Source organism: Methanococcoides orientis, assembly GCF_021184045.1.
In the GTDB taxonomy this organism is placed as follows: domain Archaea; phylum Halobacteriota; class Methanosarcinia; order Methanosarcinales; family Methanosarcinaceae; genus Methanococcoides; species Methanococcoides orientis.
The window spans coordinates 1,496,480-1,553,345 of record NZ_CP073710.1; the positions used below are offsets into that span (position 1 = coordinate 1,496,480).

The window sequence follows — 56,866 nt, forward strand, 5'->3', positions numbered from 1 at the left end:
TGAAATATTGACATTATTGTTACGGAGAATATCCATATCACCATCAGAGAGCCATACACAGTGTGCAGCAAGGACATCAGGACCAAAGAAATCGATCTCATCCAGCATGTTCACAGAACACATACCATACTGATCTTTCATCTGGTTCAGTTCAGCTTCGGTCTCAAGGACATGGATGTGGATCTTTGCATTGTCCTCAGTTGCCTGCTCCCTTACCTTCGTAAGGAACTCCTTTGAGCAGGTATTTGGAGCATGCGGACCATACATGGCAGATATCCTGCCATCGGCTTTCCCGTCCCACTCATTAATGAATGCTTTGCCTTTCTTCAGCTCAGTCTTGCCTTTTTCTTCATCCCATAGCTCGATCATACCATAGGACAGGGCAGCACGAAGGCCTGAACCTTCAACCACCTTTCCAACCTCTTCCATGAAGAAGTACATATCAGCAAACGCAATGGTCCCGCTTTTGACCATTTCAAGGCATGCAAGACGAGTTCCTGCATAAACATCAGAAGCTGTCAGTTCAGCTTCTGCCGGCCAGATATGGTTCTCGAGCCAGTCAGAAAGAGCAAGATCATCAGCATACCCTCTGAAAAGTGTCATTCCTGCATGGGTGTGAGTGTTCACAAAACCAGGCATCACCACGCTGCCCTGCGCATCTATTACAGTATCAGCAGTCTCCTCTGTATTTTCACATACATCCGCGATCCTGCCATCTTCTATAACAACAACACCATTCCTGATGTTCTCCAACGAAGGATCCATCGTCAGAATATAACCGTTCTTTATTATGATATCAGCCATTATGACACCTGTAAATGTTATCGTAAGGACGTCTCGTCCTCCAATGCATTAAGATATTGATGCATTATCTTAAGCCTATCCTCTGCGACCTCTCTTGCAGCGGCAGTATTTAATCTGTTTATTATTTTAAAAGGTTTCATTTCCATATACTCAGCAAAGCCATCCAGAGGATCTTCTGCATATGCATTCTTTGAAGAGCTCTTCTCCACTCCGCTGGCATGCTTCAAACATCGTAATGCACCCATGGACATCACTGCCCTGAATATACCAATAGCACCAAGCGCGTCGATACGATCCGCATCCTGCAATATCCGACCTTCAAGAGATTCCGCTTTATGCCCACGGCTGAACCTGTGAGTCCTTATGCAGGATACCACGTGGTCGATCGTGGAACTATCCAAACCTTCACTAAAAAGAAAATCGCGGGCGATCTCTGAACTGTATTCAGCATGGTCGCCACCCTCCCGGTGCTCTCTGACAACACCCACATCATGAAGCAAAGATGCAAGCCTGATGACCTGAAGGTCACCGCCTTCCTTTGCCTGTATCTTCATACAAGTGGATTCCACACGTTCAATGTGTGACATCTCATGAGAACTCGGTTCATCGGCAAGCATGCCTGCAACAAATTCCCGAGTCCTGTCGATCAGATCCATGAGATACATCACGTATCTGAAAGTTCTTCAAGTTTTCTTATCATCTGCCGTACTGCATCAGAAAGTGTACAGGAATTGTCATATTCACTGACCATTTTTCGTAGTTCAGCCTCATCAAGCCCTTTCAGCTCAGAGGAGAGGACGATCATATTGTCCACAGCACGGACCACGTTATCCACAATGGTCACTGTGGCAGTACGGGATGTCCGTGATAGCGGATTAAGGTCGATCGTGATAACACTTTTACCCATACCCACAAGCGCCTGACATCGGTCACCATCCTCAAGAGGAACAAGTACCACATCTGCATTGTAGATACCTTCATTGTCCACGATCGCCCTGCTGTGTTGCAATTCAAGACGGGCATCAGCCTTACTTCCAAGAACCTCTGATGCACCGTTGTCTTTAAGGTGGTCGATTATCCGGTTGACACGCTCCTCAGTCCTGTGGAACAGATTCACCTCAAGAGGTGCACCTGTCACTTCAGAGAGCTTTACAAGAGAATCGGGAACAAGTGCAGCAGCATTGCCATTCACCGATAGTACCGGTCGCTCTGCAAGGAGCAACATGGCAACACTAACTTTCTCTGCCAAAAGAGCAGAGGCAGTGGTCTGCTCACCGGACAGGTAATCGAAGCATTCGCCCCGACCCTGTGCAACCAGACCCTGCTGACTTGTTATTCCCAGTTTGACACCTTCGACTATCTTCTCCCTTGTTAAGAGAGAAGCATATCTCGGATGATCTTTCGGGATCTCGCTCATATTACATACCGCACTGATCAAGCAGTAGCATCCAGGATAATTCCCTGGTCAGAAGGAACTACCAATGTTTGAACTTCCTGTCCCTCAAGCATCTGGATATACTTGTAGTTGATAAGTTTCGGATTCTTTGCAAGTTCCGCATTTATCAGACGCAAAGCCTCTGCCTCTCCGGTTGCCCTGACAATGGTCGCATTAGCAGCACCATTCGCCTCGATTATCTTCCTTTCAGCTTCAAGCTGTTCCTTCTGCTTCACAAAGACCATTCTCTGAGCTTCCTGATCTGCCTGAAGTTTGGACTCGATAGCATCAGCCACCTTTTCCGGCAACCTGACGTTCCTTAGAAGAACCTCTTCAACGATTATACCATCCTCAAGAAGAGCAGCTTCCATCTCCTCAACCATCTCGGTTGCGACCAGTTCTCTTTGTTCACCATACACTTCCATGGCAGTATTTCTGGAAACAACTTCCCTGATAACGGACTTTATCGTAGGCCTGATGATCTTTTCTGCATAGCCGGTACCAAGCTTTTTGTGGACCTCACTTGCATCCTCTGCAATAAGCCTGTACCTTACACTGATATCGAGACCAAGGGTCAGTCCTTCATTTGTAAGTGCATTGATCTGGTCATCACCTACAACTTCACCTTCTGAAGATCTTGCACTCATGGTGTAGACCTCGCTCCTTACGGAATACTTGGTGACACTTACCCACGGAGGTACAATATGCAGACCTTCACCAAGTTCGTCATCCTGGACACCACCGAACTGACTGAACTTCACACCAACTTCACCAGCACCAATAGACACGAATATCGATCCAAAAACTACAGAAAAGATGATCAATATCGTTAAAACAATAGCTGCCCCACGAAGAGCCACTACTGCAATTGGAGGGATCTTAATTTCAGGCATAGGGGATTCCTTGCCCTCACTGGGACCTTTAATGTCCCATTCATCTTCCATTACCATAATAATTTGCTCCTGATTTGTATATAATGATCTAACTGAATTAAAGAATACATTCTTTTTACTAATAGTCTTTTCGTACCATTGCGAACAAATGCGATGGGAAACTTCAAATTATCCAGGATGTTGATAACACGAAGTAACCTTATAAGTAGTAACCTCTGCAAAAGTTGAAAGTGCTTCCAACACATCTTCTTTTGCACCGCCATCCGAGCAGGCAAAAACGGTCTCACCCAACATTGCCTGTGAAGCCATACCGCCTGCTGCACCTACTGCCTCAATAGCATCAATTACACGATCACTTGCAAGCCCACATTTTAACGTGAACTGCTTTGAAAGCTCCATGAAATTTGCAACGTTAGGACGTGAAAGCAAAGAAAGCAACGCAGACCTGCCTGCAGAATTGATCTCCCTCATAAGTTCATCATCATTTAGCACCGAACCTGTGGAAAGTTCACCAAGCACCACACAATAAACCTCAAAGGAGGGAGAAGGTACACGGTCAAGAACACCATAAGGGGGGCAACCCGGAACTTTCCTGATCGGGACACCACCGAAATACTGACCTTCAACATCCCCCATGCCACTGCCGTTGCTGACCTCTGCGATATGAACAGCCTCCACAAGCTGATTGGAAGTCAGTCCCAGTGAGAAGACATCGTTGAGCGCATAAGCAGTACTGAGAGCACCCGCAGCGGATGCACCGAATCCGCAACCTATTGGAATTGAAGAGGTGCATTCCACATGGACAGGAAGATCCACGAGTTGTTCTATCAACGATCGAGTTGTGTCTGCCTTAACAGAGACACCATCGAGAAATATCTCAGTTTTTTCCTCGCCCGGAGTGACAATGACATCAATGCCACCATCAATGACAACACCACAACCAGTTGATCCTTTCCTGCGTGGATCAGGATCATCATGTATCTCAAAAAAACCTGTTATATGACCAGGAGCAAAGGCTTTGCCAGCAGAACTTTCAATTGACATCGGACTCTCTTTTCCTGAAAATAGCTTCTACATTATCTGCAAGTGTTTCAGCGATCAGCCTCTTGTTTCCACTGACATGGGTGATCCCATCATCCATTGAGGATATTATGTGAACGTCATTCTCCACAGTCCCCATCCCAGTGATGCTTACCTCATTTGCAACCACCATGTCAAGTTCAGCGGCCTTCAGGGACTCCTTTGCACGTGTGATCAACTCATCCTCTGTTATGCCGGCCTCTGCCTTGAATCCAACAATGGAAATATCAGGATGAGCATCACGCACCTCCCTTATCAGTTTACGTGTGCTCCTGAATATCAGATTCAGGTCACCACCTGACTTGATCTTATTGTCCTGAGCATCAAGAGTGTAATCAGAGATCGCCGCTGCACTGATCAGCATATCATAGCCATGTTCAAGTTCCCTGAGAGTTGCATCGATCATCTCCCCTGCACTTTCGACCAGGATCTCGTTAACACCTTCCGAGTCAAGCCTGCCATTGTGGACCACTGTGACCTCTGCACCCCTGCGATAGAATTCAAGAGCGATCTCCCTGCCAGTACGACCTGATGCACGATTGGTTATCACCCGGATAGGATCAATGGCCTCTGCAGTTGCACCACTTGTTATGAGCACTTTTTTCCCTGCAAGTGTACTGCTGCCAAGGGAACGTTCCACTGCAAGTGTGATCTCATAATTGGATGCGATCTTTGCAATTCCTTCATTGAGATGCGGACCTACAAATGTTATGTCCCAATCCTGAAGCTTGTTTATATTTTCCATCACGGCCGGATGTTCATACATTGAATTGTGCATTGCAGGAACAACGATCACAGGCGTACCTTCCCCCATGGCCGTTGTTGCGAACGTCGTAACAGGAGTATCATCTATACCACATGCCATCTTACCGATGGTATTGGCAGTTGCAGGTGCAACCAGGAGAAGATCTGCACATCCTTCCGAGCCGAAGAACTTCACATGCTCGACCTCACCGGTAATCTCAGTGATAACATCGTGGCCGGTGGCATAATGCAATGCATAGGGATGAAGGATATGTTGTGCCTCTTTGCTCATTACAGCATAAACCTCTGCACCGTTGCGTATAAGTTCACGTGCAAGTTCAACAACACGTACCGCAGCTATACTGCCGGTAACAGCAATAACAATGACTTTTCCAGAAAGGGAAGCACCTTTTTGCCCCTTTATCCACATAGTAGGATGACGTGACATATTCATCAAATCCACTTTGCGTTCTAATGATAAGTAGCTTACTGAAAGTTTTTTCAAAAAATGGCATTCTTTTTATTCCACGCTGTTTGAACGAATCGGTTAAAAAATACCCAAAACTTAAGGTCGGGTTTATCAGACTAAACAAAAAAGAGAAAGTCCCGATATTCCCTCCGCATAGCCTTTGGAACAATAATGCAAATAAAATATGTGATGTGGAAGTTCACATATCACGAAATGCAATAAACAATGAAAAAAACAGATGGAGAACGTTACTTTAGTACGTCTTCCTTTGTTGTTCTTTGTTTCCACTCACCACAATACAGATCTTTAGTCGTGATGGGAAAATATAGGTTACCAGTTCTAAAATGTTGTTCACTATCAGCACGGGGAGGATATCGCCGACATTCCCCACGGCCCCCACCTAATTCATTTTCGACTCTCCAATAATAACATGTTGAACATTTTACCTGACTATCCATGTAATGTACCCCATCGAATATATTCATTTTAAATATCTTTAACCTTTCCTTTCATTCACTATAACACCGCGTAAAACGAGAGCTTATCCCATCGAACTAGGCAATTAGTTACAGTGGTCGCTTTAGCCCCTAAACTATCCAGCCACTCACAAACAGCCATATGTTCCTTTAAATCTGTAATAAATGTCAATGAAAATATAAACAGTTGCGCATATGCCAACAGAAGTATTAATAGCATCCTGAAACACTTAACTTGAGATTAATGGCTGGAACAAAGAAAGTCGCAGGAAACCTGAACACGTTTTTCAAAAAGTATTCAGGAAAGGAAAAGCTGGAGGAAGAGATTGACAAGCTCCAGTCACACATACTTGAGCTGGAGATCGACAGGAAGAGGTTTGAGAAGAACGAGACCAATGCAAAACGTGCCCTTGCTGCAAAACAGGAAGCAGAGGAAAAACTCAAAGCTGCTAACGTAAAGATCGAAACACTCACACACCAGCTTGAAGAGAAGAAAGAGGAAGTTTCAGAAGAGATATCATTTGATCTTATCGAAGAGGTCACACCTTCACAAATGACATCCTACATTGACCAACTGGGATCAATAAGATCTGATCGCGATTCACTCCTAACTGCATACATTAATGAAAAAGAGATGAATTTGAATGCAGGGTTCTCAAAGGATGCCGTGAGAGACCTGGACCAGAATAGCCAGTACCTTATACAGAAGATCAAAAGCGACACAGGATATGCACTGTTCTATGACAGTATGCAGATGGTAAAGGAGGTTGTAGTTCCTCCACTTCCATTTGAAAGAAGTTCTGTAGAGATGTCCAATTCATTTGTGACCGGGCCGCTAAAAAACACACTTACAGAGGATATTAGCGTATGCATCCTCGCAGCCCACGCCGGAGAATCACTTATAGGAATATGTTCCGACAAGACCGGATTTGACGAAGATATGATCATCCGAAGCAGTGTCAAAGCCAAACATACAAAGGGTGGTTTTAGCCAGAGGCGCTTTGAAAGGCTCAGGGATGAAGATATTGACCATCATGTGGAAAAGGTCAGGGACTCACTGAAGAACATGCTTGAGCATGCTCCCATTGATATTGATATGATAATAATATGCGGAGACACCGTACTGGCAAATTATATCCTTGAAGATATCGACACGGACATACCTATCATGGAAAGGAACATTGATGCAAAGATCGAAAAACATGATACAGATAGTATAATAAGAAGTATCTTCAGTTGCCGCCGATACAAACTGTAACAGGAGCTAACATGGTAGAACCGGAAGAGATTGAAGGCATAGCAGACGCACTTGGGGCTGTCACACATGACGAAATTGTAGAACTCGCTCAGGAACTTGCATATAAAAGAGAAGAGAATATACCTGACGAGGAAGAGATCACAATAATGCTGGAAAAGGCAGTCTCCAAACACCTGCTTGAAGCAATATCCATTGAGGAACTTAGTGAAGCTGATGCTAAGGACAGTGAAGATGTTAATTATTATATTGTAGGTCCACATGCATTCCCGAATTATCCATTCGATCTGAGCGAGGTCATTGATGTCCTCAAACTGGGCAGGCGAGAGGTCGATCCGGATAAGATCACAAAGAGATTTTCCGGAAGACTGAAAGCCAGAATTACAAAAATCAGACACAATATAGAGGACTTTGCTAATGGACATAACAATAGCATTGACATCCCAACCCTCGAAAACAGATACAGCGACCTGTTAAATCTCTACTATGACTATGATTCGTGGCTTGAGGGGGAGATCACAGAGATGGAGGATGAGATACTGGATATTAGCAAACAGATCGATGCCCTGGGAGCAGCACAAGATATTTGATGTTTGTATGCGATGAGAGGTGAAGATAGATATGGCAAGGCATAGAAAAGATACCTATTACTGGCGTGCAAAAGAAGAAGGATATCGCTCGAGGGCAGCCTATAAGCTTTTCCAGATCAACGAGAAATTCAAGGTCATAAAGGAAGGGGACACAATTGTGGATCTTGGAGCTGCGCCTGGCGGATGGCTCGAGGTCGCAAAGAAGCTCTCAGAAGGAAAGGTCGTCGGAGTAGACCTTCGCCGCATCAAAGAAATAGAAGGCGTCGACACAATAAAAGGAGATATTACATCCGATGTGACCATCAGGAAGATCATCGACATGGTCGGAGAAGATGGAGCCGATGTTGTCATTTGTGATGCCGCACCAAACCTTTCAGGCAACTGGAGCCTTGACCATGCACGTTCCATAGACCTTACAACTTCCGCACTGGAATGCGCAAAGAAGATACTCAAGCCTCAGGGACATTTTATTGTGAAGGTTTTCCAGGGAGATATGTTCAAGGATTACATGGACGAGGTTAGAAAAAACTTCACATTTACCAAGGCATATTCACCACATGCATCAAGAGATGAAAGCGCAGAGATCTACGTGATCGGTAAGAAGTTCCTTACTGCACCTTTGCATAAAAACGATGAGTTCGATGTCGTTATCAAGGAAATGGGTGCCTCCGGAGATGGTATTGCCTATGTTGAGGATTTCGTGGTCTTTGTTAAAGAGGTCGATAAAGGGGACTCGGTGAAGATCCAGATCACAGATGTCAAACCGAACTTTGCCTTTGCAAAGGTCATTGAACGTTATATAGAGGAAGAAACAAAATAAAATGGTTCAACTCTTTGGATCAAATCGATCAATTAATTTAATTAGTAAATAAATAACAAAATGGTTGTCCCTTCAGCGATCCTGAAGGGTTTCCACTTCTTCTACAAGTCTATTGCCTGCAGCTACCTCATCTATGCTGTGCACAACTGCACCAAGATTTTCGATGGATTGCCTTATCACATTATAGTCGATCTGATCGCCTTCAATAGTGATCTTGATGTTCTCTGTTTTCTGATCAACCTCATACAAACCGATGTTGACACCTGTAACACCATCAATTACACTCAAATTCTCTGCCAGTTCAATGGTAGAGGGATGGTGCGGTTTCAACACATCCAGAACCAATCTTCTTATTCCTGTCAATTTGTTCATCCTTCCCAAGATTTCCGATAGCAACGGAGATTATAGAAGTATAGATAGAATATTATGATAACCAAATATTAGATTTCGTCAGCAAACCTTATATAAATATTGATGTAAATACTGTTCGTACACAAACGATTTATATTGGAATGACATTTAGAGACCATTCATTTTATACATTTTTGCAGGTGAGCAAATGATAGACCTACATACACATACCGTATTCAGTGACGGAGAACTTATCCCAAGCGAACTTGTCCGCAGGGCTGTAACCTTTGGATATCGAGGTATTGGAATAACGGATCACGTCGATTATACTAACATAGAACATGTACTCTCATGCGTGAAGAAAGCAAAATACATGGAAGAGGTCATGGATATCAGAGTGATCACCGGAGTTGAGCTCACACACGTCCACCCTGCAAAGATAGCACCCCTTGCAAGAATGGCAAAGGAACTTGGAGCTGAGATCGTGGTAGTTCACGGAGAATCACCGGTTGAGCCTGTTGCGCCTGGAACCAATGCCGCATCTGTGATATGTGAAGATGTCGACATCCTCGCACACCCAGGATTCCTCACCACCGAGGAAGCACAACTGGCAATTGACAACGATGTCTGCATTGAGATCACCGCAAGGAACGGTCACAACAGAACAAACGGTCACGTTGCAAGGATATGTACCGAGGTCGGCGCCACCATGGTGGTAGATACCGACACACACAGTCCCGACAATCTCATCACAAAAGAGACAGCTCTGAAAGTTGCAATGGGAGCCGGACTCACAGAAAGTCAGGCAAAGCAGGTCCTTGAGAACTCTGTCCGATTCATCGAATGATGACGGTACTCTTTAATTTCCAGTCATAACAACAACATTCACTCATGCCGGGCATTCCGGCATATGATCTTTTTTGATCTACATTTGATCCTTAAATTGAGCCTTTGCAAATATGCAAGTTCAAAAAGCATAGTATTCAATACTTTTTAAAAGTCTTTGAGATCAGAAATGGCTTAGAGTCTGCTTTTTACCATCAAAAACAAGCTCGAAAGTAAACTCCCCGTTGATCGGACCCTCTATCACCACGCCCTCACCAAGATCATCATACGAATAGGCGTATTCATCGAATATCCATTTGCCATTCTCGTCCAAAATTCCATTTCTGAAGACCACCGGTTCACCGCTGATAAGAACACGTGTTTTAACCCCACTGGCATAACTGCAGAGAATGGTGTTATCTTCCACAGACCATGCCGTGTTCGTAAGGTTGCCATCAGCATCAGGGTCCGGATCAACTCCGAAAGCGACATAATTCACATGTTCCGGCATGGAAAGTTCCACAGTGCACATCGAACCATCCGTACCCTTTGAAGAGATCTCCCTGGCATAGCCATGCTGTATAGAGGAGATCTTCAGGGCAGCATCTTCCAGCTGCCTGTCAACATCAGCATCATCCATTACCGGAGAAATATTGTTCCATGAAACTGCTGCGAGCACGACCACAAGAGCAGTGATCGCAAGATAGACCACCATCTTCAACGGGATGGTATCCACACCACGCGTGTCTTCAAGAAAACGTTGAAGGTAGCCCACCATCACTCACCTGAAAGAGAGAATAAAACAAATCGGCTGGACAGCATCAATCCAGCCACTCGAAGAACTTGTCAAGCGCCCTGCGCCTGTGGGAAAATGTGTTCTTGATCTCGGTACCAAGCTCACCGAAGGTCTTGCCCTCATACTCGAATATCGGATCATATCCGAACCCGCCGGTACCGCGTTCCTCAAAGGCGATCTTACCTTCCACAGTACCTGTGAAAACGGAAGGTTCTCCCCCGGGTTCGCAATAGCCGATCACCGACTTGAATATGGCAGACCTGTCTTCCTCATCTTCCATGAGCTTCAGGACCTTCTGGTTTCCGAGATTATCCTCCACAAATGCGGAATAAGGACCCGGAAAACCGTTCAGTGCATTGATGAACAGACCGGAATCATCCACCATAACGGGATGTTTTAGTTTTTCAGCAGCCCATTTTGCACCGTATGCAGCAATAGGCTCAAGATCATCTTCCTGAAGTTCGGGATATCCATCCGCATTCTGCATCAGCTCAATGTCCTTTGCAGCCAGTATCTCCTTTGCTTCTCCGAACTTTCCCTTATTTCCAGTAACGAATACCATTTTACGCATAACGACCCCTCTTTTCGATCTCTTTTATCCGAAGCAGAACCTCATCTGCTTTGTCAAGTTTCCTTCTATAACCACGACAGAATGCTTCAATCAGCTCTTCATAATTTGCATGTGTACTTTCAAATGTCTGGAACAGTACATGGATATCCACACCTCTGGACTCCACCGAACCGTCAACGAATGCCAGACCAAAGTCGATCAGGTAGATACGACCGTCCTTTACAATCATATTGGAAGTTGTAAGATCACCATGGATTATCCCGCCGCTGTGAAGCCGGCCGATAACCTCGCCTACAAGCTCACACAGCTCAGCGTCCACCAGATACTTCAATGGTTTTCCATCGATGAACTCCATCTCAATAGTATAATCATAGATATCATGAATTATCGGGGTCGCAACACCACATCGCCTGGCCTCTGACATCAGGCGTGCTTCTGCTCGTGTCCTTTCCTTACGGATCCGCTCATCCAGTTCCTGAACCCTGTACCGCTTGGGCATACGTTCCTTGACAACGAAACCACCTTTAAGGCTTACACTGGCCTCAGCACCACTTCTCAGGTACATCAAAGCACCTCCTGATGCTTATCCACGATCCAGGTAACATCCACGGTATCCGGCCTGAAGCTTGGGTCAACGTGTGAGTTTTCAATAGGGATGGTGGTTCCTGACTTGAACATAAGCAGGCCGGTATATGCGATCATTGCACCGTTGTCACCCATGAACTTCCTTTCCGGAACATAAAAGCGTGCTCCGCGGTCATCACACATAACATCCAGCATTTCCCTGAGCCTCATGTTCGCACCCACACCACCTGCAAGCAGCACCTCGCTCTTACCGGTATGTGCAAGTGCACGCTCTGTGACCTCCACAAGCATTGCAAAAGCATTCTCCTGGAAAGAATAACAGACATCCTCAAGGGATGAGGATTTTAATGCGTCTTTAGCAGCTGTTGAAAGTCCAGAAAAAGAGAAGTCCATTCCTTTGACAACGTAAGGCATTTTGACATATCCCGTAGCTTCTTTCGCATATTCCTCGACCTTTGGCCCGCCGGGATGGCTTAAGCCTGCACTCCTTGCAAACTTATCAAGTGCATTCCCGATTCCGATATCAAGGGTCTCACCGAATATCCGATATTTTCCAGCCCTGTGGGCAAGGACCTGGGAATTGCCCCCACTTACATACAGTACGACCGGATCATTTGCCGGTGTCTTCCACCTTCCGATCTCGATGTGCGCAATGCAGTGATTCACTCCCACCAGAGGAACATTAAGTGACATTGCAAGTGCCCTTGCAGATGTGGCAACGGTCCTGAGACATGCACCAAGACCCGGACCCTGTGAGAATGCAATTGCATCAATGTCCTGTGGATGATGATCTTTCCCCCTAAATTCCTCCAGGAGCCTTTCGATAACATTAGATGCATACATTGCATGATGCTGAGCAGCTTCCCTGGGATGGATCCCACCGGTCGCCGGACGATAGGTCTCGGTGACCTCTGCGATAACATCGTCTTCATCAACAATAGCTGCACTCAGGTTCCATGCTGTGCCTTCTATACCAAGAACTGTGGTCAATAAATAAGTCTCCTTGAAAAGTAATGTCGTTTTTTGTGTGTATTAACCTTGCTTCCTTACATATAACTTACCAGTTGAGAAACGTTTTAGTAGTTAGCAAACCAATCCACCATCATGGAAGAGAAGAGTAAAACAACCACAAAAGCAAACAGCAAACCAGAGATCACTACCGAGGAACTTCTGTGGAATATCGGTCAGCCACATCTTGGAACACACATTCCACCATCACTAAACGATGAACTTCCTGCCCTTGATGGAATTGAGTTCATGCCACACAAGACCGCTGGACTACAATCAGCTGCAGATATGTGGATCGACAAAGCAAGGATCAGCGATAACCTTCACAAAAAAACTGTTGTGGAAAAGATCCTGAAAGGTAAGACACTATAAGGTCAAAAACTTAAAAGACGACCTTATATAAACTAATCATACAGTCATTTATGATCAAAAAGCTCTGTAGAAATCCCTCAATATTCGAGGGAGAACAATAATATCTATTTTATACAGATTTTCTACAGGGCCATCGAAATATTGATTATTATTGTTTTTGAGGAGTTACAGCATATATAGCAATGTTTTCCCGTGATAAATGACGGATTAACTCTGGTATTTGTTGCATTGCGATTCTTACCTCAAATCCATGTTCTAAATCTTCAATGCCATCTATAAAAGTTGTATTTTCTATAATTTCTCTTGTGCTTTGTTTATCTGCTACCTCAAAGTAAACAGTTATTTTATCATCGCTATAATCAAATGGGGTTCCTTTAACAGGTTCTAATTTCATAAACATATCACCTCCTTTTTTGTATTATGTACTTTACTTATAGCGGCTCTGTAGAAATCCTCAATATTTGAATGAAATCGAACTATGTAATAATTTAGAACATATTGAAAAAATATTTATATATTGTTATGATATATACTTATTGATAGTGCTTTTGGCAGGTTTTCTACAGAGCCGATCAAAATACTAAATTAAAAAATGGATAAAGGAAGAGAATGGATTAGATAATATCCATCTCACTCAGCCTGTTCGGAAGATAAGTATCCGTCACGAAATCAAGACCTTTTCCTGCAAAGGCTTGTTGTTCGGCCTTTTTCTTAATACTAAGTTGCAGGCTTATCTGTTCTTTCCAGTAGTCATTCGCAAACCTCGGATCTGTCAGCTCACTTCTCAATGCATCAATATCCTTGTCTGTCAGCTTGTCAGTGGAAAGTTCGTATTCCACGATATCGGATGGCTGTACACCAATGAACTTGGCTGCAGGTGTTGCCATGAATTCCGAAAGGTGAGCACTCTTGATAGCACCGTATGCAACCGATGCGAAGATCCTGTAGGACCATGGATCACCATCAGTAAAGACGACCACAGGGATGCCCAGCTCTTCGTTCATCCTTTTGATAAGACGACGTGTTGACCTTGCAGGCTGTCCTTTAAGGTGCACAAGGATAGCATTGTACTTCTCATCAAAGCCGTTCTCGATGAGCCTCGCATACATACCACCAGTCTCGATGGCGATTATGAACTTTGCATCATGGTCAAGGAACTCGATGTTCTCAACGTTGAATGGGATCTGGTAGCCGCTCTCACCGATATCTTCCTGGCAATGTATAACACGTGCACCACGTTTTGTTTCCTCGCGTATCCTGATAGGACCGAACATGGTAGCACCATCCTCCTCAGGACGCATGTGGAAATATTCCCTCTGGAGCGCAGTGATGATCTCAAGGTCTTCGATCAGCCTGTTACTCTCGGCCTGCTCGCGGAACTTGGCAATATCCCAGTTCTCTGAGATGTAATACAATTCCCTTAAGGTCGAACCACGGTCCTGTGCCAGGTGGTTCTTTACAAGGAAATCGATCGAGTGCACGGTTTTGAGAAGCTGGAAAGCACCCTTGACAGTCTTAGCGGTCCTCTGAGTCTCGCGATTACCATAGACCCAGACATCGCTTTCCTCACTGTACTCGATGTTGTTCTTGGTACGGCTTGAGATGCTGACATTCGGGACGACCTCGTCCACGAACTGATCATACAGGTTCTCGGTCAAACCAAGAAGGCGGTTCTTTGCCAGCAGATCATGCTGTTTTTTCTGTTGTGAATATTTTGACTCTACATCATCTGCCATTTCAGATCACCCCTTTGATAGCCTTTGCACCGGTGACAAGTTCTTCCTCGAGACCCTCCACTATCAATTGCGGAAGCCTTGAAACTTCAGCTTCAGTAATGGTTTCCAGATCGTAGGTCACTGCCTTGGAGGCCTCAGGAGAAAGCTTCAGGGTCCACACATAATCAAAATCACTGCCCATTGAGATGATCTTTGGTTCAGGGACTACACCTTTGATCTCGTAAGGGAGCATATCATGAAGTTTAAACTCAGCAAGCTTGCTACCATAGTTCTTCACTGTTACGGACACATTCGCACTGCCATCACCATTCAGGTTAACCTTCCGCATTACAAGGAGATTACCCATTACCTTTGCAACCACAGGATTAATGTCAGGGACCTCACGATCAAGGGTATCGGCAAGTTTCTGTGCCATCTTTGGCAGCACTTTGGTGATTATGACCTCTTTTTCCCGCCTTTTCTTCAATGTACCCTGACGGTTCAGGTAACGGTTCAGCTTCCTTGAGACTTCTTTGATAGCAAGTTCCACCTCATCCCTTATCTCAGGGATCTCAGCAATGGCATCCTTGGACTCGGAAGTAAAGGGAACATTGGTGGATGCGACGTGAACAAGAAGCACCACAGGTCCGGTAGGCATACCCCCACCGGGCTGGTTCAGTCCATACTGTTTCCACTTGATACCCTCCACTGCATGGGTCGTTACGCAACCACCCTGCTGGTAGAGAAGCGGAACACGGTTAGCGAACCTCATTATATCGATACGGTCATCCTTCTGGAGATCTCCTCCATATGCAATACCCACTTCCACAACGAACGGGTTTCCTGAAAACACGGAAGCTGATCGTGTGGTTGTTGCGATAAAGTCAACACTGAACTCCTTCTCAAGACCTTTGTAGATCAGATCCTCACCTATCGGGGACAGGCAATCGGTCGGTGGTGACATGATCTTGACTTTCTTGAATGCATCCAGCAGTTTCTTAGACATATCCCTTGAGATTTCCGAAGGAGGAAGCTCGGGATCAAGTCCGGCTGCTTTGCAGATCTCTTCAGCAGTGAGCAAACCGATCTTGGAAAAAGAATATCGCAAAAATGGCGCAAGCTTCTGGCGCTCGGTATAGCGAAGCATCTTCATAAGCGTACCAAGTTCGATACCATGAGGATGTGGCAGGATCTCCTTTGCAGGTACAGGAAGCTTGTCTGTAGCCCTTTCGAACATAACCTCATTGCCATCAGGCTCTATCAATGTGAGCCTTGCATGAGGATTTACGATAGCTGTAGCCTTCAGGTACTCATAGATAGACTGTCTGCGCCCTTTAACATAAGATGCTTCCATTTCCAGTTCCACACGAGTACCATGAGGACGGTCCCAGTCAATGACCTCATCACGAAGGATCTCTGGGTCATTGGTACTGGTATTTATCATGAGCTCATAGTGGTGAGCGGGGGAACCACTACCTATCTTGGAGATGATCTTGGTAGGATGCCCTGCTGTCAATTGTGCATAAAGGACAGAGGCGGATATTCCGATACCCTGTTGCCCACGGCTCTGTTTCAGTGCATGGAATCGTGATCCATACAGCAGTTTTGCAAATACCTTTGGGATCTGCTCTTTAACGATACCCGGACCATTGTCCTCTATTATAATGGAAACGTTATCCTTTCCCACCCGTTCGATATGAAGCAGGATATCCGGGAGGATCTCCGCTTCCTCACATGCATCAAGGGAGTTATCCACTGCTTCTTTTACGGTCGTGATCAGACTGCGGGGAGCCGAATCAAAACCAAGGATCTGCCTGTTCTTCTCAAAAAATTCCGCAACACTTATCGCTTGTTGCTTCTTTGCAAGTTCTTCTGCAATTGGGGCTGCCATAAAATATTCATCCTGCTCTGTAAAAACTGATAGGAATAACAACTGTACGATTCCTGATAATATCAGGACCTATTGACTGTGATCAGTAAAAAAAGGAATACAAGATATTTATTAGTTTGCAGCCATCACGACTTTTGGTGTGAGTACTACAAAAGTATATCTAGAAAATTTATCACCAAAAATAAAAAGCAGATCGATAATGACTGCACCAATAACCTCATTTTATAATATTATAATATGATAAGATCATTCACCAATATCTTCATTCCAGAGTTCTGGATTCTTATTAATAAAATCGTCCATCATAGCCACACATTCATCCATGTCAAGGTCGACCACTTCAACCCCATGAGATTCCATAAATTCCTTTGCACCCGGGAAGGTCCTGGACTCGCCAACGATGACCTTTTTTATCCCAAATTGTACGACAGCACCAGCACAAAGATAGCATGGCATCAAAGTGGAATAAAGAGTTGAATCCCGATAATGCCCGATCCTGCCTGCATTCCTCAGGCATGAAATTTCAGCATGTGCCATTGGATCATCCTGTTGAACACGTAAGTTGTGACCCTGACCAATAATACTACCATCCCTGACAAGAACTGAACCAATAGGAATTCCGCCATCATTAAGTCCCGATCTTGCTTCATCTATTGCTACTTGCATAAATTTATCCATAACATCACATCCCGATACTTCAAAGAAAAATAGGTTAATGCTAGAAATAACTTATCAATTGAATTTAATCAGGGACTTCCAATTTGTAAACCCGGTCATTCTCACGTACCTTATCCTCAATCGCAAGACCTACTACATCCCCTGATTCAGCCCTCCCAACAGGACCATCATCATTCCTTATCTCTTTGACCTTCTGCTCAAGATAGGTATTCTTGCCTTCAATGATAATATCATCACCTACCTCAAGACCGGTCTCCAGAAGCTTTACTTCTGCAGCACCCTGTTTCCTGTAGTAGTTGGTCACAACTCCTACAGCCTGTCTTTTAATAACAGAGATGTTCATATCCCGCTCTATAGCCATCCCGTCAGGACCGGGAATACCGAAGTAGAACCCTGTGGAAAAGCCCCGGTTGAACACCGATGCCATCTCTTCCTTCCAGCCAGCGGCTTTCTCCCGACTATACATTCCATCCATGTACGCATCAAGTGCTTCACGATAGCAGCGGGAAACCGTTGAAGTATATCTTGTATCCCTTAACCGACCTTCAACCTTGAAAGCATCAACTCCTGCATCGATGAGTTCAGGAATATGTTCTATCATGCAGAGGTCCCTTGCACTAAGCAAGTACTTACCATCAATATCAACTTCACTTCCATCCTCACCGACCAGTTTCCAGCCCCAGCGACACGGCTGAGAGCATTCTCCGCAATTGCCGGACTTACCAAGAACATAGGCTGAAAGATAGCACCTGCCGGATATTGCCTGACACATGGCACCATGTACGAAAACCTCCAGTTCAGTATCGGTATTCTGTCGGATATCCTTTATCTGCTCAAGGCTCAGCTCCCTTGCAAGCACCACACGGGAAGCCCCAAGGGATGCATAGAAATTGACGGTCTGCCAGTTGGAAACATTCGCCTGTGTGGAAATATGAACCCGCAGACCCACATCCACAGCTTTTGTAATCACTGCGGGGTCCCAGGCAATGACAGCATCAACATCAGATGATGCCACCACATCGATCACTTCATCAAGCTCAGGAAGATCATCGGGATAGATCACAGTGTTCAGTGCAAGGTAAGCATTCATGTCCTGCTCTTTAACATCAGAAACGAATGAGTTCAGGTCATCAAGAGTAATATCACAGGCCCTTGCCCTGAGGCTAAACCTGTCAACGGAAAAATAAACGCCATCGGCATGATCCTGACATGCAGAAAGGGCTGCGCGGTTCTTTACACCCATCATAAGTTCCGGGATCTTGCCGGATTTTGCAGGCTGGTCCATGGCTTAGCATCGTAAGTGATGATTTAAATCAGTTATCGTAAGGAAAATTAGATCGATGAAGCAAAAAAGGAAGGTGGATCAGTCCACCGGTGCGTATATCTCGGTAAGGATCTCCTCAGGCGATACCTCTACAGGATCGTTCAGGTAAATTTCTCTTGTTGGTCCTGTGATGGTCAGTCCCTTTTCCTCGATCCAGGCAAAGAACTGCCTGTAGGTTTCTGTGCTATCTTCATAAGGACCCTTGTGGATCGTCTTTGCCATCTTCCCGCCGGGAAGTTCATAGAACTTGATCGTGTCAGTCTCTTCAGCCTTTTTTGCTACTGGTATCGCAACCTCTACATCAGCATTCCCTTCACGCTCGGCCTTCATAGCCGCCTCTTCGCCGGCTTCATGACAGATGAAAGTCGGACCTCCTGTGATCTCAATACCCTTATCAAAGGTGTACTGGAAAAGTTCAGGAAGCATTACTGCGATCAGCTCATACTTTCCGGTCTTTCGCATACCTACGACCAGCTGTGGCCCTACTTCAACGATATGTATGTCAGACATTTTAATAACCCCACAAAGTAATTGTGTTGAAATTATTTATAGACAATCACAGGGCTTTATCAAGCCATCCAGATCAGGATTCAATGAACGGAAGGGAAACCCGGATAATGATCACTGATACCAGACCCCAAGCAAAGGGAAGCCAGAGAGGAATGTTCAGGAACATAGGAGCTGAGTAGGTCCAGACACCAAGATGGGTACCTATGAACTCGGCGGTGCAGCCAAGGATGATACCTGAGACATAGATTATGTTGTCACCTTTTGCAGACCACTGGTACTGTCTTGCACCATAAACAAGAATCATAAGGAAGGTCAGTAGAATATTGTTCTGCCAGAACATCACTGCGAGCACCAATGCAATTGCAAAAATTGCCAATTCTCTCACTATATCTTTACTTAGGACGCTGTTCATGGTCTACCTTAAAGTCCACCTACATATAAGTAATATACGAAAATGCGATCAAAGAACAGGATGAATATTCTTACTAAGTCCACAAGATATTTTAAAGGTAGAAAAGGATTTATGCTTGATAAAAGTAATATATAAATATTGAAATACTGCCAATCAGGATTTCAAATTTCAAAACGTGTATCCAGATATGTTCGTAATGGTGGGGAACATGACTTATATTGAGGATATCGAAATTAGTGACAGTCCTAAGATCCATGCAGAAATTTACCTGCAGAATGTCGAAATTACTGAAAGATACAGAACACAACTTTTTCAGTGGGTGGAAACCTATCTCGATGAGAATACACTGGAAAATATTATTGCATACAAGAAGTCCACAGACTGGGATCACCCTTTTGAATCGATCAGGTCAGAAGCTGAAAAGGACCTGGAACTGACCACACTCTATGCTTCCAGAGGAGAACAGTACAACATCGACCTGATGGTCTTTGAAGGGAATCTTTTAGTGCTTTTTTATGAAGTGCTCTCAAAGGCAAAAGAGCATCTTAATAAGAAGATAGTAGCGCATTAAAAATGATAAAAGGGTTTATGGTCAGGCGATCTAATTCAGACCTTGACCCTCTGACTGCTGGAACTCCTCTTGTAGTTCCCAAACTCTGAATCCAGCAATAGGGAACCGTTCAGCACAGGACCGTCCTTACATACCCTCAGACCTTCATGGTCCATACAGCAGGCACCACACACACCAATTGCACATTTGAAGTACCTGTGGAGACTGAACTCTGCACGGTCATGTACACCCTTTTCCTCCAGCATCTTGAGGACATTGAACATCATGATCTCAGGTCCGCACACACATATGCGATCGTACTCGGAAACATCCATGTCGGCCAGAACAGTTGTGACAAAGCCGCATGTTCCGGCAGAACCATCGTCTGTTGTCAGGTGTACATCTCCCGCTTCAGAAAACCTCTGTTCAAAAACAAGCTCGGATGCAGTCCTTGCACCGAGTATCGTTGTGACCTTTGCGCCCACCGAAATAGCTTCATCGGCAAGCGGACCAAGCGGTGCAACCCCCACACCGCCGGCGATTATCAAAATATTCTCATCCTTTGCAGGTAATGTGAAGCCCTTTCCGAAAGGACCACGAAGACCGACGGAATCGCCTTCCTTCATCTCAAAGAGACGTGATGTAGCATCGCCTACTTTCTGTACAGTTATCCCGTTCTTGAAGGAGCATCCCATAGGGACCTCATCCACACCGCGTACCCACACCATCACGAACTGTCCTGGCTGGGCATCATCGAGAGATGTATCAAAACGGAATGTCCTGATCGAAGGAGTTTCCTCTATGATCTTTGTTATCTTTGAATTAATTGGACGCATTAGATCACCTCATGGGCAAGGCCTGTAATATCTTCAACACCGGCATAACCGTTGTTCTGCAGGAACTGCTCTATACCTGTCGCAATGTCTGCAAAAACCTCTACACCTTCATGGACAGCAGAACCGATCTGGACAGCACTTGCGCCTGCCATTATCATTTCCACTGCATCTTCCCATGTGGACACCCCGCCAACTCCTATGACAGGAATTTCAAGTGCTTCATAAAGATCATAGACACATTTGATAGCTACAGGCTTGACCGCAGAACCGGAAAGCCCTCCGAACCTGTTGCCGAGTATAGGATAGCCGGAATTGATGTCAATTGCCATTCCGCGCAAGGTATTGATCGCTACGACCGCAGCGGCACCGCCATTCTCAGCGGCTTTGCCTATTGATTTAATATCAGTAACGTTTGGCGTCAGCTTTACCCAGACAGGCACATCCACTACATCACATACAGCAGCAGTGATCGATTCCACCATACAGGAATCGGTCCCGATGGTTGCACCGTAACCTTCCGCATGGGGACAGCTGACATTAAGTTCAAAAGCATCAGGTTTTGAATCTGCCAGACCTTCTGCAACCCTTACAAATTCCTCGGCATTACCACCGAAGATGCTTGCTATCACAGGAACATCAGCACCTTCTTTTGCGATCTTGATCTCATTATCGAAATCAGCATAGGAAGGATTGGGCAGACCCATAGCATTCAAAAAGCCACATTCCAGCTTGACCATACTGGGATTTGGGTGTCCGGCCTTCGGTTCCGGTCCAATGGATTTTGTCACCACTGCACCTGCACCGGAATTAGCCATGCGTACAAGAGAAGCACCTGTAGTTCCCATTATACCTGATGCAAGTATTGTGGGATTCCTGAATTCAATGCCTGTGATCTTAACCATAATATTTCACATCCGATGCGGATCACTCGTCGTCACAGCCGGACAACTGACACACAGCATCACGGACAAGTTCCTTACCGCCCATTTCCACCAGCAATCTTCCAATACTGGCAGCATGTTCACGGTAGTTCTTCATAGGGATCATCTCGTCGATACGCACTTCATTTGTGCCATCGAGTGATAATACTTCCACAAGCACATGGATCTCATCGCCATCTTCGCTCACACGTGCGAACGAACCGATAGGAACAACACAACCGCCTTCGACATCAGTTATCACTATACGTTCAACTTCGGTCTCGATCCTTGAGATCTCATGGTTCAGAACAGAGCATGCATTTTCAGCTTCTCCACCGGTCCTTGTAACAACAACGATAGTACCCTGGTTTGCAGAAGGACAGAACATCTCAGGAGGAAGGCGATGGACATCCATTTCCCATCCCATACGCTGCAAGCCTGCCTCGGCAAGCAATATTCCGTCATACAAACCATCTTCAAGTTTCTTTATGCGTGTGTTAATGTTACCGCGAAGATCCTGTACATTGAGGTCAGGACGGAAACGCAGAAGCTGTGCACGCCTGCGCATTGAGCTCGTGCCGATCACTGCACCATCCGGAAGGTCATCCAGTGTCGAACCATCCATTGTAAGAAGTACATCATGAGGAGAATCGCGCTTCAGAACTGCTGCAAGAGCAAGCTCAGGAGGTCTTACTGTAGGAAGATCTTTCATTGAGTGGACTGCGATGTCCACTTCACCCTCGATCATCCTGTCGTCAAGTTCACGGACAAAGGCACCCACACCAGCAACCTCATGGAGCGGGCGATCTGTGAAGACATCTCCTGATGTCTTAATGATCTCTCTTTCCAGTTCATGCCCACGTTCTTCAAGCATTTTGGTCACAAGGTCTGCCTGGGCAATGGCAAGAGCACTTCCACGGGTTCCTAGTATCATAATTATTGCTCCTCTATTATTGGAATTATTTCAGGTTAGTTGCATATGCATCGAGGGTCTTCTCAATGTCTTCCTCTGTGTGTGCCATTGAAAGGAAGTTCGTCTCGAACTGGGATGGGGGCAGGAACACTCCGCTGTCCAGCATGTTATGGAAGAACTGCACGTAACCTTCCTTATCGCATTTGAGAACATCCTGGTAGTTCAGAGGCATGTCACCGAAGAACACCTTGAACATTGAACCAATGCCACCAACATTATAATCAAGTCCCTTGTCAGCAATGATATCTGAAAGGTTAGAACGCATCATATTTCCGGTTGCTTCAAGCTTTTCATGGACCTTTTCCTTTTCCAGTACATCAAGGGCTGCAATACCAGCTGCAACTGATGCAGGACTGCCACTGAAAGTACCTGCCTGGTAAACCGGACCTGAGGGGGATATCATATCAATTATCTCGCGCTTACCACCGAAAACACCGATAGGAAGTCCGCCACCTACGATCTTTCCAAGGGTTGTCATGTCAGGTGTGACACCAAAGTACTCCTGTGCACCACCCATTGCAAGCCTGAAACCGGTGATAACCTCATCGAAGATAAGGACAACATCGTTCTCTTCTGTGACCTTTCGGACCTCTTTCAGGTAATCGCCCTGCGGAAGTATGGGACCGATGTTACCAAGCACAGGTTCCATAATTACCGCAGCCATATCATCCTGGTTGGACTCGATGACCTCGGTCATTGCCTCAATATCATTGTAAGCGACCTGAAGAGTGTTCTTTGTAAAATCTGCAGGGATACCAAGGGAATCCGGCTCACCATGCGTGGTAGCTCCGGATCCTGCTTTTACAAGCACAGCATCGTGTGCACCGTGGAACCCACCCTCTATCTTGATAAACTTGTTCTTTCTCGTAAATCCACGGGCAGCCCTAAGGGCACTCATGGTAGCTTCAGTGCCCGTTGAGATGAATCTCAGCATATCGATGCTTGGGTAGAGGGATGCGATCTTCTCTGCAAGGGTCACCTCAAGCTGAGTTGGAGTTCCGTAAAGCCAGCCTTTATCGAGCTGATCGATGATTGCCTGCCTGATAACAGGATTTGCATGTCCCAGAATCTTAGGTCCGTATGCAAGACAGTAATCGATGTACTCATTACCATCAACATCAGTGATACGGGAACCGTTAGCTGACTCTGTGTAGAACGGGTAAGGCTTGATAGCACGTACCGGACTGCTCACACCACCTGGAAGAAGCGTTTTTGCCTTGTCGAAGAGATCCTTGGATTTGTCTAAAGTAACCATGATAACACCATTTGAAATTTGATCTGTAGATTATATTAAGATGAACTTGTTAAGATTAAATTATTAAGATGGATTGATCAGGGGTATTAAATTCCTGACCAATAGAACCATCAATTGAAACTGTTCTCTATTATTTCAACATCCTTGCAAGATCCTTTGCAAAATATGTCAGGATCATGTCAGCACCTGCACGCTTGATGGAAAGCAATGATTCATGCATAACTTGCTTCTCGTCCAGCCAGCCTTTTTCCGCTGCTGCCTTGAGCATTGAATACTCACCACTGACATTGTATGCAGCTGTAGGCATCTTGAACTCGTGCTTGATACGATAGATAATATCAAGATAAGGCAATGCCGGCTTGACCATCACCATGTCAGCACCTTCGAGTATGTCCAGTTCAACTTCGCGGATAGCCTCATCGGAATTTGCAGGGTCCATCTGATAGGCTGAACGATCCCCGAACTGGAATCCGGAATCTGCTGCATCCCTGAAAGGACCATAGAATGCTGAAGAATATTTGGCTGCATAGGACATTATAGGAGTGTTCTTGAAGTTATCATCATCCAGAGCCGTACGAATAGCACCGATCATACCGTCCATCATACCTGAAGGTGCTACAATGTCAGCACCTGCATTCGCATGACTTGCAGCGATCTTGCCCAGAATGTCAAGGGTCGGGTCATTGAGAACCTCTTCGGTCTCAAAGTCCACAACACCACAATGACCATGGCTTGTGTATTCACACATGCAGACATCAGTGATGACCACCATGTCCTTTCCAAGGTCTTCCTTGATAGCACGGACAGCCTGCTGGACAATGTCCTCATCGCCATAGGAACAGGTGCCAGTCTCATCCTTGTGCTCCGGGATACCGAAAAGTACCACTGCAGGAATTCCAAGATCTGCTGCATCCTTTGCATCATCAACAACCTTATCCAGAGGCAAACGCTGGACACCGGGCATAGATGACACATCCACAGTAGAATCAATGGTCTCATCCACGAACATAGGATATATCAAGTCGTTAGCGCTAAGTTCGGTCTCCCGAACCAGATCACGTATCTTACCACTTCTTAACCTTCGCATTCTAACATGTGGGAACATAGTATCAACTCTTAATTTTTAGCATCATTGCTCTTCTTAATCGGACTGATATCAAATAAACGGGATACAGAATCTAAAAACTCTTCATCATCGTATTCAGCGGCATTGCGTAATTTTTTGGTCGGCTCTGCCAGGATCTTGTTTGTAATAGCACGGGTAAGGTCCACAAGCACCTTGCGTTCAAAGTCACCAATCGTATGATAGGCACTCAGCCTGTTAATAGCGTGCTCCATCTCGGTTTCTCTCAAACCATAGGAATTGCTGTAAAGCTTCGAAATAATAACATCTGCTTTCTGACGCTTATATTGAGCCTGAAGAAGTTCGAACTCCTGTTCAACTATGACCTCTGCTTTCTTGGCCTCTACCATCCTCATCTGAAGATTTTTCTCATTTATGACACGCAGACCGTCAATATTGCGAAGAATTACATGAGGGATCTCTTCTACCAAAGGATCAATGTCTCTCGGGCTTGCAATATCAATAAGCAGAAGCTCGTTCGTACGTCCATCCATTATCTTCTCGACAATGTCCTTCTTCAGGACATAATGTGGAGCAGAAGTAGCACTTATCACCACATCAGCTGCAGAAACATATTTTTCAAGCTGGTCAAACATGACAGCTTCGCCACCAAGCTCTACTGCAAGATCCTTTGCTTTCTCGTAGGTACGATTTGCAATATAGATCACATTCATGTCCCTGTGTGCAAGAGCCCTTGTGACCAGAGTACCCATTTCCCCGGTACCAACTACAAGGATATTCTTGTCATTGAGACCATGCAGGATATCATCGGCAAGATCAACAGCTGCAGAAGCAATGGAAACCGCCCCCCTGTTGATGAAGGTCTCGGTACGTACCCTCTTGCCAACCTGAATAGCCTTGCTGAAAGCCGTATCCAGCACCTTACCTACAGTACCAGCCTTTTTTGCAACCAGGAACAGGTCTTTCATCTGACCCAGGATCTGAGCTTCTCCAATTATCATGGACTCAAGCCCGGAAGCAAGTCTGAGGAGGTGTCTTAAAGATTCATCATGGTCATAGAACTCCACGATATTTGCTGACACGCCCATCTCCTTGGCATAATGGAACAGAACACTGCTACCCTTTGAGGAAACAACATATATTTCCACACGATTGCATGTCTTAAGAACCGCACACTCATAGACAAGTTCATTTGAGTATAGCTGATTCAGGACGAGATCAAGGTCCCCATGCCAGGAATCTTCCATTTCCTCAACAGTAGCCTTGGCATGTGTAATGACCATACTTGATATCTCTGTCACAGTGAACCTCCACAATGAACGTGCATTAGATGTAGCATACCTTCATGAACACGAACATCGGACTTAAATTTAATGTAATGTTCCATATAATATCAACCTTTCTTGCTTATGTGCTCCTGAACTATACCATATGCTATATTATACCCTTTTTCATATGAAATTTCAAGAGCTTCCCATACTGACCGATCTTCAAGAATCTCCCAGAGAATAGCCTTTCTTGTCTTTTGCTCTGCAACTTTACCCTTTAGGAGAGTTCGAACCTGATCCTGCAGTTTGATCATATCCCCATACTGAGGAGTGATAAAAGTTTCTATTTTCCTGCGAGTGTATTTGGATACTGCAGGACTGGAACCAAGTGTGGAAATACCAATGGTCAGGCCCCCCCTCTTAATTACAGAAGGAATGACCACATCATCTGCCATATCAACGCGATTGACCAATGCACCTGCTCTGCGGGCGAATTCTGCTATTCGATCATTCAACTCAACCATGTTGGTTGCGGGAATAACGAGGAACGCACCCATGACAAGCTCTTCAAGCTTTTCGTCTGATACGGATAAAAGGTCCATGGAAACCAGATCCACAGAAGATGAAGATGCAAGGTCCCGAAGCTCAGAAACGAAGTCCGCACTCACAACCATAGTATGTGCATACTCCGAAAACAGGTATGCTTTGCGAAGACCCACAGAGCCCCCACCAAAGATGATCACTTTCCTGTCATTTAGATCAATGAAAAGTGGCAAATAGCTACGACTATCGGTTTGTTCGGCCATTCACAACCTCACACCGGTCTTTTTAAACTCGCGAACACTGTAAAGGAGATTGTAATCAGTGATGCCGGTGGCCTTTGATATCTCCTGGGCAACGTATTCACAATCTTCCTTTGTATAGGAATGTACCATGGTGAAAAGGTTGTAAGGCCAATCAGGATAACGTGGTCTTTCGTAACAGTGAGTAACCTCAGTAAAACCTGCCATAACAGCACCCACTTCTTCAACACGCTCGTCAGGAACATTCCAGGTACACATTGCATTTGCAGTGATCCCAATCGCACGATGACCGATGGATGCACCAAATCTGCGAATAAAGCCATTTTTCTGAAGTTGTTCTATCCTGCAGATAACCTCATCCTCAGCTATCCCCAGTTCTTCTGCTACCATAGCAAAAGGCGAATGAACAAATGGTATACCATCCTGAGTTAGCTTGAGAAGACGAGTATCGATCTCATCCATGACAACATTATCATTTGACATCGAATTTCACCCCGATCTTAAAAAGGCGCTTTGTAGGCAGGTTGATCAGCGGACAGCCGGTCTCTTCCTGAAGGTCATTTATAATCTGCTCCAGACGTTCCTTGTTAGCAGCAGACACTGTAAACCATATATTATAATCTGCCTGGCGCAAATAGTTATGGGAAACTTCCTGATGTTGATTGATAAGCTCTGCGATCTCATCGATCTTTGATTCAGGAGCTTTTAATGCAACAAGAGTACTGATCCCACCTACTCTTTTTGTGTTGATAACAGGACCAATTCGGCGCACTGCACCTTCTTCATTTAAACGGCCCATACGCTCCAGCAGTTCCTCTTCAGAGATACCCAGTTGAAAGCTCATTTTTTCAAATGGATGAACATCAAGTGGAAAATCCAGCTGGATCAGATTAAGGATATCCTTATCAATATCATCAAGTTGTATCATGTAAATGAACACCAAATGTTTTATTTTGTTATGCAGCGAGCTTATTCCACATTATATGGTATAAGATATACATCAGTATAGATGAATAAAAAATACACTAACGAACTCAGACCGTTGTAACCTTTCCCCCTTCTTGATGTATGTGTTTATATTTGTTTCCTTCCACGTGTGAGAAGCAAATGATAGTATATCATCATAATTATACTAATAATCAGAAACATATATAAACTAGAAAAAACAATGAAATGTCGCCTATGAGGTGACTAAACATGTGGAAAAATTTTTCAAAAGATGACAAAGCATTTACAGGACTTGAAGCAGCAATTGTCCTGATTGCCTTTGTAGTCGTGGCAGCTGTTTTCAGCTATGTCATGCTAGGGGCGGGTTTCTATACAACCCAGAAGAGCCAGGAAGTAGTACACACAGGTGTCCAGCAAGCAAGTAGCAGTGTTGCAGTAGCCGGAGATGTTGTTATTAAAGGCCATACGTCTGCCGGAAGTGCAACCGATGTTATATTCTATGTAACAAATACTGCAGGCGGATCTCCTGTAGATCTCAGCAAATCAATGTTGACTTACACGGATCCGAATGATTTTGTTGCTAACTGCAGTTGGACAACGAGTTGTACACTTGGAGATGGCGACGACCTTGTTGAGAAAGGTGAAAAATATCAGATTACCGCAGTTTTGGGTTCTAGTGGAGTTACCCTTCCTACAGTAAATGAACAAATAAAGCTTGAACTCAAGCCACCAGATGGAGCTGTACTGGTACTACAGAGAACAATGCCACCAGAAATTGGTATTGGTGAATACCTGACAGTCTATTAATGAGGTGATTAAAAATGTTTAAAAAATTCTTTAATGATGATAAAGCATTTACTGGTTTGGAAGCAGCAATCGTTCTGGTCGCATTCGTGGTCGTGGCAGCAGTTTTCAGTTATGTCATGCTCGGAGCAGGTTTCTATACAACCCAGAAGAGCCAAGAAGTGGTACACACAGGTGTAGCACAGGCAAGTAGCAGTATTGAGATAAGTGGAGACGTTATTGCAGCTGGAGCTAGTGATGAAATTTCAAATGTGACCGTATTCCTGCAACTTACTGCAGGAGGTTCAGCAGTTGACATCAACAAAACCATAATCACATACACAGATTCTAGCAACCATGCATCTTACAAATTGTCTGATGCACAGATGAATATAACCGAGGATCACGGCGGAGACGACGATCTTCTCCTTGAGAAATTTGAGAAATTCGAAGTACTTATTGATATTAGCAGTTATCATATAGGTGCAAACGATGAATTCCAGATTGAAATAAAACCACCTGAAGGAGCTTCCTACACTCTGCAGAGGCAGGCACCCCCTCAGATCGATGCAATAATGACACTCTATTAAAGAGTGTCTCATCTTTTTTTATTTTTGAGATGAAACAAAAGAAAAATATATTAATTAATAGATGTATTATCCTTCCTAAATTATTATCATTATTATAATTATTATTATCAAAATTTTTGTATATTTCAATATATTCCAGGTGAGAAAAAAATGGGTGATGCAGAAGGTTTCGACCAGTCAATGATTGATGATCTGATGACGAGTGCTGAAGGAGACACCGTAGAATCCAAAGTTGCTGACTTGGAAGCCGAGGTAGCTGAAATTAAAGGTTCTGTTAAAAAGCTCCTCTTGGATATAAGGGAAACAATGAGCGTTCTTGAGAATCCTTTTCAGAACATTCAGGCAATATCAAATCTTACTGCCCCAGCACCTAATCCGGCCCCTGCAACCCCCACACCGCCAATAGATGAAATTCCTGATGCTGTCGAGGTTGAACCAGTCCCCCAGAATATTTCCAATATTCCCGATCAAAATATGGAAAATAATGCCATGGAGAACAATGATTATGCTCAAAAGGTAAGTAATCTTCCCGATTTTAAGCTTGTAGATCCCCTCTCATTCCATAAGACGATAATATGGGGACGAGAGATGGTGGAAAAATATGATTCTGAAACTATGCAGGAACTAGTCGAAATATTCTCACTCTTGGGCTACATTCCTGATAACATAAAAGAGATAATACTCAAAATCACAAATATCCTTTATGAAAATAATAATCTAGACGAGTCAGTCATGGACCTATACAAGCTTTACCATATACTCAATCCGGAAGATCCAAGCCTTGACTCCAAGGTACTGGACTTAGTTCTGAATGAAAACGATGCGGAGAAAACATGTCAAGTGAAGTTATAACTACATCGATACTTTTAATAGCAAGTGTTGTAGCAGTTGTAGCTTTAATTAGTGCTGTTGTTCCTTCGGTGAATGAGTTGTCACGTTCTTACACTTCTGTTGCAGATGAAATGGGAACTGAGGTCAGAACTGATGTCGATATTATATTTATTTCCGCTCAGGGAAATAACGTTTCCGTTTGGATCAAAAATGTTGGTTCCTCCAGGATTCCTTTATCTTATTTTGGAATGAGTGACATATTTATTACGTCCTCTTCCAATTACTGGCATCCCGATTTTGAAAGCACATCCAATCCCGCCTGGAATTACACACTTGAAAATGGTGATGGAAATACGTGGGACTCAGGTGAAACAATTAAAACAATCATCGAGTTAGATAATCTACCCAGTGATACCTATAACTTAAATTTCGTCCTATACAATGGAGTCTCTGGGTCAGATATATTCTCCAAGTGATAGCATGGGCCTTGATACAGTAATTGTTGCATTTTTTGTCATCACGACCATGATTGTTGTGGCAAACACCTTTGTGATCGGGATGAATGACTTTGTAGATTCGGCTTATGATGGCTATAGTTCAATACATACAACGACAATGGATAAAATGCAAACGGATATTGAGATAAAGACAATCTGGTTTAATTCAACAGAAAATCACCTTCATTTCATCGTGGAAAATACCGGTGAAACCAAGTTGAACAATTTTGATCTATGGGACATTATTGTTATTAAAAACGGTACTGCCGATTATATGGATGACAATAAATGGACAATGGATGTGTATGATGGCCAGCTCAATCCCAATATTCTGGATCCACTCGAAGAAATGGAGGTTGAGCTACTGGAAGAATATAATACAGGAGATGAAATCATTTTAAAAGTTGTCACTCCAAACGGTATAATTTCCTCCAAAGGGCACACAATTGGTGGTTGAAATGGAAGACGAAGACAATAATAAAAACATTGTTTCAAGCGGTAATAATGAAATTGATAAAAAACTCGGAGAAGGCATACCTCTGGGTTCTCTTGTACTTATAGAAGGTGAAAACGATACCGGAAAAAGTGTTTTGTGCCAACAGCTAGTATTTGGCGGACTGAATCAGTTGCATAGGATGGCATATTATTCAACTGAAAACACAATCAAAAGTCTACTTATGCAAATGGAAAGTCTAAGTCTGGATGTATCCGATTTTTACAGTTGGGGATATCTAAGAATATTCCCGGTTCACCTTTCTGGCGTTGAATGGACCTCCGAACAGATGAAAGGAACTCTTAGTCTGATGGCAGAGCACATCAAAAACATAAGAGAAAAGGTGATAATAGTAGACTCTCTCACAATGTTTACGACATATGCCGATGAAGATAACATCCTTGGTTTCCTCACAAGTCTTAAAAATTTTTGTGACCGAGGACTTACTATTTTCATCACCCTACATCAGCATGCTTTCAAGGAAGATACACTTGTAAGAATCAGGTCTGCATGTGATTGCCACCTATTTCTCAGGAAAGAGCAGCTTTCCGATCGCTATATCAGTGTTATGGAAGTTTCAAAGCTAAGGGGCGCAAAGAAAACTACAGGTAATATTGTGAGTTTTGAAGTTCAACCTGGATATGGACTGAAAATTATTCCTATATCTCATGCCAAAACATGAAAATGATGATTTTTTTAGTTTTTGGAGGTTTATATGGTTGAATCTGAAGATATACTTATGAAGGAAGGTTTTGAAAAGGGCTTGGAAGCCTGCTTTCCTTTTAAACCAAAAAAATATGAAGGGCATGATCATTCTGACGTAAAAAAATCTAGTATATATAAGATACTCCCTCCTGGAATGAAAAAAGAAGTCGAAAGGAATCACCATCTTCTGGAATACTTACACATATTACCGATTGACACGATGGGAATTCCAAAATATGTGTCCAAACTTGAATCAAAATATGGTGACCTTGAGCATCCCAATTTAATATACAAAGCAAGTGACAGTAGTTACGTACATATTTATCCAAACAAGAACGGTGTAAGGGATTATTATATTCCGATAGAACCAAACCTACTTACCGGTGTTGGTAACATCCTAAAAGAATTAGAAATTAGGATGCTGGATTACCTCACGGGCCTTGACTTCGATCCGGAAAATATTGAAGAAAAAACGCAGATATTAATCGAAGCTATGGATGATATTTGTGTGATTGGAGAAAAGGAAGAAAATCAAGATTCTTTTGCAAATTTGAAAAAGGTCCTTGGTTCAAAGCTCTTTCCGAATAAAGGGAAAAAGGAAGATAATCACATATATTTATCTGAAGATCAATATAAGGCCTTAAAATATTCTCTTCTCAGAGATAAAATTGGCCTAGGTTTTCTTGATCCGTATATATGTGACAGCAATATTGAAGATATTACCTGCAACGGATTAGGGTCGATATATCTAGAGCACAAAGTATTTGATGGGCTAAGAAGTGTCCTGGAGTTCACTGACCATGACATTCTCAACCACTTTATAATCAAGCTTGCAGAAAGGATAGGTAAACCCATTACTTTTAAAGATCCTATTGTGGATGCCTCGCTTCCGGATGGTTCGAGGATTAACATCGTTTATGGTACCGATGTAAGTAAAAATGGAAGTAACTTCACAATAAGGAAATTTAATGAAATTCCATTCAGTATTCTTCAGGTGATCGATAAAGGAACGATGGACTACAGAGTTGCAGGTTATCTTTGGATTCTTCTTTCTGAAGGAATGAGTGGGTTCATCTGTGGTGAAACTGCAAGTGGTAAAACGACTTCATTAAATGCCCTTACAACTTTCATTAGTCCTGATGCAAAACTGGTTTCTATAGAAGATACTCCCGAATTGCAGATTCCTCACAAAAATTGGACACGTGAGATGACCAGAGGTAGCACAAGAGGCGGAGGTGTTGGCGAAGGAAGTGGTTCGGATGTTACAATGTTCGACCTTCTGAAAGCTGGCTTAAGGCAGAGACCAAATTATATTCTTGTGGGTGAGATCAGAGGAGTAGAGGGAAATGTTGCGTTCCAGGCTATGCAGACCGGGCACCCAGTCATGTCAACCTTCCACGCTGCAAGCGTTGAAAAACTAATACAGAGGATTACTGCGGACCCCATAAACATACCTAAAACATATGTTGATAATCTGAATTTTGTTATTATCCAGTCTGCTGTCAGAAGACCTGATGGAAAAATGGTAAGAAGAGTAATCAGTGTGAACGAAGTTCTGGGATATGACCCTCAAAAGGGTGTTTCTTTCGTTGAGGCCTTTTCATGGGATCCGATTACTGATTCTTATGTTTTCAGTGCTCATGGTAGCTCTTATCTTCTGGAACAGAAAATTGCAACAAGACTAGGTATTCCTTCGAAGAGAAAACATGTTGTTTATGATGAAATCGAGAAAAGAGCAAAAATATTAGAAAGATTTCAAAAAGAGGGTATCACTAATTTCTATGATTTCTTTGACACAACCTCTAAAATTACAAAACATGGGATGCTGAGGATTAAATTCTAAATGAGGCGTTGATATGGAAATCTCCGGTATAAAAAATATTTTTAAGAGCAAAAAAGAAGGCGATCCTTCAAAATCTTTGTCGGAAATAATATCCCGCAGAATAGATCGCTTTAAAAAAGAGCTCTACATTAGCAACGATATGCTTTTCTCCCTAACTTACATGGCATCCATATCTACTGCAAATGTGAGCAGGGACAAGATATTCGAGAACATATCGAAGAAAACGGAATATTGCCCATATATTTATTTTGAAAAGGTCAAAGATCTATCCCAGGACTGGCATTATGATTATGCTAATGCATGTGAACTTGTATCCAGTAAGGTAAATCATGTCAGATTGCAGGAACTTTTTAATAGGTTCTCCAATGCGATTGCTTCAGGTGAGCCAGACATTGATTTTCTCAAGAAAGAGTGGACATTGTTTAAAACAATAAGGAAAGACGAATTCGAGAGAAATCTTGAAACCACAAAGGAATGGTCAAACGCTTACACTGCGCTGCTTGTCTCAACTTCTCTTGTATCCATTATAATATTACTTTCTGTAATTCTGTATAATTTAGGAGATCCTGAGAAGACGCTCTACGGTACAGCTTTTATCGTGTCATGTATGGCTTTTGGGGGTGTAGCATTATTATGCAAAGGAGTTCCCAGAGATTCGATGGTCCATAGTTTGGATAAGAAATCAAAGGAACAAACCTTCATTTACAAATGGATGCCAGTTACAATAATTCTAGCTATCCTCTCAGTTGTAACACTGACATTGATACCTTCATTTTTGCACCCCATTGATTTTTATGTAGATATCAAAGGCATCGGAATGATTGTAGCAGGATTGGTCATGCTTCCGGTTGGAATCACGGCTCACAGAGATATTGTCAAAGTTAACAAAAGAGATGAAAGTTATACGACATTTATCAGAAGTCTTGGGTCAATCGTTAGTGGATCGGGACTGACAATCCCAAAGGCCCTAATGAAAATCGATCCAAAAAATCTTGGTGAATTGAAGGGTGTAACTCTTGAACTCCATAAGAAGCTTACAGTTGGCATGGATGCGAAACTGAGCTGGAATCAATTTGTGGAAGAATCAGGCAGCTATTTGATTCACAAATTTACAAGTGTTTTTGTTGATTCCATTAATTTGGGAGGAGATGCCGAAGAGGTTGGAGAGCTTGTAAGTTCATCAAACCTTGAACTTGTCCTTCTGAGAATGAAAAGGGATCGTATTTCTACTTCATTCACATACCTTGTTGTACCCCTTCATTTAGCAATGGTGGCCCTTCTTCTTTTCATTGGGCAGATACTTACGATATTCACAAACATCATTTCAGATCTATTTGTACAATATGACATATCTGAATCTGCGATCGCAGGTGGTGCCGGTGGTGTTGGAATGAATTTGGGAATCTTTGGAGGAGTACCGGTTGAGCTTTTGGGCCAATATGTCGTAGTGGTAATTATAGTATTAACTGTGGCCAATATTCTTGTCGTAAATGTCGTGAAAGGGGGACCTTTATATCTAATAGTATTTTACGCTTCAATATTTTTTATTCTTTCGGGAATCATGATGATCAGTGTTCCTCCCGTAGTAGACATGTTCTTTTCATTTGACTCATTTTTGGAAGGAGGTATATGAAATGGATTTATCAATTTTAACAGAAATAGATTCTTCGATTATCCTGGGGATTGTTGTTAGCATAATAGTGATGAGTGTCGCAGTCTTTTATGATAAATATAGGGGAGATCAGATTACTGAGCCTAATACCTCCACATCAAAATCATATGAAATGCTAGGCCAATTTATTGATTTATCCAGTTTTAAAGTATCGAATCCTTTTGTAGGATCGGGTCAAAAAATCAAGAAGCTAATTAACAGGGATTCTAATTCAAAAGAAAATGAAACATCAGAATTAGCAGTAGATGCGGAGTCAAATTATTCTGGCATTAAAGGTATTTTTAGCAATTTCAGATCAAAGATATCATCTATTAAATTGAGTTTGCCTGGAAAAGGTGACCGGGATAAAGAGGCCATAGTTACAGGCATGGCTAGTTCTAAAAATGCTGCATCCACAGAAAAAGAATCAAATATAGATTTTGATGTCGATAAAATCGTAGGAAATAAAAAGAATGAATTGGATTTTGATGATAATCTGATCAATGAGATGGCTACTGCAGGTAGTTTAGGCACTCAAATTGAAGTTGACGAACCTGATTCGGATTTATCACTTAATGGTGATTTGTCTATTGATATGGATGAATTTGACTTCGGTTTTGGAGAGGTAGGGGACGAACAAGATGATAGCCAGGATGATGAATTTTCTTTCGAAATTTCTGAAGATGAACCTTACAATGATAATTTCTCCTTTGAAGATGACGACGATAGTTTCATAGAGTCATTGAAGAATGACATAATTATTGAGGAGAAAAAGAAAGCCGATTTCATGTCAGAAATGAAAGGAGAAAGTTTAGACATCGAAGAAATTAAAACCGAGCTTGAAGGGGTTTTAGAAAATCTTAAAAGGTACAATACCCCCTAAAATATGAGCTCAGTGGAAACATCAAAATCCCCATCATTTACTTAAATAATAAATTATTTCCAATATTATATAGTGCTCAAAACAATAATAATTAGAATGAAATCTCTAGTAGAATTCAAAGCATTTGGACTTAGATCGAATTTGATAGTATTTATTCAATTTAGAGTATAAAAAAAATAATTAATTGATTTTAGTTTTATATTGACAGATAATTTAAATCAGGAAAAAGTGATTAAAATATGTTAGACGCAAAATACATAGGCCTTATAGTCTTAGCATTGTTTTCAGGTTCAATGCTTGTTTATCAATGGCTTTCACTCTACAACAGACTTGACTATAGTGTTGTTTTCTATGCTGCACTTTTGATATTTTCGTTTTCTTTAATGCTTTTGAAGAGATGAATGATCTGGAAGTGTAGAATAAAACGACCTGACACCCGCATTTAATTTTTTGTAGCTACATGAGAATATTTTTGATTGAATATGAATCGAAGCAGGGCTGCTTAGATATTAACTTATAATCAAAAAAGTAGTGTTTGGTAGATATAAGTGGAAATTTAAATAATCAGAAAAGTATTAAAATCCATATTTCACAGATAGCCCTGTCTGAGTAAATAATTCAATAATTCATAATAGTATTAATAAACCGATATAAATTCTAAAAAAGATGAGGAGACGGTTTTAAAAGAGCAATATTGAATATTCCTTTAAATTTTCATGTAGATTTTGTCTTTTATACTCACAGGTTCAAATAAACTTCTCATTTCAGGAGGTAATGTTTCGGATTTGCCTATTATGAGATAGCCACCTTTTGTGAGTGAATCGTAAAAGTTGCTTATCATTTTTATTTTTTGAGTTTCATTGAAATATATCATCACATTCCTGCAGAAAACAGTGTCAAAATGCTTTGAAACTGGGCTATCGTTTGTTAGATCATATCTTTTGAATCTATATGATAGATTTTGGATCTTTTTTACTTTAAAAGTATCCTCTGATTTTTCAAAATACTTGTGCCTGAGCATATAGTCAAGATTTTTTATTTTATCCTTGAAGTATACCCCTTCTGAAGCATTTTTTAAGCACTTTTCATCTATATCAGTAGCATATATCGATATGTTCCAATCTTCAGGAAATACCTCTTTTGCACAGATCCCAATAGAATAAGGTTCTTCTCCGTTGGAACATCCAGCACTCCAAAACCTAACCAGTTTGCTTTGTGATTTCTGCTTTCTTTCCATTATATCTGCAATCAAGTTATCCTTGAAAAATATGAACGGTGTTTTGTCTCGCATAAATTCAGTCACATTGATAGTAAGAGTATCTATGAGTGCAGCTAATTCACCTTCATTCGTTTCAAGAAATCGCATATAATCCTTATAATCAGTGATTCCTACAACCCTCATTCTCAGATCAATTCTTCTCCGAAGGTATTTATCCCTATAACCATCGAGAACGATACCCGATAATTTAGATACCTTGTTTGTAAGAAGATCAAAGTAATCTGTATCACTTACATCCATAATACCTTCCCATTGCTATATTTAACAATTAGACTTCCGTCAACTGCATTGAAAATAACATTTCTCCCCATACTTCCCCCTACATCTGTAGCTAATATTTCGATTTTCTCTTTTTTGAGAGTTTCTTCAACAGATTTAATATTCCGATCACCGATCTTAAGTATGTCCAGATTCATGTGCTTAAATATCTGGGCACCACCTGCAACCTTTGCAGAAATATGTTTTCGCCTTGCTCCATTGCGGACCATTTCTTCAAGCATTGTTGTTATGGCAGTTTCAGCATGTTTGGTTTTTCCATCGTTTGACGCTCCGGGGAGCAATACATGTGCAATACCAGCCATACGACTTTTGTGATCGTAAAGTACCACACCTACACAGGAACCAAGTCCCATTGCTTTCAGTAGGATATTTTTTCCCACTTTGTATTCTCCAATGCCAGCAATCAACTCTCCTTCTAATAATTGTACATTGGAGTCCGGGGAGCTACCTTTTAAGTGGTTCTTTGCGTCTATTATCAGTTCACAATCTGGATGGCAAGAACCAGATGCACACATACCATCCATAGAACAGTATGAACCCACTACTGTATTATTTCTGCTCAAAACAATCGCTTTTGCGTTTGCTGTTGAGACGTATGCAATATCGTTACTCATAATCCTTCCAGGATATTCATAATGTTACTGAATAAATCATCTTCAGGTAACAACGCCAAATTTATTTCGATGTTTGACTCAGAATTTAGCTTGGTTTCAAATATAATTAGGTTATCACTTTTTTGTGCCATCTGGGAAACTACCCCATCCATAACTGCAGTAGCCATATCAACTGCATAATTTGGAGGAGAAGGTAACAGGATTATGTCCAGGAAGTCAGCTGAGGCATCACAAAATGATGATGCAAGTATGTTTCCGGCTTCCATTACTGCAGAAGCATACATCTCATCGTCAACATCTTCTGTCCCATACATTTCCACTACAAGTTTGTCTGCAGATTTCATGGGTACCATGACGTATAGGTAACCAGAGTTGTTCCCCTCAAGATCCTGTAATGCTATAAGGACACCTGCTACAACTTCTTCATACAATTCGCCACGCAAATCTGCTATACTTACGATTTTTACTTCTGGAACAGTAATTTCAATATATTTGTCTAACAATTTTGAAAGTGAAGTGGCTGCATGTCCAGTACCAATATTACCAAGTTCTTTTAAAACCTCTACTTCCATTTCACTAAGACATTCTAATTCAAGCATCTATATCTCCTCCTACTAGTGCTGATACATCCAGGATCGGTATGACCCTTCCATCCCCCAGAATTGTAACCCCAATAAATCCTTTAACTTTTGACAAAACACTACCCAGTGGTTTTATCACGATTTCTTGTTGATCAATTATTGAATCAACAAGTAACGCAACTTCTTCACTTTCCCTCTCTACAATAATACCAACTTCTTTTTCCAATTGTTTGCCATACTCCCCAATATCAAAAAATTCTTTTAATCTTATTGCAGGCAGCAGCTTTTCTCTTACATAAAGCAGTGGCTGATCACGTATAAGTTTGAAATTATCTTTGTTAACATCGAGTGCTTCAACAACATTGGAAATTGGAATTGCATAAGTCTCATTCCCAGATTCAACAACAAGTGACTTTATAATTGCAACTGTGGGAGGGAGGTTGATCCTCATCTTGGTACCTTTTCCGTTCTGGGAGTATATTTTTATTTTACCGCCCAGTTTCTCGACAGTTGTCTTCACGGCATCCATTCCGACCCCTCGTCCTGATATCTCGGTCGCACTGTCTTTTGTAGATAGTCCTGAAGTAAAAATAAGCATCCTAATTTCATCTTCACTAAGTTTATCCAAATCAGTCGATGAAATGATCCCCTTTTCTAAAGCCTTATTCTTGATCTTTTTCAAATCCAGACCTTTCCCGTCATCTTCAATTTCAATTATGACGTTGCTCTTCTCCCTTTTTGCTGAAAGTTTTATATGTCCTGTTTGACTTTTACCGGCTTTTGCTCTTTCTTCCGGAGTTTCGATTCCATGATCGACACAATTCCTTACAAGATGAACCAAAGGATCACTAATTTCGTCAAGAATAGTCCTATCGAGTTCAGTTTCCTGACCCTCAATTTCAAAATCGATTTCTTTTTCAAACTTTCTACTTAGGTCCCTCACCATTCTTGGGAATTTTTTGAATACCTTTTCGATTTTGACCATTCTCATCATCATAACTTCATCTTGTAAACTTGTGATGGATTTGTCCAAAATTGCAGTAGCCTCTTCCAGTTCGGGTATCCTATGCTCCTGGGAAATTTGAAGAAGGCAACCTTTGTTAATTACAAGTTCTCCAACAAGGTTCATTATGCTATCAATATTGGAAACTCGAACACGTATTGTATCCTGCCTTTTGTTCCCCACTGATCCTTTTTTAGTAGTATCCTGCTTGGCAGTGCAATTATCTTGATTTGATTCTATATTTCTGATATTAACTACTTCTTTCTGGATATCTTCTTCCACCATTAACGGAGCTTCTTCAGACATCAACGAAGCTTCATCTTCCTGAATACTTTCTTCAGACATTAACGAAACTTCATCTTTCTGAATACTTTCTTCAGACATTAACAAGACTTCATCTTCCTGAATACTTTCTTCAGATATTAACGAGGATTCATCTTTCTGAATACTTTCTTCAGACATTAACGAGACTTCATCTTCCTGAATACTTTCTTCAGACATTAACGAGACTTCATCTTCCTGAATACTTTCTTCAGACATTAACGAGACTTCATCTTCCTGAATACTTTCTTCAGACATTAACGAGACTTCATCTTCCTGAATACTTTCTTCAAACATTAACGAAGCTTCTTCATCCTGAATGATTTCCTTTGCCGATATTGCACCGGAATAGTTATTCCCGAAAAGTGCGTTTATCAATTTCCTTAACTTTTCCTGAAGAGAACAATTTTCATTCCTGAGAATTTCCTTAAATGTAAACATCATACTTTCATTTGTTTGAATAGTAGATTCGATTATTTCTTGCTCCCCTTTACTTCCTTCATTATTGGGAATATCCTCCTGAGCAATATTTTCCATTTCATCCTGATTTGGGAGTTGAATTTCCTCAGTGGCTTCTTCTTGTTCACAGGAGATAATTTCAAAATTATCAATTTCAGAAATTTTGTTCATTACATCTTCCACTTTACCCGCATTCCCCTTGATGAAGGCTTTAAGTGAACCCTTAAAAGTGCTATCGATCTCTTCTTCTGTAGGTTCTGTTCTTATAACATGCCCCGCTTCTTTCAGAGATTCAATAACCAATATTGCTTTCAATTCCTTTATATCAGAATCAGGAGCTAGTTTTACATTGAGTATGAGATTATGCCCCTCATCCCCCTTTTCACAATTTAGATATTCTGATTCCAGAGACCCTGCTATTTCGGAGGCGGCTTCTTCCAGAGGACAAGAATCCATATTTTCCCTATTTTCTTCTTGATCACAGGAGATAATTTCAAAATTATCAATTTCAGAAATTTTGTTCATTACATCTTCCACTTTACCCGCATCCCCCTTGATGAAGGCTATAAGTGAACCCTTAAAAGTGCTATCGATCTCTTCTTCTGTAGGTTCTGTTCTTATAACATGCCCTGCTTCTTTCAGAGATTCAATAACCAATATTGCTTTCAATTCCTTTATATCAGAATCAGGAGCTAGTTTTACATTGAGTATGAGATTATGTTCTGCACCCTCATTTTTAGATTTCAGATCTTCTGTTTCCAGAGATCTTACCACAGAAGAGACATCTTTTTCCAAAGAAGAATCCACAGATTCGTTATGTTCTTCTTGATCACAGGAGATAACTTCAAAATTATCAATTTCAGAAATTTTGTTCATTACATCTTCCACTTTGCCCGCATCCCCCTTGATGAAGGCTTTAAGTGAACCCTTAAAAGTGCTATCGATCTCTTCTTCTGTAGGTTCTGTTCTTATAACATGTCCTGCTTCTTTCAGAGATTCAATAACCAATATCGCTTTCAATTCCTTTATATCAGAATCAGGAGCTATTTTTACATTGAGTATGAGATTAGGTACTCCGTCCTCATTTTCAGAGTTTAGATCTTCTGTTTCCAGAGATCCTGTTACGGCAGAGACATCTTCTTCCAGATGAGTAAATTCCACATCTTCAGCTTCCTGCGTATCTATTATTGCAGAGGTGCTTTCCTCAGGGATGCGATCTTCAGCTTCTTCATCTTTTTGAGATTTATACATGTCGAAAGCATTTAGAAGGTTGTCGATTTTAATCTCATCGTTGCCTTCGCTTTCTATTTTCTCTACCATTTCATTTATTCGATCTACAGTTGAAAGCATTATGTCTATAAGGTCGCTATCAATTACGATATCGCCACATTTTATGCCACTTAAAACTTCTTCCATGCTGTGACAGAGTTTTTCAAGTGATGTATATCCAAGGAATCCTGCCATTCCTTTAATTGTGTGTGCTACTCTGAATATTTCATCCAAAGCGTCATTATCACCATTTTCCAGATCTACAAAAGACTGATTGAATATCTCAAGATACTCATTTACTTCCTGAAGGAAATCATCCTTGTAAGCGTCCATATCAGTTTGCATTGCATTTCACCTCTAACATCCTAATAATTTCTTCAGGTATCTCAAAAATAGGTTTTACAACGTCAATTGCTCCGGCTTCGATTGCAGCTTTTGGCATCCCAAAAATAACACAGGTGTCTTCACTGCATGCTATGGTAGATCCATTTGATTCTTTTATTTTTTTGAATCCGGATGCTCCATCTACCCCCATTCCCGTAAGTATTGTGGCGATTGAATTTTTCCCATATACATTTATAAAGCTTTCAACAGTCACATCGACAGAAGGCATTACAGCGTGCATCGGTTCACCTTTTATGATCTTTATCCTGGTTACATTCAAGGCTTTTCGAATTTGCATATGATAGCCGCCAGGGGCGATGTAAGCAACTCCATTTTTTACTTTCTCATTATTTTCAGCTTCTTTTACTTCAAGTTCTGATAAGGTATTCAATCTCGCAGCTAACTGGCTACAAAAGTTTCCTTCAGGCATATGCTGTACTACAAAAACCGATGCAGGCAGGTCACCTGGCAATCTTGGAATTATTTGCTCAAGAGAAGAAGGACCGCCTGTTGATGAACCAATAAGTACCCCCATATTTTGCATCTCCGGGCAATTCCAGTTTCCATTTATTACCTCACCTTTGAATTTTTTCAGGTTGAGTAGTCTTATAATGTTTGGATTTGAATTGTGGATGCTACGAACTTTTGTAATTAGCTCGCTTTCGCTCTTAGCTATTTCTTGTAAGCCACTGGGTTTTGTTATAAAATCGATCGCACCAAGTCTCAAAGCTTCCAGAGCTTCTCTAGAACCCTTTTTGGTGAGAGAGCTAAACATTATAATAGGTATCGGAGCTGTATCCATTATAGCTTCAACGGCTGCCAGCCCATCCATGATAGGCATATTAACATCCATTACTATAACTTCCGGTTTTAGTTTATTCGCTTTTTCTACAGCTTCTTTGCCATTTTTTGCGATCCCGATGACTTCTATATCGCCAGCACTCTCAAGCATGTCTCTTGCTGCCCTTCTCATTAAGGCAGAATCATCAACAACAAGGGTTTTGATCATATTTTACCCGGCCTTTATGCGCCAGTAACTTTTTTAATTTCTTCAAGAACCTTTGGTGCCTGGAAGGGCTTTATAATATATCCTTTTGCACCAAGCTTGATGGCTGTCTTTACTATTTTTTCCTGACCAATAGCGGTACACATTACAACTTTTGCACCTTTGTCAAAGCTTTTTATCTGTTTTAAAGCATCAATTCCATTCATATCCGGCATAACTATATCCATTGTTACTACATCCGGATTTAATTCCTTGTACATTTCTACAGCCTGGTTCCCATTTTCAGCTTCCCCGGCTATATCGAATCCTGCTCCAAAGAGTATGTTCTTCAAAAGCTTTCTCATAAATGCTGTGTCATCGACAATTAATACTTTTGGCATGTAATCTCACCTTTTAATTATAAATTCGGAATGTCCCCAACCATGGTTACCCCACGAGGGGTTAATTCCACTTCTTTTCTTATTTTCACAACTTTTGCCAAACCGGAATCAACTAACCTATCATAGTACTCATTAAGTTCGTCTGTAGAAATTCCGATCATATTCTCTATTGAAACAAAATCTAATCCAGAATATACAAGTGTTAAAATCTGTTTTTCCATATCTGTAAATTCTATCCCGGGTTTATGTGTTTCAATAAGGCGGTTAAGATAATTTTCAAGCATCTCCAATGTAGTTTCAGGGCACATTAGTAAGCTTGTAGCGACCTGACCATTCTCAACTTTGGACAGGACAAGAACTTTTCTCTGTTTACCCCCAACATTTCTCACATCTTTCACCACAGTGCCCAGACTATCAAACAGCATCTTCTGCTGCTTTTTTGGTGAGATGAACCAGAAACCCTCATCAGTCACACTAAAATAACCTTTCTCCCACTGAGTTCCAGATGAAACTACACCTCCAACTGTTGCTGAATCAAGGTAATAGACCGCAAATCTATCGGCTTTCAAATTAAATGCAAGAAACCGGAAAACCTGTTGCATGAGATTCTCCGGGGGCTTGATGATAATCTCTCCATCATTCTTGATCCTAATTGCCTCTACGCCCTCAACTTCAACATTACCAATGTCTTCAATTTCGTTTACCTGAATTTTGGTATTCCCAATGCATAGGGTTTGCTCGGTAACGATGAGTTCCGCATCAACCCATTTGCCATCATACAATTTTGCAGGAGTCTGGAGGTGAACTTTGCCATTCATCTTTGCATACCTTCGATTTCCTCTTCACTAAACACTTTATCCAGATCCATTAATGTCAAAAGACCATCATCGAGTTTCCCCACACCAGTCAGGAATTTTGAATCGTTTCTTGACGTTATAATGCTTGGTAACTCATCTATATTCTTTGACGACAGGTACTTGACTTCATTCACTGTATCCACAATCATCCCTATGACTGCGTTTTCGTATTCAACTACAATAATCCTGGTTTCACTGTCCGTTTCTTTTGTTTCCTTGCCAAATCGAGTTCTTAAATTTATTATAGTCGTAATCTGACCCCTGAGATTTACAACCCCCTCTATGAACTCGGGTGCATTCGGAATTCTTGTAATCTTGGTTGGCCTGATTATTTCCTTTACCTGAGAAATATCAACACCATATCGCTCTTCTCCAAGAGCGAATACAATAACCTGTACGGTCTGGTCAACATCCATCATTTGATTATGAGGATTCATTTAGATCACCTACAAAAAGATATTAAAAGGAGGTCAAACCTCCTTAATTTTCAGAAAATTTGAAGTTTTTCAAGAGCATATCTGTTGTCTTCTGAGCTAGATCAGTAACATTCTTTATGGAACCACTAACCTGTTCTGATGCTGCAGTCTGTTCTTCGATTGCTGCTGAAGTTTCCTCGCTGTTTGCAGCATTTTCTTCTGCAGTTGACGCAACTTCCCCTATGTTCTCATTAATACTCTCGATCTTCTCCATACCCTCTTCTGCTTTCTGATTCAATTCACCAAGCATCGAATTGATCTTGTCGACCATCTCTGTGATTTCGCCAGACTTGCCCAGAGCCCCACCAATATCCCTGTTACCACTAATTACTTGTTCTTTGGCTCTTTCAATGGCTTCGGTGACCTTCTTTGTCTCTTTCTGGACATTGACCACAATTCCATTGATCTCGGCTGTGCTGCTTCTTGACTCTTCAGCAAGTTTCCTTACCTCATCTGCCACAACAGCAAAACCTCTCCCGTGTTCTCCTGCTCTTGCCGCTTCTATTGCTGCATTCAGAGCTAGGAGATTTGTCTGGTCTGCAATGGATTTGATTTTATCAGTAACCTTATCGATATTATCAACAGCACCATCAAGAGATGTAACGATGCCTGCAAGTTGCTCGATCTCATTCATGATTACTTCGAGGTCTTCCAGTGCACTGTTTGCGAGTTTTTGACTTCCATCACTCATTTCTACTGCTTTAGCAGAGAAACTGGCAGATTTTGTAGCTGCTTCACTCAGTTCCTTGAATATCTGTTCGGAAGCTTTTGCATCCAATGCTGCAGTATTAGCATGTCTTGAAAGGTTTTCAGATCCTGTTGCAATCTGTTCTGCAGCAGTTGATATTTGCTCCATGCCCGTATTCATCTGGTTGACAGCTTCACGGGACTGATTCACCTCATCCAGCGTAGCATTCATATCGCCAATCGTAGACTGAACCATTCCTCTTAGGTTCCCTACAAAGTTATTGAATTCGTCGAAGGTCTTGCCGAAATCATCATCTTTGACCTTCTCAAGCTTGGTATCAAGATCACCCTCGCCAACCATTTTAATTCCAGTTCCAAGGTCTGCAAGGCATTTATTGGTGTAATCAAGCAATTCTTCGACTTCTTTTTCTTTCTGCTTGATATCTGTCAGGTCTGTAAGCACTTCCAGTATTCCTTCAAAATTACCTTCCTCGTCATATATAGGTGAAACAGAACTTATTGTGTAGAGCTCACGGTCCAGCCCATTTAACCTTACGATTGCTTCTATTGAATCCACACTTTTGCGAGTATCCAATGCAATTTCAATAATTGACTGATTGGTTCCAAATTTCTTTTCTGCATCCTCTCCAACCAGTGTTGTTTTTGCAACAATATCAGAATGAGGCCTTCCTATGATTTCTTCATCAGATTGGAATTGGCTCAGTTTGACAAAATGATCATTTATGTGCTTGACCTTGCCTTCGGGATCTACAAAAAGTGCAAGTGCGGGTTCTGGTATGCTTTTTACAATTGTTTTCTGGGACTCTGCTTTTGCCAGAACATTTTCTGTAATGTTCAGGAATACACCATCCAGATAAGCTGCATTTCCCTCATCATCGTTTACCAGGTTACCTTCTTCCCGGATGTAAACAGTTTCTCCTTTTGTATTTTTTATCCTGTAGTTAACTTTGTATGATGTATTGTTCTTCATTGCTATGTCGATAGCTTCATCAATTTTTGGCACATCTTCGGGAAAAACAATGTCCGACCATGTCAACTTTTTATCAAGATAATCTGTCTTTGGGTAACCTGTGAGCTCATATACATTTTTACTGATGTAGTATATGTCCCATGATGCTTTTATGTCACATCTGAAAATGGTAACAGGAAGATTGTCTATCAGCCAGCTAATCTCTTCTTCCTTTTGTTTTGCGTCTTTATTGTCTGGCCCTACAATTGTGATGTTTTCTGTAATTGGCTCTTTATTTCCCATAAATACTCCTCCTGACATGATGCATTATTATTATCATTATTATGAGTTGAAGGCGGAGTATATGTATAGCATAGGAAATATATAAAATTAGAGGTCAAAGTTTGATAGGGCTGCTCCATTATTTCATGACAGAGAAACTCGCCACATGAAGTCAAGGCTGTCTGCATATGAACATGAAATGTGAGCTCAACCCACATATTCATTGATACCTCGACTAAAGAAGTGGATGGCAATTTTAACGATGAGCAGAAAAAATGCACAAATGTTAAACGGCTTCTAAACTATTGTATAATGTAACTGATCATATATCGAATACATCCAAGATCAACCCCGGAAAATTTGAAATGAACAAGGATAAATTCATCCTGCAAACTGCTGGAAAGGACATACAAAGATTGACAAATGATATCCATGAAGAGAAAATGATGCGAATGCCACCCAGTTGAAAGATGGATTCGTGAATATTAATATTGCCCATCAATATATAATTCAGAAATATCAGCCACTGTTTGTGAAAGATAAGCGAATGCCTAAGATGCAAGACCAAGACTAGAATTGAACTCGAAAAAAAGAGATCCAGAGTGATATAACAGTTACCCCCCTGGAAATATACCATTGATCTGCTTTAGTAAACGTTAAATAAAAATACTGATCAGAAAATCGTAACCTGAAGATTGACGATCAGACTATTAACTTATCTCCCTTTGATTTTAGGTATTTGTTGCCCGAAACCACAATTAGAATTATTTTGTAAACGTAAACCTTTACCGAGGCACATATATACAGTACGGCTCTTCGGCCATGTAGTCACCGGTAGCAGCATAAGCACGGGCACGACATCCACCGCATACACCTTTATAGCCACATTTACCACACTTTCCGCCCAGACTGTCAAAGTCCCTGAGATCAGTGAACAGTTTGGAATCTTCCCAGATCTCCCTGAAGCTCTGCCCCTTGATATTTCCTGCGACAACCGGCAGGTAACCGCAGGGTTGAACGTCACCTGTGCTTGAAACGAAGCAGAAGCTAGTACCACCAAGACAGCCACGAGTCATGGCCTCATAACCATGAGTTTTGACGCTGACCTCTATGCCTTCCCTTTTAGCACGCTGGCGCATTATCCTGAAATAATGAGGGGCACAGGTTGCCTTAAGCTGGATACTGACATGCTTCTGCTGGTCATAGAACCAGTTGAGAACACGCTCATATTCAACCGGAGGTATCTCTTCATTCTCAAGGTTCTTGCCCCTGCCTGTGGGAACAAGGAGGAATATATGAAGAGCCTCTGCTCCGATCTCTGTTGCCAGATCAAGTATATCGGGGATCTCACCAATGTTCCTTTTTGTGATAGTGGTATTTATCTGGAAGCCAAGACCGCCTTTTTTGAGATATTCGATCCCACGCATGGCACCTTCGAATGCACCGGGTACTCCACGGAACTCATCGTGTGTCTTTGCTGTCGAGCCATCAATGCTGATGCTTACTCGCTGGACACCGGCATCTTTGAGCTTTCTCACAACGTCCTCATCAAGAAGAGTACCGTTCGTGGCAAGAGCAACACGCAGGCCTTTGTCAGTAGCATATCTTGCGACCTCATAAACGTCCTTTCTAGTAAGTGGTTCCCCACCGGTCAAAATGAGGATTGGATCACCAATTTCTGCGATCTCATCAACGAAGCGCTTTGCCTCATCTGTAGAGAGCTCACCTTCAGGTATCTCTGAGGTTGATGCACCCCTGCAATGGACACAAGAAAGATTGCAACCCCATGTCAGTTCCCATGCGATAAGTCGTGGAGGTTTTACCATATCAGACAGTTCTCCTTTATGTGATATATATAATGTAAGAGTACAATAGAACATTCGTTCAATTTACTTAAATAGTATGGCAATATACTACACAGAACCCATATTAAACCATGTCGTCAAGGCATGGATAACACATAGGAAACCATATATTTCCAACGACAAAAATCGATGCAAGGTGAACGCGCATGGCACTGGGAATACAGGCATTGCAGACAGCTTTTGTAATTACATGGATAGTGCTGATATCATACATTATTTATCTCATATACAACCGTTCACAATTGGTTTCCAAAATCCGGAAGCTTAAATGATAAAGGTGTTTAAAGATGGATAAAAAACGAAAGACGATATTCACCATAATTGCCATAATAGCAGTGATGGCGATCGGACTCTGGGGCGTAGATGTCGAGCAAGGGTACTATATGGTATCTGACATCACAGCAGATCCCCAGGAACATTTAGGCCAGAAGGTCAACACCATGGGAATTGTGAAAAATGGAACCCTTAGCATTTCACCTGAAATGACCACATTCACACTAGCAGATGCAGAAGATGAGAACTATGAGATAAATGTAGAATATTCTGCAGATCTTCCTGCAAATCTGGCAGAAGGAAAAAGTATCAGCCTGACAGGAACCATGGTATCTGAAACAATGATAGATGCAGAACAGATAGTCATGGGCTGCCCGTCAAAGTACTCCGAATAAGAGATAGAATTCCATAACAAAAATAGAATTTCCATATATGAGGGCATGCGATGAACATCGAAGAATGGGAAGAATACCAACATATCAACGATGCTATGAACGATATGATCAACAGTATGGACGATTCATCCCAGATGAAATCAGTAGTAGGCCATATTTGTAGATCAGGCGGCAAGAGAGTAAGACCAATTATATTGATGCTTTGTTCCCAAATATGCGGAAGTGACTCCGAAGAAGGAATTAATGCTGCCCTTGCGATCGAACTTATCCACTCAGCATCCCTAATACACGATGACATCCTTGACGAAGGAGTTATCAGGAGAGGTGTTGAATCCGCACACAAGAAATACGGACCCGCAGCTGCGATGCTTGCAGGCGACTATATGATCTCAAAGTCCATCGAGCTTATATCATCATATGGCGCCCCGGTAGTCAGGGCATTCGGAAGGGCAGGGATGGCAATGGCCGAAGGAGAGACCATTGACATAAAAAGCACAACCGTAACCTTTGAAGACGATAACTATTTTGACTGTATTGATAAGAAAACCGCATCCCTATTTGCTGCAAGTGCAACCATGGGTGCCTATATTGCAGGAGCGGATGAAGCTACAGCAGAACTCTTGAAAGACTACGGAGAGAAACTGGGAATAGCATACCAGATAGTAGATGACATTCTGGAATATACAGAAAGTGCAGATGATAAAAGATCAGACCACGAATCCATTTCCCTGCTACAAATATACCAGAAGGACATGAGCCGGAAGCAGGCTGTCCAAAAAGCAACTGAAATTGCAATGGAATATGTGAAAATGGCAAAAGAGATACTTTCTAATTTTGAACCGTCGGATGCAAGGAAGAAACTTATTGAGATCACCGACTACATAACTATTGATATGCTTCCAAAATAAAATTAGTCATAACGACCCAGGTGAGGATATGCGGGTATATGAAAAATCAGTAATCAAAGTAAATGCAAGTACAGAGAACGGAAAGGTCGTTCTGGACATCGAAGGACCCCTTTCAGCAGTCGCAAGCCCGGTTATCAAAAGGATCAATAAGATATTCCAGGAAGAAAAACCCATCAGAGCAGATGAGGAGAACATAATATTTTCCACATGGTCCCCACCGATACCAAGCACTGCCTTCAACAGGTTAATAAGTGCACAGATCGGAGCTGTCATGAAAAAGAGAATCCCCGACCAGTTCTCGATCGGCATCACTGATAAATGTCCCTACAATTGCATTCACTGTGGTGCTGCAGGTATCGTTGCAGACCCTGAACTTAGTATCGAAGAGATCAACAGGGCAGTAGGAGAAGCCATTGAGCTAGGCACCTATTCGGTACAATTCGATGGTGGCGAAACAATGCTCAGAAGTGACATTGCAGACATGGTTGCCAGTGTAGATAAGACAAGGGCCATTGCAACATGTTTCACATCCGGTTTCAGGCTGACACCTGAAAGAGCACAGGACCTGAAGAATGCCGGTCTTTTTGCAACACATATTAGCATTGATAGCCCATTTGAAAGCGAGCATGACCGCGTTCGTGGAAGAGAGGGAGCATACCAGAATGCAATGGACGGAATTCAGAATAGTCTTGATGCAGGCATCCTGACAGATATGTTCGTCGTAGTCTCCCCGGACAATATTGACGACCTCGAAGATTTCTATGGCCTGGCAGAGAGCCTTGGGATGCATGAGATGTCCATTTACGAGATCATCGCTGTTGGCAGATGGCTTGAACGCGAAGATGAGACGATCAGCCAGAAGGATGTTTCAAGGCTGGAGAAGTTCCAGAAAGAAAAGAATATGGCATCAGATGGACCAAGAGTTACGGCATTCCCTTATTTCATGGGGCCTGACCAGTTTGGCTGCTTTGCCGGCAGAAGATGGATCCACGTGACATCAGGTGGTGACGTCATGCCTTGCGCTTACACTCCGCTTGCATTTGGTAATATCAGAGAGGATGCTCTTGCAGACATATGGAAGCGCATGGGCAAACACAGTGCATACAAAGGTTCTGCAGAGTATTGCATGATGCGAAACCCGGAATTCAGGAAGGAATATATCCATACGATCCCCAAGGATGCAACTATACCTTTAAGGATCGACCTCCAGGAAAAGAACTGAATCTAATTACACATCCATATCAAGAGACAGGCGTCTCAATAAAAGTTCTGACAAGCTGAGCATCAGGCTTACAGATAGTCAGAACTTAAGTCTTTTTTCAAATATCCATGATAAATTATTAACATTTCCGCAATCAGAAAGACGGAACCGAATAACTTATATGCATGCTTGCTATAGGGGTGAGTAAATCGCGCTAAGTAAACAGTATATAGATATATTGAGGATTTATATGGCCAAAGACAAAATATTATCCGAAATAAAAAAAGCAGAACAAAGTGCGGCCAAAATGGTGGAGGAAGGGCTCAAAAACAAGAGCGAGCATATAATGAATGCTCGTGCTGAAGCCAGAGAGATCATCAAAGAGGCTGAAACTGATGCGACAAAGTCCGCACAGAGTGCACTGAGATCTGCTGAAGAAACAATCAAACAAGAAACTAAAGAGATTATCACTAACGGTAAAGCTGCAGCTGGAGACATTAGTCAAAAGGCTGAAGCTAACGTTCAAAAAGCCGTTGAGAATTTAATAACAGAATTCGAGAGGGCAATTCATGCTTAAGCCAAAACAGATGAGTCGTGCCGTCATTGTAGGCCACAAGGACATCATGGAAGAAACCATTGAAGCTCTTCATAGCAGCAATCTTTTCCACCTTGAGGATTACAATGAGGACGGTTCCGGACTCAAACTTGGCAGACCTTTCGAAAACGCAGGTGATGTTTCTAAGAAGCTTATTCAGTTAAGATCGATCTCATCCTTCCTTGGTGTAAAAAAATCAGATACCCCTAAGCAGAAGGTTAACTCTGTTTTAAACGACCTTGAATCCAAACTTGATAAACTGGATGAAGAGGTTACTGAAAAAACAGAAAAGCGGTCAGAACTGCAATCACGATTAAAGGAACTTGAAACACTGGCGAAAGACCTTGCGCCATTCTCAGCAATTCCAATAGAGATGGAATTGTACCGCAATTATGAGAGCATCGCAGTCTTTGCAGGTACTGTCAAGGAAAATGTTGGTCCTGCTATCTCAAAGGTTACATCAGCCTACGAGATGGAATATGACCAGAATACCGGAACTGTAGTATTGTTTGTCAAGAAAGAAGACGAAACAACCGTTTCAGAAATACTTTCAAACTTTGAGTTCAGAGAACTTAGGATCCCTGAAACAAATGGCACTCCACAAACATTACTTGCAGGCATTACAAAAGAAGAAGTAGATATCCAGAAACAGATCGAAGCACTGGAAACAGACGTATCATCGATCAAAGAGAAATATTCTGAATTCATACTTGCAAGTGAAGAACTGCTTACTATCGAATCCGAAAAAGCAGAAGCTCCTGTCAAAGTTGCGACATCTGAGCACACATTCATGATAGATGGATGGGTACCGGAAGATGGCGTTGCAGAACTTGAGAGCATCGTAAACACTGCAACAAGCGGACGAGCTTTTGTATCAGTACAAAAGATCACAAAGGCAGATACGGACATCATACCAATCGAGTATGACAATCCAAAGGTCACAAGACCATTCCAGGAAATAATGGATCTTTATGCCCGGCCAAAGTACAAGGAGATCGACCCAACTGCACTGATATTCATATCATTCCCACTTTTCTATGGAATGATCCTTGGTGATATTGGGTACGCATTGATCCTTTTGACACTTGCCCTTGGAATAAAGAAGATGGTCAAGTCAGATGCTGTAAAGCCTTTGATGAACGTGCTTATCTACTGTCAGATATCAACATTTTTATTTGGTATCCTTTACGGCGAGTTCCTTGGATTCCCGCTTGCGAGTTTACACACCGATCACGGCACTATTCCCGGATTGATAGCAGGATTTGAAACGGTAACACTTTTCACATCCCCGATCGCCGGAGAATTGGTCACATATCCGATCCACAGAACACACATGATTATGACAATGATCGCTGCAACAGCACTTGTCGGTGTACTCCACATCAATTTCGGATATTTGGTTGGATTCGTAAACGAGAATAGAAAACACGGTTTCGCTGCAGCAATGTTTGAAAAAGGCAGCTGGATCGTAGTAGAACTTGGAATAATCTTAGCAGTACTCGGTTACACCGGTACCGCACCTACACAGATAATAGGTATCATAGTGTTCCTTATAGGATTCGTCATGCTCGTAAAAGGAGAAGGCGTTAAAGGACCTATTGAATTACCCGCACTTTTAAGTAATGCACTTTCCTACACTCGTTTAATAGCAGTAGGATTGTCATCAATTTATATTGCATCTACTGTCAATCTCATAGCTTTTGATATGATCTTGCCACAAGGCGGTATCATAGCAGCAGTAGGTGCAATATTAGTATTCATATTCGGACATGCGTTAAACACAGTCCTGAGTATAATAGCCCCTGGATTACATGCACTCAGGTTGCAGTATGTAGAGTTTTTCGGTAAATTCTACGAAGGTGGCGGAAGAAAATACAACCCATTCGGTTATATAAGAAAATACACGGAGGAATGAATAAATGGTAGACCCAGTAGCAACAACAACAATGATGGACCCAGCAGGATTAAAAGCAATCGGAGCAGGACTCGCAGTAGGACTCACAGGTATTGCATCCGGTCTTGCAGAGAGAGACATCGGATCAGCAGCAATCGGTGCAATGGCAGAGAACGAGAGCCTTTTCGGTAAGGGATTGATCCTTACTGTAATTCCAGAGACAATCGTCATTTTCGGTCTTGTCGTCGCACTGCTTATCAGCTAAGTTAATTTAAGAGCAAATATATTGCTCTTAAATTCTTTGAAGGTGTCAGAGCATGGGACTCGAAACAGTTATTAAAGATATCATGGATGCCGCACAGGCAGAAGTTACCATGATCAATGCAGATGCTGATTCAGAAGTATCACAGATACTTGATGAAGCAAGGCAGACTGCAAAGAATATCATGGGCGACCGCTTGGCAAAAGCAGAAGATGATATCAAAAGATTACGTCAGCAAGAGACATCCAGTGCAAACCTTGAAGTCAAGCGTGCAATGCTTAATGCCCGCAAAGAAGTCCTTGATAAAGTATACAGCGATGCAGTAGAGTCAATTGTAGCTCTCCCTGCTGAAAAACAGGAAGAGTTGTTGAAAGCCATCATTGGAGAAAATGAAGGTAACGGCAGCAAAATATATTCTAACAAAGACTCTGAGGAACTTGTCCGAAAACTCTCTTCATTGGAATATGCCGGCAATGTCGATTGTATTGGTGGCGTAGTCATTGAGAACGATGATGGGACAGTTCGTCTGGATTATACATATGACATAATCTTGAAGAATGTTAATGAGCAATCATTGAAACAAACATCTGATATTTTGTTCGGGTGATATCCAAATGCGGCTTTTGCAAAAATTTAAAAAGAAAAGTAGTCCGAATCATAGCGGAAGTGCCTCCAATTATGCTTATGCGACTGCACGTGTTCGGGCGATGAAGAGCAATCTTCTTCCAAAGGAGACCTATCCCCGACTTATGAACATGGGCATTGATGAGATCACACGTTTCATCGAAGAGTCACAATATAAGCAGGATGTCGACGAACTGGCAAGAGTATATGACGGCGTAGATCTGTTCGAGCATGCATTGAACAGAAACCTGGGCGTCACTTTTAGAAAGATTATCAACATTTCAGAAGGCGAGTTGAACTATCTTATCTCAGAATATTTAAGGAAATATGATATATGGAGCATCAAAACGATCCTACGTGGAAAGTATTGTAATGCGTCATTAGAAGAGATCAATGATAGTCTCGTATCAGCCGGACAACTGTCTTATACATTTTTGTCAAGCCTTGCAGAAAAAGAATCCTATGAAAGCGTCATTGATGCTCTCAGTGGAACCGATTATTACCCGATATTAAAAGGATATGATGGGACAAACCTCTCTGCTATTGAAAATCAGCTTGACAAAGAGTACTATAACGGACTGTTCAATGCGATCGGCAATCCAGGTTCCAATGACCGTAAGCTGTTCTCAAAGTTCATCCGCACAGAGATCGACATAAAGAATCTCAGTACACTCTTTAGATTAAAGAAAGCAGATGTCAGCGAAGACGAAATTGCAGACCTCATTCTTGATGGTGGTCTTCATTTGAGTATGAGAGAGATCGAAAAGCTATTGCCTCTTCCTTTCAGTGAATTAATCAATTCACTTGAAAAATATCCATATTGGGAAGATATCTCTGGCATAGTGAGCCCGGAAATGGATTCACTGGTAGATCTGGAAACTCAACTTACAAGATACAGCATCAAATCCGCTGCAAGCTTTTCACATGTGTATCCACTATCCATTGTTCCGATCATGGACTATGTCCTGAACAAGAAGAATGAAGTGAACAACCTACGCATCATACTGCGTGGAAAAGCAGCGAATCTTGATGAGGAAATAATCAGGAACCAGTTGGTGATCTAATGGAATTAGCAGTAGTAGGTAGCAGCGAGTTTGTTACAGGATTCAGGCTGGCTGGTGTCAAAAAAATATACGAAGCCAAAGATGATGAGCTGGAATCCATGGTCACAAAGGTTCTCGAAGATTCCGAGGTTGGAATTTTTGTCATGCATGGCGATGATGTTAATAAGCTACCGGAAATTTTGAGAGACACTCTAAGTGAGTCTGTTGAGCCAACAGTCGTTACTCTCGGAGGAACTGGTGAAAGCTCAAACTTAAGGGAAAAAATAAAACAATCGGTAGGTGTAGATCTGTGGAAGTAAATGGTGAAATTTATCGTGTGGCAGGACCGGTCGTCACAGTTACAGGAATTAAACCGAAAATGTACGATGTGGTCAAGATAGGCCACGAAGGACTGATGGGTGAAGTCATCAAGATCCAGGGC

Annotated in this window: 64 protein-coding genes (2 of these 64 cut by a window edge); 27 read left to right on the forward strand and 37 right to left on the reverse strand. The window is 42.1% G+C overall.

The genetic code is table 11. The features are described from left to right. From J7W08_RS07125 to coaBC, 6 genes are all read right to left on the reverse strand, one after another. Window positions 1–804, reverse strand: the 5' portion of a protein-coding gene (locus J7W08_RS07125) for an amidohydrolase family protein (protein WP_233083845.1). 501 nt of this gene lie to the left of the window's left edge; the window shows 804 of its 1,305 coding nt (coding positions 1–804); it begins with the start codon at window positions 802–804; its stop codon lies beyond the left edge, outside the window. Between the two features lie 17 nt (window positions 805–821). After that, window positions 822–1,460, reverse strand: a complete 639-nt coding sequence (locus J7W08_RS07130) for an HD domain-containing protein (protein WP_233083846.1) — start codon at window positions 1,458–1,460, stop codon at window positions 822–824. 8 nt (window positions 1,461–1,468) lie between these two features. Then, window positions 1,469–2,221 carry a 4-phosphopantoate--beta-alanine ligase gene (locus tag J7W08_RS07135; protein WP_233083847.1) on the reverse strand — a complete coding sequence of 251 codons (753 nt, stop codon included), beginning with the start codon at window positions 2,219–2,221 and terminating at the stop codon, window positions 1,469–1,471. A 17-nt stretch (window positions 2,222–2,238) separates the two neighbouring features. Then, a complete protein-coding gene (locus tag J7W08_RS07140) occupies window positions 2,239–3,189 on the reverse strand; it encodes a prohibitin family protein (protein ID WP_233083848.1) in 951 nt (316 codons plus the stop codon). Window positions 3,190–3,300: 111 nt separating this feature from the next. Continuing rightward, complete coding sequence (locus tag J7W08_RS07145) at window positions 3,301–4,176, reverse strand: pantoate kinase (protein WP_233083849.1); 876 nt, start codon at window positions 4,174–4,176, stop codon at window positions 3,301–3,303. Continuing rightward, window positions 4,166–5,410, reverse strand: coding sequence for a bifunctional phosphopantothenoylcysteine decarboxylase/phosphopantothenate--cysteine ligase CoaBC (coaBC, locus tag J7W08_RS07150; protein ID WP_233083850.1), 1,245 nt, complete (start codon window positions 5,408–5,410; stop codon window positions 4,166–4,168). Before coaBC ends, J7W08_RS07145 begins: the two co-directional genes overlap by 11 nt. A 735-nt stretch (window positions 5,411–6,145) precedes the next feature. On the opposite strand from coaBC, the gene J7W08_RS07155 reads away from it, so the two are divergent. From J7W08_RS07155 to J7W08_RS07165, 3 genes are read left to right on the forward strand one after another with little or no spacing between them, the layout of a single operon-like run. Next, entirely contained in the window at window positions 6,146–7,159 is a 1,014-nt protein-coding gene (locus tag J7W08_RS07155) for a Vms1/Ankzf1 family peptidyl-tRNA hydrolase (protein WP_233083851.1), read from the forward strand. An 11-nt stretch (window positions 7,160–7,170) separates the two neighbouring features. Continuing rightward, window positions 7,171–7,746, forward strand: coding sequence for a DUF7109 family protein (locus J7W08_RS07160; RefSeq protein WP_233083852.1), 576 nt, complete (start codon window positions 7,171–7,173; stop codon window positions 7,744–7,746). Between the two features lie 31 nt (window positions 7,747–7,777). Then, a complete protein-coding gene (locus J7W08_RS07165; protein ID WP_233083853.1) occupies window positions 7,778–8,566 on the forward strand; it encodes a 23S rRNA (uridine(2552)-2'-O)-methyltransferase in 789 nt (262 codons plus the stop codon). A gap of 72 nt (window positions 8,567–8,638) precedes the next feature. On the opposite strand, the gene J7W08_RS07170 is transcribed toward J7W08_RS07165, so the two are convergent. Next, entirely contained in the window at window positions 8,639–8,938 is a 300-nt protein-coding gene (locus J7W08_RS07170) for a DUF211 domain-containing protein (protein WP_167879274.1), read from the reverse strand. Between the two features lie 187 nt (window positions 8,939–9,125). Between J7W08_RS07170 and J7W08_RS07175 the strand changes: the two genes are divergently transcribed. After that, the gene (locus tag J7W08_RS07175) at window positions 9,126–9,764 is read left to right on the forward strand and encodes a histidinol phosphate phosphatase domain-containing protein (protein ID WP_233083854.1); all 639 of its coding nucleotides are present in this window, start codon (window positions 9,126–9,128) and stop codon (window positions 9,762–9,764) included. Between the two features lie 162 nt (window positions 9,765–9,926). On the opposite strand, the gene J7W08_RS07180 is transcribed toward J7W08_RS07175, so the two are convergent. The 4 genes from J7W08_RS07180 to J7W08_RS07195 are packed head-to-tail and all read right to left on the reverse strand — an operon-like array spanning window position 9,927 to window position 12,684. Next, window positions 9,927–10,520 (reverse strand): hypothetical protein, encoded by a 594-nt coding sequence (locus J7W08_RS07180; protein ID WP_233083855.1) that lies wholly within the window; start codon window positions 10,518–10,520, stop codon window positions 9,927–9,929. A gap of 43 nt (window positions 10,521–10,563) precedes the next feature. Continuing rightward, entirely contained in the window at window positions 10,564–11,109 is a 546-nt protein-coding gene (locus tag J7W08_RS07185) for an XTP/dITP diphosphatase (RefSeq protein ID WP_233083856.1), read from the reverse strand. Further along, the gene (locus J7W08_RS07190) at window positions 11,102–11,674 is read right to left on the reverse strand and encodes a Kae1-associated kinase Bud32 (RefSeq protein WP_233083857.1); all 573 of its coding nucleotides are present in this window, start codon (window positions 11,672–11,674) and stop codon (window positions 11,102–11,104) included. The genes J7W08_RS07185 and J7W08_RS07190 overlap by 8 nt, the downstream gene beginning before the upstream one ends. After that, window positions 11,674–12,684, reverse strand: a complete 1,011-nt coding sequence (locus tag J7W08_RS07195) for a bifunctional N(6)-L-threonylcarbamoyladenine synthase/serine/threonine protein kinase (protein ID WP_233083858.1) — start codon at window positions 12,682–12,684, stop codon at window positions 11,674–11,676. Before J7W08_RS07195 ends, J7W08_RS07190 begins: the two co-directional genes overlap by 1 nt. A 114-nt stretch (window positions 12,685–12,798) precedes the next feature. Here J7W08_RS07195 and J7W08_RS07200 point away from each other — a divergent pair, with 114 nt between their 5' ends. After that, complete coding sequence (locus tag J7W08_RS07200; protein WP_233083859.1) at window positions 12,799–13,074, forward strand: hypothetical protein; 276 nt, start codon at window positions 12,799–12,801, stop codon at window positions 13,072–13,074. Window positions 13,075–13,222: 148 nt separating this feature from the next. Here the strand turns inward: J7W08_RS07200 and J7W08_RS07205 are convergent, their stop codons facing one another. The 7 genes from J7W08_RS07205 to J7W08_RS07235 form a co-directional block, all read right to left on the reverse strand. Continuing rightward, window positions 13,223–13,468, reverse strand: coding sequence for a hypothetical protein (locus tag J7W08_RS07205; protein WP_233083860.1), 246 nt, complete (start codon window positions 13,466–13,468; stop codon window positions 13,223–13,225). Window positions 13,469–13,688: 220 nt separating this feature from the next. Next, complete coding sequence (locus J7W08_RS07210) at window positions 13,689–14,810, reverse strand: DNA topoisomerase IV subunit A (RefSeq protein WP_048195130.1); 1,122 nt, start codon at window positions 14,808–14,810, stop codon at window positions 13,689–13,691. A 1-nt stretch (window position 14,811) separates the two neighbouring features. Beyond that, entirely contained in the window at window positions 14,812–16,680 is a 1,869-nt protein-coding gene (locus J7W08_RS07215) for a DNA topoisomerase VI subunit B (RefSeq protein ID WP_233083861.1), read from the reverse strand. A gap of 246 nt (window positions 16,681–16,926) precedes the next feature. Then, window positions 16,927–17,358, reverse strand: coding sequence for a nucleoside deaminase (locus J7W08_RS07220; RefSeq protein WP_233083862.1), 432 nt, complete (start codon window positions 17,356–17,358; stop codon window positions 16,927–16,929). Between the two features lie 64 nt (window positions 17,359–17,422). Beyond that, complete coding sequence (locus J7W08_RS07225) at window positions 17,423–18,643, reverse strand: peptidase U32 family protein (RefSeq protein WP_233083863.1); 1,221 nt, start codon at window positions 18,641–18,643, stop codon at window positions 17,423–17,425. A gap of 78 nt (window positions 18,644–18,721) precedes the next feature. Next, window positions 18,722–19,192, reverse strand: a complete 471-nt coding sequence (locus J7W08_RS07230; protein WP_233083864.1) for a GyrI-like domain-containing protein — start codon at window positions 19,190–19,192, stop codon at window positions 18,722–18,724. A 73-nt stretch (window positions 19,193–19,265) separates the two neighbouring features. After that, window positions 19,266–19,568, reverse strand: coding sequence for a hypothetical protein (locus tag J7W08_RS07235; protein ID WP_233083865.1), 303 nt, complete (start codon window positions 19,566–19,568; stop codon window positions 19,266–19,268). Between the two features lie 244 nt (window positions 19,569–19,812). Between J7W08_RS07235 and J7W08_RS07240 the strand changes: the two genes are divergently transcribed. Further along, complete coding sequence (locus J7W08_RS07240) at window positions 19,813–20,175, forward strand: hypothetical protein (RefSeq protein WP_233083866.1); 363 nt, start codon at window positions 19,813–19,815, stop codon at window positions 20,173–20,175. A 35-nt stretch (window positions 20,176–20,210) separates the two neighbouring features. On the opposite strand, the gene J7W08_RS07245 is transcribed toward J7W08_RS07240, so the two are convergent. The 9 genes from J7W08_RS07245 to ahbA all read right to left on the reverse strand — a co-directional run bounded on the left by J7W08_RS07245 (window position 20,211) and on the right by ahbA (window position 28,221). After that, a complete protein-coding gene (locus tag J7W08_RS07245; RefSeq protein ID WP_233083867.1) occupies window positions 20,211–20,990 on the reverse strand; it encodes a dihydroorotate dehydrogenase electron transfer subunit in 780 nt (259 codons plus the stop codon). Further along, complete coding sequence (locus J7W08_RS07250) at window positions 20,990–21,892, reverse strand: dihydroorotate dehydrogenase (RefSeq protein WP_233083868.1); 903 nt, start codon at window positions 21,890–21,892, stop codon at window positions 20,990–20,992. The genes J7W08_RS07245 and J7W08_RS07250 overlap by 1 nt, the downstream gene beginning before the upstream one ends. Window positions 21,893–21,914: 22 nt before the next feature. Continuing rightward, window positions 21,915–22,844, reverse strand: a complete 930-nt coding sequence (gene hemC, locus J7W08_RS07255; protein WP_233083869.1) for a hydroxymethylbilane synthase — start codon at window positions 22,842–22,844, stop codon at window positions 21,915–21,917. Between the two features lie 25 nt (window positions 22,845–22,869). Continuing rightward, window positions 22,870–24,138, reverse strand: a complete 1,269-nt coding sequence (gene hemL / locus J7W08_RS07260; protein ID WP_233083870.1) for a glutamate-1-semialdehyde 2,1-aminomutase — start codon at window positions 24,136–24,138, stop codon at window positions 22,870–22,872. A 130-nt stretch (window positions 24,139–24,268) separates the two neighbouring features. Then, the gene (gene hemB / locus J7W08_RS07265; RefSeq protein WP_233083871.1) at window positions 24,269–25,243 is read right to left on the reverse strand and encodes a porphobilinogen synthase; all 975 of its coding nucleotides are present in this window, start codon (window positions 25,241–25,243) and stop codon (window positions 24,269–24,271) included. Window positions 25,244–25,254: 11 nt separating this feature from the next. Next, window positions 25,255–26,523, reverse strand: coding sequence for a glutamyl-tRNA reductase (gene hemA, locus J7W08_RS07270; protein WP_233083872.1), 1,269 nt, complete (start codon window positions 26,521–26,523; stop codon window positions 25,255–25,257). Between the two features lie 92 nt (window positions 26,524–26,615). After that, entirely contained in the window at window positions 26,616–27,296 is a 681-nt protein-coding gene (locus J7W08_RS07275; protein ID WP_233083873.1) for a precorrin-2 dehydrogenase/sirohydrochlorin ferrochelatase family protein, read from the reverse strand. Next, a complete protein-coding gene (gene ahbB, locus J7W08_RS07280; protein ID WP_233083874.1) occupies window positions 27,297–27,776 on the reverse strand; it encodes a siroheme decarboxylase subunit beta in 480 nt (159 codons plus the stop codon). It lies immediately after the preceding gene. Next, window positions 27,766–28,221 carry a siroheme decarboxylase subunit alpha gene (gene ahbA, locus J7W08_RS07285; protein ID WP_233083875.1) on the reverse strand — a complete coding sequence of 152 codons (456 nt, stop codon included), beginning with the start codon at window positions 28,219–28,221 and terminating at the stop codon, window positions 27,766–27,768. The genes ahbB and ahbA overlap by 11 nt, the downstream gene beginning before the upstream one ends. Before the next feature lie 269 nt (window positions 28,222–28,490). On the opposite strand from ahbA, the gene J7W08_RS07290 reads away from it, so the two are divergent. The 10 genes from J7W08_RS07290 to J7W08_RS07335 all read left to right on the forward strand — a co-directional run bounded on the left by J7W08_RS07290 (window position 28,491) and on the right by J7W08_RS07335 (window position 36,918). Then, window positions 28,491–29,048: a flagellin gene (locus J7W08_RS07290; protein WP_233083876.1), complete on the forward strand. Its 558-nt coding sequence runs from the start codon at window positions 28,491–28,493 to the stop codon at window positions 29,046–29,048. 14 nt (window positions 29,049–29,062) lie between these two features. Further along, window positions 29,063–29,614: a flagellin gene (locus J7W08_RS07295; RefSeq protein ID WP_233083877.1), complete on the forward strand. Its 552-nt coding sequence runs from the start codon at window positions 29,063–29,065 to the stop codon at window positions 29,612–29,614. A 150-nt stretch (window positions 29,615–29,764) separates the two neighbouring features. After that, window positions 29,765–30,466: a hypothetical protein gene (locus tag J7W08_RS07300; RefSeq protein WP_233083878.1), complete on the forward strand. Its 702-nt coding sequence runs from the start codon at window positions 29,765–29,767 to the stop codon at window positions 30,464–30,466. Further along, window positions 30,448–30,921, forward strand: coding sequence for an archaellin family protein (locus J7W08_RS07305; RefSeq protein ID WP_233083879.1), 474 nt, complete (start codon window positions 30,448–30,450; stop codon window positions 30,919–30,921). The genes J7W08_RS07300 and J7W08_RS07305 overlap by 19 nt, the downstream gene beginning before the upstream one ends. Window positions 30,922–30,925: 4 nt before the next feature. Continuing rightward, a complete protein-coding gene (locus tag J7W08_RS07310; protein WP_233083880.1) occupies window positions 30,926–31,399 on the forward strand; it encodes an archaellin family protein in 474 nt (157 codons plus the stop codon). Between the two features lies 1 nt (window position 31,400). Next, a complete protein-coding gene (arlH, locus tag J7W08_RS07315) occupies window positions 31,401–32,117 on the forward strand; it encodes an archaellum protein ArlH (RefSeq protein ID WP_233083881.1) in 717 nt (238 codons plus the stop codon). A gap of 33 nt (window positions 32,118–32,150) precedes the next feature. Further along, window positions 32,151–33,983, forward strand: a complete 1,833-nt coding sequence (gene flaI, locus J7W08_RS07320; RefSeq protein ID WP_233083882.1) for an archaellum flagellar ATPase motor FlaI — start codon at window positions 32,151–32,153, stop codon at window positions 33,981–33,983. A gap of 13 nt (window positions 33,984–33,996) precedes the next feature. After that, a complete protein-coding gene (arlJ, locus tag J7W08_RS07325; RefSeq protein WP_233083883.1) occupies window positions 33,997–35,616 on the forward strand; it encodes an archaellar assembly protein ArlJ/FlaJ in 1,620 nt (539 codons plus the stop codon). A 1-nt stretch (window position 35,617) separates the two neighbouring features. Next, window positions 35,618–36,517 carry a hypothetical protein gene (locus J7W08_RS07330; protein WP_233083884.1) on the forward strand — a complete coding sequence of 300 codons (900 nt, stop codon included), beginning with the start codon at window positions 35,618–35,620 and terminating at the stop codon, window positions 36,515–36,517. Window positions 36,518–36,756: 239 nt separating this feature from the next. Next, a complete protein-coding gene (locus J7W08_RS07335; protein ID WP_167879768.1) occupies window positions 36,757–36,918 on the forward strand; it encodes a hypothetical protein in 162 nt (53 codons plus the stop codon). A 305-nt stretch (window positions 36,919–37,223) separates the two neighbouring features. Here J7W08_RS07335 and J7W08_RS07340 read toward each other — a convergent pair whose 3' ends face one another. The 10 genes from J7W08_RS07340 to ahbD all read right to left on the reverse strand — a co-directional run bounded on the left by J7W08_RS07340 (window position 37,224) and on the right by ahbD (window position 49,190). Next, window positions 37,224–38,036, reverse strand: a complete 813-nt coding sequence (locus tag J7W08_RS07340) for a CheR family methyltransferase (protein WP_233083885.1) — start codon at window positions 38,034–38,036, stop codon at window positions 37,224–37,226. Continuing rightward, on the reverse strand, window positions 38,027–38,689 hold the full coding sequence (locus J7W08_RS07345) for a chemotaxis protein CheD (RefSeq protein WP_233083886.1): 663 nt from the start codon (window positions 38,687–38,689) through the stop codon (window positions 38,027–38,029). The genes J7W08_RS07340 and J7W08_RS07345 overlap by 10 nt, the downstream gene beginning before the upstream one ends. Beyond that, on the reverse strand, window positions 38,686–39,288 hold the full coding sequence (locus tag J7W08_RS07350) for a chemotaxis protein CheC (protein ID WP_048195179.1): 603 nt from the start codon (window positions 39,286–39,288) through the stop codon (window positions 38,686–38,688). The genes J7W08_RS07345 and J7W08_RS07350 overlap by 4 nt, the downstream gene beginning before the upstream one ends. Then, window positions 39,281–42,667 carry a chemotaxis protein CheA gene (locus tag J7W08_RS07355; protein ID WP_233083887.1) on the reverse strand — a complete coding sequence of 1,129 codons (3,387 nt, stop codon included), beginning with the start codon at window positions 42,665–42,667 and terminating at the stop codon, window positions 39,281–39,283. The genes J7W08_RS07350 and J7W08_RS07355 overlap by 8 nt, the downstream gene beginning before the upstream one ends. Continuing rightward, window positions 42,657–43,715 carry a protein-glutamate methylesterase/protein-glutamine glutaminase gene (locus J7W08_RS07360; protein ID WP_233083888.1) on the reverse strand — a complete coding sequence of 353 codons (1,059 nt, stop codon included), beginning with the start codon at window positions 43,713–43,715 and terminating at the stop codon, window positions 42,657–42,659. Before J7W08_RS07360 ends, J7W08_RS07355 begins: the two co-directional genes overlap by 11 nt. A 14-nt stretch (window positions 43,716–43,729) precedes the next feature. After that, the gene (locus tag J7W08_RS07365; protein ID WP_048195182.1) at window positions 43,730–44,092 is read right to left on the reverse strand and encodes a response regulator; all 363 of its coding nucleotides are present in this window, start codon (window positions 44,090–44,092) and stop codon (window positions 43,730–43,732) included. A gap of 17 nt (window positions 44,093–44,109) precedes the next feature. After that, window positions 44,110–44,910: a DUF8579 domain-containing protein gene (locus J7W08_RS07370; protein WP_233083889.1), complete on the reverse strand. Its 801-nt coding sequence runs from the start codon at window positions 44,908–44,910 to the stop codon at window positions 44,110–44,112. Then, the gene (locus J7W08_RS07375) at window positions 44,907–45,386 is read right to left on the reverse strand and encodes a chemotaxis protein CheW (RefSeq protein WP_048195184.1); all 480 of its coding nucleotides are present in this window, start codon (window positions 45,384–45,386) and stop codon (window positions 44,907–44,909) included. Before J7W08_RS07375 ends, J7W08_RS07370 begins: the two co-directional genes overlap by 4 nt. A gap of 43 nt (window positions 45,387–45,429) precedes the next feature. Then, entirely contained in the window at window positions 45,430–47,385 is a 1,956-nt protein-coding gene (locus tag J7W08_RS07380) for a methyl-accepting chemotaxis protein (RefSeq protein ID WP_233083890.1), read from the reverse strand. 764 nt (window positions 47,386–48,149) lie between these two features. Then, window positions 48,150–49,190: a heme b synthase gene (gene ahbD / locus J7W08_RS07385; protein WP_233083891.1), complete on the reverse strand. Its 1,041-nt coding sequence runs from the start codon at window positions 49,188–49,190 to the stop codon at window positions 48,150–48,152. Window positions 49,191–49,375: 185 nt separating this feature from the next. Here ahbD and J7W08_RS12325 point away from each other — a divergent pair, with 185 nt between their 5' ends. From J7W08_RS12325 to J7W08_RS07435, 11 genes are all read left to right on the forward strand, one after another. Next, a complete protein-coding gene (locus J7W08_RS12325) occupies window positions 49,376–49,501 on the forward strand; it encodes a CcmD family protein (RefSeq protein WP_081955803.1) in 126 nt (41 codons plus the stop codon). Between the two features lie 15 nt (window positions 49,502–49,516). Next, window positions 49,517–49,897: a cytochrome c maturation protein CcmE domain-containing protein gene (locus J7W08_RS07390; RefSeq protein ID WP_233083892.1), complete on the forward strand. Its 381-nt coding sequence runs from the start codon at window positions 49,517–49,519 to the stop codon at window positions 49,895–49,897. A gap of 50 nt (window positions 49,898–49,947) precedes the next feature. Further along, complete coding sequence (locus tag J7W08_RS07395) at window positions 49,948–50,805, forward strand: polyprenyl synthetase family protein (RefSeq protein ID WP_233083893.1); 858 nt, start codon at window positions 49,948–49,950, stop codon at window positions 50,803–50,805. Between the two features lie 28 nt (window positions 50,806–50,833). Further along, on the forward strand, window positions 50,834–52,027 hold the full coding sequence (locus J7W08_RS07400) for a radical SAM/SPASM domain-containing protein (RefSeq protein ID WP_233083894.1): 1,194 nt from the start codon (window positions 50,834–50,836) through the stop codon (window positions 52,025–52,027). A gap of 229 nt (window positions 52,028–52,256) precedes the next feature. Then, the gene (ahaH, locus tag J7W08_RS07405) at window positions 52,257–52,583 is read left to right on the forward strand and encodes an ATP synthase archaeal subunit H (RefSeq protein ID WP_233083895.1); all 327 of its coding nucleotides are present in this window, start codon (window positions 52,257–52,259) and stop codon (window positions 52,581–52,583) included. Then, window positions 52,576–54,516, forward strand: coding sequence for a V-type ATP synthase subunit I (locus J7W08_RS07410; RefSeq protein ID WP_233083896.1), 1,941 nt, complete (start codon window positions 52,576–52,578; stop codon window positions 54,514–54,516). The genes ahaH and J7W08_RS07410 overlap by 8 nt, the downstream gene beginning before the upstream one ends. A 4-nt stretch (window positions 54,517–54,520) precedes the next feature. After that, window positions 54,521–54,760 carry a V/A-type ATP synthase subunit gene (locus J7W08_RS07415; protein ID WP_048195194.1) on the forward strand — a complete coding sequence of 80 codons (240 nt, stop codon included), beginning with the start codon at window positions 54,521–54,523 and terminating at the stop codon, window positions 54,758–54,760. A gap of 52 nt (window positions 54,761–54,812) precedes the next feature. Further along, entirely contained in the window at window positions 54,813–55,364 is a 552-nt protein-coding gene (locus J7W08_RS07420) for a V-type ATP synthase subunit E (RefSeq protein WP_233083897.1), read from the forward strand. A gap of 7 nt (window positions 55,365–55,371) precedes the next feature. Beyond that, a complete protein-coding gene (locus J7W08_RS07425; protein WP_233083898.1) occupies window positions 55,372–56,445 on the forward strand; it encodes a V-type ATP synthase subunit C in 1,074 nt (357 codons plus the stop codon). Further along, on the forward strand, window positions 56,445–56,744 hold the full coding sequence (locus J7W08_RS07430) for a V-type ATP synthase subunit F (RefSeq protein ID WP_233083899.1): 300 nt from the start codon (window positions 56,445–56,447) through the stop codon (window positions 56,742–56,744). Before J7W08_RS07425 ends, J7W08_RS07430 begins: the two co-directional genes overlap by 1 nt. Beyond that, a protein-coding gene (locus J7W08_RS07435; RefSeq protein ID WP_233083900.1) for an ATP synthase subunit A crosses the window boundary here: on the forward strand, window positions 56,735–56,866 show its beginning. 1,605 nt of this gene lie beyond the right edge of the window; the window shows 132 of its 1,737 coding nt (coding positions 1–132); the start codon lies at window positions 56,735–56,737; its stop codon lies off the right edge, out of view. Before J7W08_RS07430 ends, J7W08_RS07435 begins: the two co-directional genes overlap by 10 nt.

What these genes read in the sequence shown, in the direction of transcription:
- J7W08_RS07425 (WP_233083898.1), top strand. Translation starts at nt 55,372, where the DNA reads ATGCGGCTTTTGCAAAAATTTAAAAAGAAAAGTAGTCCGAATCATAGC.
- ahaH (WP_233083895.1), top strand. Translation starts at nt 52,257, where the DNA reads ATGGCCAAAGACAAAATATTATCCGAAATAAAAAAAGCAGAACAAAGT.
- J7W08_RS07375 (WP_048195184.1), bottom strand. Translation starts at nt 45,386, where the DNA reads ATGAATCCTCATAATCAAATGATGGATGTTGACCAGACCGTACAGGTT.
- J7W08_RS07225 (WP_233083863.1), bottom strand. Translation starts at nt 18,643, where the DNA reads ATGGACCAGCCTGCAAAATCCGGCAAGATCCCGGAACTTATGATGGGT.
- J7W08_RS07140 (WP_233083848.1), bottom strand. Translation starts at nt 3,189, where the DNA reads ATGGTAATGGAAGATGAATGGGACATTAAAGGTCCCAGTGAGGGCAAG.
- J7W08_RS07300 (WP_233083878.1), top strand. Translation starts at nt 29,765, where the DNA reads ATGGGTGATGCAGAAGGTTTCGACCAGTCAATGATTGATGATCTGATG.
- J7W08_RS07155 (WP_233083851.1), top strand. Translation starts at nt 6,146, where the DNA reads ATGGCTGGAACAAAGAAAGTCGCAGGAAACCTGAACACGTTTTTCAAA.
- J7W08_RS07190 (WP_233083857.1), bottom strand. Translation starts at nt 11,674, where the DNA reads ATGTACCTGAGAAGTGGTGCTGAGGCCAGTGTAAGCCTTAAAGGTGGT.
- J7W08_RS07240 (WP_233083866.1), top strand. Translation starts at nt 19,813, where the DNA reads ATGACTTATATTGAGGATATCGAAATTAGTGACAGTCCTAAGATCCAT.
- J7W08_RS07290 (WP_233083876.1), top strand. Translation starts at nt 28,491, where the DNA reads ATGTGGAAAAATTTTTCAAAAGATGACAAAGCATTTACAGGACTTGAA.
- J7W08_RS07275 (WP_233083873.1), bottom strand. Translation starts at nt 27,296, where the DNA reads ATGGCCGAACAAACCGATAGTCGTAGCTATTTGCCACTTTTCATTGAT.
- J7W08_RS07415 (WP_048195194.1), top strand. Translation starts at nt 54,521, where the DNA reads ATGGTAGACCCAGTAGCAACAACAACAATGATGGACCCAGCAGGATTA.
- J7W08_RS07185 (WP_233083856.1), bottom strand. Translation starts at nt 11,109, where the DNA reads ATGCGTAAAATGGTATTCGTTACTGGAAATAAGGGAAAGTTCGGAGAA.
- J7W08_RS07350 (WP_048195179.1), bottom strand. Translation starts at nt 39,288, where the DNA reads ATGCTTGAATTAGAATGTCTTAGTGAAATGGAAGTAGAGGTTTTAAAA.
- J7W08_RS07400 (WP_233083894.1), top strand. Translation starts at nt 50,834, where the DNA reads ATGCGGGTATATGAAAAATCAGTAATCAAAGTAAATGCAAGTACAGAG.
- ahbB (WP_233083874.1), bottom strand. Translation starts at nt 27,776, where the DNA reads ATGTCAAATGATAATGTTGTCATGGATGAGATCGATACTCGTCTTCTC.
- J7W08_RS07310 (WP_233083880.1), top strand. Translation starts at nt 30,926, where the DNA reads ATGGGCCTTGATACAGTAATTGTTGCATTTTTTGTCATCACGACCATG.
- J7W08_RS07135 (WP_233083847.1), bottom strand. Translation starts at nt 2,221, where the DNA reads ATGAGCGAGATCCCGAAAGATCATCCGAGATATGCTTCTCTCTTAACA.
- J7W08_RS07335 (WP_167879768.1), top strand. Translation starts at nt 36,757, where the DNA reads ATGTTAGACGCAAAATACATAGGCCTTATAGTCTTAGCATTGTTTTCA.
- J7W08_RS07295 (WP_233083877.1), top strand. Translation starts at nt 29,063, where the DNA reads ATGTTTAAAAAATTCTTTAATGATGATAAAGCATTTACTGGTTTGGAA.
- J7W08_RS07230 (WP_233083864.1), bottom strand. Translation starts at nt 19,192, where the DNA reads ATGTCTGACATACATATCGTTGAAGTAGGGCCACAGCTGGTCGTAGGT.
- arlH (WP_233083881.1), top strand. Translation starts at nt 31,401, where the DNA reads ATGGAAGACGAAGACAATAATAAAAACATTGTTTCAAGCGGTAATAAT.
- J7W08_RS07170 (WP_167879274.1), bottom strand. Translation starts at nt 8,938, where the DNA reads ATGAACAAATTGACAGGAATAAGAAGATTGGTTCTGGATGTGTTGAAA.
- J7W08_RS07370 (WP_233083889.1), bottom strand. Translation starts at nt 44,910, where the DNA reads ATGAATGGCAAAGTTCACCTCCAGACTCCTGCAAAATTGTATGATGGC.
- J7W08_RS07360 (WP_233083888.1), bottom strand. Translation starts at nt 43,715, where the DNA reads ATGATCAAAACCCTTGTTGTTGATGATTCTGCCTTAATGAGAAGGGCA.
- J7W08_RS07130 (WP_233083846.1), bottom strand. Translation starts at nt 1,460, where the DNA reads ATGGATCTGATCGACAGGACTCGGGAATTTGTTGCAGGCATGCTTGCC.
- coaBC (WP_233083850.1), bottom strand. Translation starts at nt 5,410, where the DNA reads ATGAATATGTCACGTCATCCTACTATGTGGATAAAGGGGCAAAAAGGT.
- J7W08_RS07160 (WP_233083852.1), top strand. Translation starts at nt 7,171, where the DNA reads ATGGTAGAACCGGAAGAGATTGAAGGCATAGCAGACGCACTTGGGGCT.
- J7W08_RS07410 (WP_233083896.1), top strand. Translation starts at nt 52,576, where the DNA reads ATGCTTAAGCCAAAACAGATGAGTCGTGCCGTCATTGTAGGCCACAAG.
- hemL (WP_233083870.1), bottom strand. Translation starts at nt 24,138, where the DNA reads ATGGTTACTTTAGACAAATCCAAGGATCTCTTCGACAAGGCAAAAACG.
- J7W08_RS07215 (WP_233083861.1), bottom strand. Translation starts at nt 16,680, where the DNA reads ATGGCAGCCCCAATTGCAGAAGAACTTGCAAAGAAGCAACAAGCGATA.
- J7W08_RS07210 (WP_048195130.1), bottom strand. Translation starts at nt 14,810, where the DNA reads ATGGCAGATGATGTAGAGTCAAAATATTCACAACAGAAAAAACAGCAT.
- arlJ (WP_233083883.1), top strand. Translation starts at nt 33,997, where the DNA reads ATGGAAATCTCCGGTATAAAAAATATTTTTAAGAGCAAAAAAGAAGGC.
- J7W08_RS07420 (WP_233083897.1), top strand. Translation starts at nt 54,813, where the DNA reads ATGGGACTCGAAACAGTTATTAAAGATATCATGGATGCCGCACAGGCA.
- J7W08_RS12325 (WP_081955803.1), top strand. Translation starts at nt 49,376, where the DNA reads ATGGCACTGGGAATACAGGCATTGCAGACAGCTTTTGTAATTACATGG.
- J7W08_RS07245 (WP_233083867.1), bottom strand. Translation starts at nt 20,990, where the DNA reads ATGCGTCCAATTAATTCAAAGATAACAAAGATCATAGAGGAAACTCCT.
- J7W08_RS07250 (WP_233083868.1), bottom strand. Translation starts at nt 21,892, where the DNA reads ATGGTTAAGATCACAGGCATTGAATTCAGGAATCCCACAATACTTGCA.
- flaI (WP_233083882.1), top strand. Translation starts at nt 32,151, where the DNA reads ATGGTTGAATCTGAAGATATACTTATGAAGGAAGGTTTTGAAAAGGGC.
- J7W08_RS07330 (WP_233083884.1), top strand. Translation starts at nt 35,618, where the DNA reads ATGGATTTATCAATTTTAACAGAAATAGATTCTTCGATTATCCTGGGG.
- J7W08_RS07165 (WP_233083853.1), top strand. Translation starts at nt 7,778, where the DNA reads ATGGCAAGGCATAGAAAAGATACCTATTACTGGCGTGCAAAAGAAGAA.
- J7W08_RS07390 (WP_233083892.1), top strand. Translation starts at nt 49,517, where the DNA reads ATGGATAAAAAACGAAAGACGATATTCACCATAATTGCCATAATAGCA.
- J7W08_RS07220 (WP_233083862.1), bottom strand. Translation starts at nt 17,358, where the DNA reads ATGGATAAATTTATGCAAGTAGCAATAGATGAAGCAAGATCGGGACTT.
- J7W08_RS07355 (WP_233083887.1), bottom strand. Translation starts at nt 42,667, where the DNA reads ATGCAAACTGATATGGACGCTTACAAGGATGATTTCCTTCAGGAAGTA.
- ahbA (WP_233083875.1), bottom strand. Translation starts at nt 28,221, where the DNA reads ATGATACAACTTGATGATATTGATAAGGATATCCTTAATCTGATCCAG.
- J7W08_RS07175 (WP_233083854.1), top strand. Translation starts at nt 9,126, where the DNA reads ATGATAGACCTACATACACATACCGTATTCAGTGACGGAGAACTTATC.
- J7W08_RS07345 (WP_233083886.1), bottom strand. Translation starts at nt 38,689, where the DNA reads ATGAGTAACGATATTGCATACGTCTCAACAGCAAACGCAAAAGCGATT.
- J7W08_RS07395 (WP_233083893.1), top strand. Translation starts at nt 49,948, where the DNA reads ATGAACATCGAAGAATGGGAAGAATACCAACATATCAACGATGCTATG.
- hemB (WP_233083871.1), bottom strand. Translation starts at nt 25,243, where the DNA reads ATGTTCCCACATGTTAGAATGCGAAGGTTAAGAAGTGGTAAGATACGT.
- J7W08_RS07365 (WP_048195182.1), bottom strand. Translation starts at nt 44,092, where the DNA reads ATGCCAAAAGTATTAATTGTCGATGACACAGCATTTATGAGAAAGCTT.
- J7W08_RS07205 (WP_233083860.1), bottom strand. Translation starts at nt 13,468, where the DNA reads ATGAAATTAGAACCTGTTAAAGGAACCCCATTTGATTATAGCGATGAT.
- J7W08_RS07340 (WP_233083885.1), bottom strand. Translation starts at nt 38,036, where the DNA reads ATGGATGTAAGTGATACAGATTACTTTGATCTTCTTACAAACAAGGTA.
- J7W08_RS07430 (WP_233083899.1), top strand. Translation starts at nt 56,445, where the DNA reads ATGGAATTAGCAGTAGTAGGTAGCAGCGAGTTTGTTACAGGATTCAGG.
- J7W08_RS07145 (WP_233083849.1), bottom strand. Translation starts at nt 4,176, where the DNA reads ATGTCAATTGAAAGTTCTGCTGGCAAAGCCTTTGCTCCTGGTCATATA.
- J7W08_RS07305 (WP_233083879.1), top strand. Translation starts at nt 30,448, where the DNA reads ATGTCAAGTGAAGTTATAACTACATCGATACTTTTAATAGCAAGTGTT.
- J7W08_RS07200 (WP_233083859.1), top strand. Translation starts at nt 12,799, where the DNA reads ATGGAAGAGAAGAGTAAAACAACCACAAAAGCAAACAGCAAACCAGAG.
- hemC (WP_233083869.1), bottom strand. Translation starts at nt 22,844, where the DNA reads ATGATACTAGGAACCCGTGGAAGTGCTCTTGCCATTGCCCAGGCAGAC.
- ahbD (WP_233083891.1), bottom strand. Translation starts at nt 49,190, where the DNA reads ATGGTAAAACCTCCACGACTTATCGCATGGGAACTGACATGGGGTTGC.
- J7W08_RS07180 (WP_233083855.1), bottom strand. Translation starts at nt 10,520, where the DNA reads ATGGTGGGCTACCTTCAACGTTTTCTTGAAGACACGCGTGGTGTGGAT.
- J7W08_RS07380 (WP_233083890.1), bottom strand. Translation starts at nt 47,385, where the DNA reads ATGGGAAATAAAGAGCCAATTACAGAAAACATCACAATTGTAGGGCCA.